At 63.6% G+C, this 57,671-nt stretch carries 39 protein-coding genes (1 of these 39 running past the window's edge); 29 read left to right on the top strand and 10 right to left on the bottom strand.

From position 1 onward, the window contains the following. A protein-coding gene (locus PO883_RS09830) for a hypothetical protein (RefSeq protein ID WP_289309594.1) crosses the window boundary here: on the bottom strand, nt 1-165 show its 5' end (the start). 438 nt of this gene lie to the left of the window's left edge; the window shows 165 of its 603 coding nt (coding positions 1-165); it begins with the start codon at nt 163-165; the stop codon falls past the left edge of the window. Between the two features lie 258 nt (nt 166-423). Between PO883_RS09830 and PO883_RS09825 the strand changes: the two genes are divergently transcribed. The 8 genes from PO883_RS09825 (at nt 424) to PO883_RS09790 (ending at nt 12,450) form a co-directional block, all read left to right on the top strand. Continuing rightward, nucleotides 424-2,844, top strand: a complete 2,421-nt coding sequence (locus tag PO883_RS09825) for a DUF1631 family protein (RefSeq protein ID WP_289309593.1) — start codon at nt 424-426, stop codon at nt 2,842-2,844. A gap of 128 nt (nt 2,845-2,972) precedes the next feature. Continuing rightward, nucleotides 2,973-3,641, top strand: coding sequence for a phosphatase PAP2 family protein (locus tag PO883_RS09820; RefSeq protein WP_187363272.1), 669 nt, complete (start codon nt 2,973-2,975; stop codon nt 3,639-3,641). A gap of 123 nt (nt 3,642-3,764) precedes the next feature. After that, nucleotides 3,765-7,292, top strand: a complete 3,528-nt coding sequence (smc, locus tag PO883_RS09815; protein WP_289309592.1) for a chromosome segregation protein SMC — start codon at nt 3,765-3,767, stop codon at nt 7,290-7,292. Beyond that, nucleotides 7,289-8,422, top strand: a complete 1,134-nt coding sequence (locus PO883_RS09810) for a cell division protein ZipA C-terminal FtsZ-binding domain-containing protein (protein WP_289309591.1) — start codon at nt 7,289-7,291, stop codon at nt 8,420-8,422. The genes smc and PO883_RS09810 overlap by 4 nt, the downstream gene beginning before the upstream one ends. Before the next feature lie 63 nt (nt 8,423-8,485). Then, nucleotides 8,486-10,519, top strand: a complete 2,034-nt coding sequence (ligA, locus tag PO883_RS09805; RefSeq protein ID WP_289309668.1) for an NAD-dependent DNA ligase LigA — start codon at nt 8,486-8,488, stop codon at nt 10,517-10,519. Beyond that, the gene (gene galU / locus PO883_RS09800) at nt 10,506-11,399 is read left to right on the top strand and encodes a UTP--glucose-1-phosphate uridylyltransferase GalU (protein ID WP_167086309.1); all 894 of its coding nucleotides are present in this window, start codon (nt 10,506-10,508) and stop codon (nt 11,397-11,399) included. The genes ligA and galU overlap by 14 nt, the downstream gene beginning before the upstream one ends. Beyond that, the gene (gene def, locus PO883_RS09795) at nt 11,396-11,932 is read left to right on the top strand and encodes a peptide deformylase (protein WP_289309590.1); all 537 of its coding nucleotides are present in this window, start codon (nt 11,396-11,398) and stop codon (nt 11,930-11,932) included. Before galU ends, def begins: the two co-directional genes overlap by 4 nt. A 5-nt stretch (nt 11,933-11,937) precedes the next feature. Further along, nucleotides 11,938-12,450, top strand: a complete 513-nt coding sequence (locus tag PO883_RS09790; protein WP_289309667.1) for a hypothetical protein — start codon at nt 11,938-11,940, stop codon at nt 12,448-12,450. Here the strand turns inward: PO883_RS09790 and PO883_RS09785 are convergent. Both PO883_RS09785 and PO883_RS09780 read right to left on the bottom strand, forming a co-directional pair. After that, complete coding sequence (locus PO883_RS09785; RefSeq protein ID WP_289309589.1) at nt 12,434-13,147, bottom strand: dienelactone hydrolase family protein; 714 nt, start codon at nt 13,145-13,147, stop codon at nt 12,434-12,436. The two genes, PO883_RS09790 and PO883_RS09785, sit on opposite strands and share 17 nt — an antisense overlap. 82 nt (nt 13,148-13,229) lie before the next feature. Further along, nucleotides 13,230-14,864, bottom strand: a complete 1,635-nt coding sequence (locus PO883_RS09780) for a M28 family peptidase (RefSeq protein ID WP_289309588.1) — start codon at nt 14,862-14,864, stop codon at nt 13,230-13,232. 213 nt (nt 14,865-15,077) lie between these two features. On the opposite strand from PO883_RS09780, the gene PO883_RS09775 reads away from it, so the two are divergent. Further along, nucleotides 15,078-15,965, top strand: a complete 888-nt coding sequence (locus tag PO883_RS09775; RefSeq protein WP_289309587.1) for a CPBP family intramembrane glutamic endopeptidase — start codon at nt 15,078-15,080, stop codon at nt 15,963-15,965. A 131-nt stretch (nt 15,966-16,096) separates the two neighbouring features. Continuing rightward, the gene (gene aqpZ / locus PO883_RS09770; protein WP_289309586.1) at nt 16,097-16,804 is read left to right on the top strand and encodes an aquaporin Z; all 708 of its coding nucleotides are present in this window, start codon (nt 16,097-16,099) and stop codon (nt 16,802-16,804) included. Nucleotides 16,805-16,834: 30 nt separating this feature from the next. Here aqpZ and PO883_RS09765 read toward each other — a convergent pair whose 3' ends face one another. From PO883_RS09765 to map, 6 genes are all read right to left on the bottom strand, one after another. Further along, entirely contained in the window at nt 16,835-22,768 is a 5,934-nt protein-coding gene (locus tag PO883_RS09765) for a LamG-like jellyroll fold domain-containing protein (RefSeq protein WP_289309585.1), read from the bottom strand. A gap of 215 nt (nt 22,769-22,983) precedes the next feature. Next, entirely contained in the window at nt 22,984-30,378 is a 7,395-nt protein-coding gene (locus PO883_RS09760) for a SpvB/TcaC N-terminal domain-containing protein (protein ID WP_289309584.1), read from the bottom strand. A 230-nt stretch (nt 30,379-30,608) separates the two neighbouring features. Beyond that, nucleotides 30,609-31,397, bottom strand: a complete 789-nt coding sequence (locus PO883_RS09755) for an RICIN domain-containing protein (protein WP_289309583.1) — start codon at nt 31,395-31,397, stop codon at nt 30,609-30,611. A gap of 60 nt (nt 31,398-31,457) precedes the next feature. Continuing rightward, on the bottom strand, nt 31,458-32,204 hold the full coding sequence (locus PO883_RS09750) for a pseudouridine synthase (RefSeq protein WP_054262920.1): 747 nt from the start codon (nt 32,202-32,204) through the stop codon (nt 31,458-31,460). 52 nt (nt 32,205-32,256) lie between these two features. Continuing rightward, nucleotides 32,257-34,839 carry a [protein-PII] uridylyltransferase gene (locus PO883_RS09745; RefSeq protein WP_289309582.1) on the bottom strand — a complete coding sequence of 861 codons (2,583 nt, stop codon included), beginning with the start codon at nt 34,837-34,839 and terminating at the stop codon, nt 32,257-32,259. Nucleotides 34,840-34,851: 12 nt separating this feature from the next. Further along, complete coding sequence (gene map / locus PO883_RS09740) at nt 34,852-35,679, bottom strand: type I methionyl aminopeptidase (protein ID WP_289309581.1); 828 nt, start codon at nt 35,677-35,679, stop codon at nt 34,852-34,854. 313 nt (nt 35,680-35,992) lie between these two features. Here map and rpsB point away from each other — a divergent pair, with 313 nt between their 5' ends. The 17 genes from rpsB (at nt 35,993) to PO883_RS09655 (ending at nt 52,636) form a co-directional block, all read left to right on the top strand. Further along, nucleotides 35,993-36,742 carry a 30S ribosomal protein S2 gene (rpsB, locus tag PO883_RS09735; RefSeq protein WP_289309666.1) on the top strand — a complete coding sequence of 250 codons (750 nt, stop codon included), beginning with the start codon at nt 35,993-35,995 and terminating at the stop codon, nt 36,740-36,742. 95 nt (nt 36,743-36,837) lie between these two features. Beyond that, nucleotides 36,838-37,746 (top strand): translation elongation factor Ts, encoded by a 909-nt coding sequence (gene tsf, locus PO883_RS09730; protein WP_167086330.1) that lies wholly within the window; start codon nt 36,838-36,840, stop codon nt 37,744-37,746. 102 nt (nt 37,747-37,848) lie between these two features. Then, the gene (pyrH, locus tag PO883_RS09725; protein WP_054262915.1) at nt 37,849-38,565 is read left to right on the top strand and encodes a UMP kinase; all 717 of its coding nucleotides are present in this window, start codon (nt 37,849-37,851) and stop codon (nt 38,563-38,565) included. A 27-nt stretch (nt 38,566-38,592) separates the two neighbouring features. Continuing rightward, complete coding sequence (frr, locus tag PO883_RS09720; protein WP_167086331.1) at nt 38,593-39,153, top strand: ribosome recycling factor; 561 nt, start codon at nt 38,593-38,595, stop codon at nt 39,151-39,153. Between the two features lie 89 nt (nt 39,154-39,242). After that, nucleotides 39,243-39,995 (top strand): polyprenyl diphosphate synthase, encoded by a 753-nt coding sequence (uppS, locus tag PO883_RS09715; RefSeq protein ID WP_289309580.1) that lies wholly within the window; start codon nt 39,243-39,245, stop codon nt 39,993-39,995. Next, a complete protein-coding gene (locus tag PO883_RS09710; RefSeq protein ID WP_289309579.1) occupies nt 39,995-40,828 on the top strand; it encodes a phosphatidate cytidylyltransferase in 834 nt (277 codons plus the stop codon). Before uppS ends, PO883_RS09710 begins: the two co-directional genes overlap by 1 nt. Nucleotides 40,829-40,849: 21 nt before the next feature. Continuing rightward, the gene (ispC, locus tag PO883_RS09705; protein ID WP_289309578.1) at nt 40,850-42,031 is read left to right on the top strand and encodes a 1-deoxy-D-xylulose-5-phosphate reductoisomerase; all 1,182 of its coding nucleotides are present in this window, start codon (nt 40,850-40,852) and stop codon (nt 42,029-42,031) included. Next, a complete protein-coding gene (gene rseP / locus PO883_RS09700) occupies nt 42,028-43,422 on the top strand; it encodes an RIP metalloprotease RseP (protein ID WP_289309577.1) in 1,395 nt (464 codons plus the stop codon). Before ispC ends, rseP begins: the two co-directional genes overlap by 4 nt. Before the next feature lie 17 nt (nt 43,423-43,439). After that, nucleotides 43,440-45,773, top strand: a complete 2,334-nt coding sequence (gene bamA, locus PO883_RS09695; RefSeq protein ID WP_289309576.1) for an outer membrane protein assembly factor BamA — start codon at nt 43,440-43,442, stop codon at nt 45,771-45,773. A gap of 41 nt (nt 45,774-45,814) precedes the next feature. Continuing rightward, nucleotides 45,815-46,330 carry an OmpH family outer membrane protein gene (locus PO883_RS09690; RefSeq protein ID WP_167086337.1) on the top strand — a complete coding sequence of 172 codons (516 nt, stop codon included), beginning with the start codon at nt 45,815-45,817 and terminating at the stop codon, nt 46,328-46,330. A 30-nt stretch (nt 46,331-46,360) separates the two neighbouring features. Beyond that, entirely contained in the window at nt 46,361-47,410 is a 1,050-nt protein-coding gene (gene lpxD, locus PO883_RS09685) for a UDP-3-O-(3-hydroxymyristoyl)glucosamine N-acyltransferase (RefSeq protein ID WP_289309575.1), read from the top strand. 7 nt (nt 47,411-47,417) lie between these two features. Beyond that, nucleotides 47,418-47,918, top strand: coding sequence for a 3-hydroxyacyl-ACP dehydratase FabZ (gene fabZ / locus PO883_RS09680; RefSeq protein WP_099878183.1), 501 nt, complete (start codon nt 47,418-47,420; stop codon nt 47,916-47,918). Further along, complete coding sequence (lpxA, locus tag PO883_RS09675; RefSeq protein ID WP_289309574.1) at nt 47,919-48,707, top strand: acyl-ACP--UDP-N-acetylglucosamine O-acyltransferase; 789 nt, start codon at nt 47,919-47,921, stop codon at nt 48,705-48,707. It abuts the gene before it with no gap. Further along, complete coding sequence (gene lpxB, locus PO883_RS09670; protein ID WP_373890047.1) at nt 48,691-49,884, top strand: lipid-A-disaccharide synthase; 1,194 nt, start codon at nt 48,691-48,693, stop codon at nt 49,882-49,884. The genes lpxA and lpxB overlap by 17 nt, the downstream gene beginning before the upstream one ends. Beyond that, entirely contained in the window at nt 49,881-50,567 is a 687-nt protein-coding gene (rnhB, locus tag PO883_RS09665; RefSeq protein WP_289309573.1) for a ribonuclease HII, read from the top strand. Before lpxB ends, rnhB begins: the two co-directional genes overlap by 4 nt. Next, complete coding sequence (locus PO883_RS09660) at nt 50,564-51,358, top strand: RNA methyltransferase (protein ID WP_289309572.1); 795 nt, start codon at nt 50,564-50,566, stop codon at nt 51,356-51,358. The genes rnhB and PO883_RS09660 overlap by 4 nt, the downstream gene beginning before the upstream one ends. Nucleotides 51,359-51,433: 75 nt before the next feature. Beyond that, nucleotides 51,434-52,636 (top strand): EAL domain-containing protein, encoded by a 1,203-nt coding sequence (locus tag PO883_RS09655; protein WP_289309571.1) that lies wholly within the window; start codon nt 51,434-51,436, stop codon nt 52,634-52,636. A gap of 7 nt (nt 52,637-52,643) precedes the next feature. Here the strand turns inward: PO883_RS09655 and PO883_RS09650 are convergent, their stop codons facing one another. Continuing rightward, nucleotides 52,644-52,970 (bottom strand): hypothetical protein, encoded by a 327-nt coding sequence (locus tag PO883_RS09650; protein WP_289309570.1) that lies wholly within the window; start codon nt 52,968-52,970, stop codon nt 52,644-52,646. Nucleotides 52,971-53,348: 378 nt separating this feature from the next. On the opposite strand from PO883_RS09650, the gene PO883_RS09645 reads away from it, so the two are divergent. Together PO883_RS09645 and PO883_RS09640 are read left to right on the top strand one after the other, a co-directional pair. Next, the gene (locus tag PO883_RS09645) at nt 53,349-53,825 is read left to right on the top strand and encodes a DcrB-related protein (RefSeq protein WP_289309569.1); all 477 of its coding nucleotides are present in this window, start codon (nt 53,349-53,351) and stop codon (nt 53,823-53,825) included. Nucleotides 53,826-53,885: 60 nt separating this feature from the next. After that, nucleotides 53,886-57,671, top strand: a 3,786-nt coding sequence (locus PO883_RS09640; RefSeq protein WP_289309568.1) for a PAAR domain-containing protein, incomplete at its 3' end; no start/stop codon positions are given.

Raw genomic sequence — 57,671 nt, 5'->3', positions numbered from 1 at the left:
GGGGCCGAAACGGTCCCCTAAACTTTGCAGCGCCGGCGCCGTTACCGCTTTCATCTGCTCAAGCTGACTCAGCAGTACAATGGAAAGCCAGGCACCCAGTCCGAGCACGATGGCAAAGCCCAGATACAGGGGGAACTTGAGATCGCGGCGGCACATCGTTATCATGGCGTAGTCCTCAAGAATAAAATTTCTGTGTGGAATTGTGATTATCTTAGAGAAACTTCTGGCTTTGAATTTGTGTTCCCTCAACAGTTCAAATGATGAAAATGGGCTTCCTCTTGAGGGAAAAGCAAGAGTGGACATGGAAATAATGCGGTTGAACAAAAAATAACGGGTTGTTTCAAATTTTCACGTTGCCATTCGGCAATAATGTGAGAGAATGTTTGTTATGGCAAAAGATCTCTAACCCCCAACGAGCAGACAATGGCTCCACCTTCACCGTCCGTAGCTGCAGCAAGGAAGACAGGTCCGTCGCGCCACGAGCTGTTGGAGGCGCTTGTCGCGACCGTGACCAAGCATGCCAACGACCACTTGATGGCGGTAGCGACACGTCTGGTTGCGACCTTGCTCGATGTGACGGACCCGGCGCTCGATGCACGCTCCGTGTTCCAGCGGGTCAAGTCGGGGAATCTGCTAAAAAACAACACCTACGCTTTCTTTCATGTCGCTGCCGCCGGCATCGGCCGCGCCATGCGTGCCGAAGTCGACGTGCTATTGCCGCCGCTCAAAAAAGCCGCGCTAGCCTTGCCCACCTCGCTGGAATTGGTGCCCTACGAGGAAATGGATAGCCGCGTCGCCTTCGACGCCATCAGCCGTCCATTCGAAATGCAGTATGCGAGCCAGATCGCCACCCTGAATGTGCGCTTGGGCTTCCTGCTGGAGCGCGATGTGCTGCGCATCAGCCAGAATCCCTTCCGTCCCGAAATGTTCCTGTCGGCCCTGCACCAGGCCTGGCGCGAGTTCGAGCCGGACGAGGAGGCCCACGGGCTGATCCTGCCGATGCTGCGCCCGTCGCTGCTGTTCGACTTTGCGCCGATGTACGATGCGCTGTGCGACCTGCTGATGAACAAGGGCGTCCAGCCCGGCTCGGTGGACGCTTTCAAGATCAAGAAAACCGAAAGCGCGGCCGCAGCCAGGAAGGCGCGCGCCAGCGGCCAGGCCGAACTGGCCAAGCAGCTGCGCCAGTTCCTGCGCGACGATGATGACGCGCCCGCGTCCGGCTTCGATATCCCGATGATTCCAGACCTGCCGGCCATGGCGCCATCGGGCGGCGGCTGGCGTCCGAGCGGCGCCGCCGCCTTCCAGGGCGCCCCCGGCAGCGCGGGCGAGGCCAGCGTGCCGGCCGCGCCGTGGCATGGCGGCCCGGCGCCCCAGGGCGGTGCGCCAGGACAGGGCGTGCACGCCGCGGGCGGTTTTGCGCCGGCCGCGTTTGGCGGCGGCGGGGGCATTGCCGCCGGCGGCTTCGGGCACGCCATGGAGGGCGGCCAGGTGATGGTGCCCGCGTCCCTGCTGGAGATGCTCAAGGGTTTGCAGGGCCGCCTGCCGGAACAGTTCAGCAACGTGGCGCCGACCCCGGCCGAGGCGCAGGCGGGCAATGTGTTTTATCTGCCGCGCCTGAAGGAAAGCATCCCGAAAGGGGCCCTGTCGCGCGGCGATGAAAGCACCATCGACCTGTTGTCGAAGATTTTCGAAACGGTGTTGCTCGACCCGAACATCCCGAAAGATTCGCGCGACCTGATCCAGTCGCTGCAGATTCCGGTGCTCAAGGCGGCGTTGGCCGACAAGAATTTCTTCTTCGAGGAAACGCACCCGGCACGCCGCATGATCGACCTGATGTCGACCATGGGCCTGGAGCAGCGCTCCGGTCCGGACGATCCTTTGTTCCAGGTCATGCAGCGCGGCGTGGAGCGGGTCGGGCGCGACCAGGACGATGGCGGCGCGCCGGCCGACGTGTTCTCGGAAGTGGTGGCCGAGCTCGAAGAGACGATGAAGGCCGAGGAAACGGCGGCGGCGACCGCCATCGCGGCGCCGATCGCCGCTGCCTTGCGCCAGGAAAAAGTCACCGCCGCGACACGCTCGGCCCGCAGCGCGGTCGCCGCGCGGGTTGGCAGCGGCCAGGTGGTCGCCATGCTGGAAACCTTCCTCGAAAACAAGTGGACCTCGGTGATGACGGTCGCCTACAGCGTCGAGGACGACAAGCCCGGCGCGGTCGGCAACGCCACCAAGACGATGGATGAGCTGATCTGGAGCGTCAAGCCGAAGATCACCCACGAACAGCGGCGCGACCTGATCGGCAAGTTGCCGAGCCTGCTGGCGACCCTGAACAAATGGCTCGATGTGATCAAGTGGCAGGATGCCGACCGCATCCAGTTCTTTGCCGACCTGGCCGAGTGCCATGCGTCGATCGTGCGCGCGCCGCTCGACATCACGCCCGAACGCCAGCTCGAAATCGCCGTCGAAGTGGCCCAGCAGGACGCGATGCGCCGGCTGGAAAAGGAAAACGAAGCCCTGGCCGCCGCCGAGGAAGCCGCGCACGCCGAGCTGGACGACGCCGAACTGGGCGTCGACGCCCTCGAACGCAATATGTGGATCGAATTTACCGATCCGGACGGCAGCATCCGCAAGGTCAAGCTGGCCTGGATCAGCCCGTTGCGGACCCTGTATATTTTCTCGACCGGTGCGCGCCAGGAAGCGTTTTCGCTTTCCTCCGACAAGCTCATCGAAGCGTACCGCGCCCAGCGCGTGCGCCTGATGAAGGTCGAGGGCGTGGTCGGACGCGCGCTGTCGCAGGCCATGGACGAAGCGCTCGGCGAGTCGGAAAAGGCGCAGTCGGTCGCCGCCTGAGGCGTGCGCCGGCACGCCTGATATCGTTGGCAATCCCATATTATTAACATTCGCGTATCATTCGGGCCGGGCCTGATCGGCATTGCAGCGCCGGCCAGGCCCGGCTTTTTTCACTTCCGACCCTGTCTATGAATTGGTATCACCTTACCGCGCTGGGCGGCATCGCCGTCACCGCGCCCCTGGGCATCGCCATTGCCGTCTGGCTGGCCGCCGCCCACTGCCGCCGCCGCGCCCTGTACTGGTGCCTGCTGTTCGGCGCCACCCTGTTGATCGTCATCGCCAGCAAGATTGCCTTCCTCGGCTGGGGGATCGGCATCGAAGCTGTGCATTTCGCGGGCTTCAGCGGCCATGCCGCGCGCGCCGCGGCCGTGTTCCCGGTGGCCGCCTATCTGGCGCTGTGCGGGCGCGCCAAGGCCTGGCGCTACCTCGCGGTCGGCCTGGGCGTGGCGCTGGCGCTGGCCGTCACGCTTTCGCGCGTGATGGTCGATACCCATAGCGTCTCGGAAGCGATCCTCGGCTGCCTGCTCGGGCTGGCGTGCGCTGGCGCGTTCATCGCGCTGGTGCGCTCGAACCGCCAGTTCCAGCCCAGCTTGACCCTGATCGCGCTCACCTTGGCCGTGCTGCTCATTCCGTACAAGGGCGAGCCGCACAATTCGCAGCAATGGATGACCGGCCTGGCGCTCGGTTTGTCCGGCGCCGACCGGGTCTACACGACCGCCACCTGGGGCCCGACGCGCAATCCGTATTCGCCGCCATGCCCCAAGGCCGATCGTTACTTCAACTACGTCTGTTTTTAGGCCCGGCAAGCGCCGCCTGCCCGCCTGGAGCCGCTGCGCGGGCGGGGCGACGCCTGTTCTCCGAAAACACGGCAACAAATGGTATGATGGACACCTTTAGGATTCCCGAGCTAGCTATACAACGTGCGCCTGTCTTCCATTAAATTGTCGGGATTTAAGTCTTTCGTCGATCCCACCAATTTCCAGGTGCCGGGGCAGCTGGTTGGCGTGGTCGGCCCCAATGGTTGCGGCAAGTCGAACATCATCGACGCGGTGCGCTGGGTGCTGGGCGAATCGAAGGCTTCCGAGCTGCGCGGCGAGTCGATGCAGGACGTCATTTTCAACGGCTCGACCCACCGCAAGCCGGCCGGGCGCGCCTCGGTCGAACTGGTGTTCGACAATAACGACGGCAAGGCCTCCGGCCAGTGGGGCCAGTATGCCGAAATCGCCGTCAAGCGTACCCTCACGCGCGACGGCACCTCGACCTACTACATCAACAGCCAGCCGGTGCGCCGGCGCGATATCCAGGACATCTTCCTCGGCACCGGCCTGGGGCCGCGCGCCTACGCCATCATCGGCCAGGGCATGATCTCGCGCATCATCGAATCGCGTCCGGAAGAACTGCGCGTGTTCCTCGAAGAAGCGGCCGGCGTGTCAAAGTACAAGGAACGCCGGCGCGAGACCGAAAACCGCCTCAACGACACCCGCGAAAACCTGCTGCGCGTGGAAGACATCCTGCGCGAACTGAACGCCAACCTCGAAAAGCTCGAAGCGCAGGCGGTCGTCGCCAACAAATTCCATTCGCTGCAAGCGGACCAGGAAGAAAAGCAAAAACTGCTCTGGCTGCTGCGCAAGAACGAAGCGCAGACCGAGCAGAACCGCTTCTTCCGCGAGATGGAGCAGGCCCGCACCGATCTGGAGGAGCAGACGGCCAAGCTGCGCCACGTCGAACTCGATCTCGAACACATGCGCCAGGCGCATTTTTCGGTGGGCGACCGCCTGCACACGGCGCAGGGCCACCTGTACCAGACCAATGCCGAAATCGGCAGCCTGGAAGCGCAGATCAAGTTCGTCATCGAATCGCGCAGCCGCCTGCAAAACCAGCTGGCCGCGCTGAACGCCCAGCGCAACCAGTGGCAGACCCAGGGCCAGGATTACCAGCAGCAGATCGAGGAAGCCGAGTACCTGCTCGAAGAACTGGGCGGACGCGTCGAGCAATCGCAGATGAACGCCGAAGCGCAGGGCGAGCGCCTGCCGGACCTGGACGCGGCCTGGCGCGCGGCCCAGCACAAGACCACCGAATCGCGCGCCCGCATCATGCAGGCGCAGCAGCAGATCGAACTCGAATCGGCGCACCAGCGCAATGCCTCGAACATCCTCAATGGTTTGCAAACGCGGCGCGAGCGCCTGCAGCAGGAAAAGAACGGCCTCAATCTGCCCGACAGCAGCCACCTGGCCAACCTGCGCATGCAGCTCGAAGAAAAGCAGCAGGCGCTGGAAGAGCAGACCATGCTGCTCGAAGAAGCGACTGAACAGCAGCAGCGCACCGAGGAAGAGCGCAGCGCCGCGCAGGCGCAGGTGAACCTTGAGACCGCAGCCAACGCGCAGCTCGAAGCGCGCCTGTCGGCCCTCAAGCAGATGCAGGAACGCGTGCAAACGCAGGGCAAGGTCCAGCCCTGGCTGCAAAAGCACGAACTCGACGCGCTGCCGCGCCTGTGGCACAAGCTGGGCATCGAACAGGGCTGGGAAACGGCGCTCGAATCGGTGCTGCGCGAGCGCACCGGCGCGCTCGAAATGTCGAACATCGACTGGGCCAAGGCCTTTTTCAGCGATGCGCCGCCGGCCAAGCTGGCGCTGTACGCGCCATCGCTGGCCGGCGCCGCCGCGCCGCTGGAAACGCCGGGCCTGAAATCCTTCGCCAGCCTGCTCAAGCTCAATGAACCGGGCCTGCGCGGCTTGCTGCAAGACTGGCTGCACAATGTCTTTGCCGCCGAAGACACCGCCAGCGCCTTCGCCGAGCGTGCGCGCCTGCCGCAGGGCGGTTCGTTCATCACGCGCCAGGGCCACGTGGTGACCCAGTCCAGCGTGCGCTTCTACGCGGCCGACAGCGAGCAGGATGGCATGCTCGGGCGCCAGCAAGAGATCGACAACATCGGCAAGCAGTTGCGCGCGCAAACCATGCTGGCCGACCAAGCGCGCGCCCGCGCGGTGCGCGCCGACGCCGCCATGTCGGACCTCACGCGGCGCTTGCAGGATGCGCGCCAGCGCGTCGCCACGCTCACGCAAGGCGTGCACGCGCTGCAAATCGAGGTGGTCAAGCAGTCCGAGGTCGAGGCGCGCTTCAACCAGCGCAGCACGCAGATCCAGGCCGACCTGGCCGAGATCGCGACGCAGGAAGCCGAGCAGCAGCAGGTCCGCATGGAGTCCGAAGAAAAATTCGAACAGCTCGACATGGAACTGGCCGAGCTGCAGGGCGCGCACGAAGATGGCCAGACCGATTTCCTGAACCGTGAACAGGCGCTGACGGACGCGCGCGAAAAGCTGCGCGAGCTCGAACGCGCGGCCCAGGAAGCGCAGTTCGCCGAAAAAACCCAGCGCAGCAAGATCGAGGAACTGCGCCGCAATATCGCCACCGCCACGCAGCAGGCATCCCAGGTGGGCGAGTCCATCGCGCTCGGCCAGATGGAGCTCGAAGCGCTGGAAAGCGGCGCCGCCAGCGATGGCCTGCAAGACTTGCTGGAGCGCCGCACCAACCAGGAAAAGGCGCTGTCGGACGCGCGCCATGAACTGGACCAGATCACGCAGCAGCTGCGCGCCGCCGAAGACACGCGCACCCAGTCCGAACGCAGCCTCCAGCCGCAGCGCGACAGGATCTCGGAAATGCAGCTCAAGGAGCAGGCCGCGCGCCTGAACCAGGAGCAGTTCGCCGAAGCGCTGAAAACGGTCGATGCCGACGAAGCGGCGCTCTCCGAAAAGCTGCACCCCGACATGAAGCCGTCCTACCTGCAGGGCGAGGTGACGCGTTTGACCAATGCCATTGCGCTGCTGGGCGCGGTCAACCTGGCCGCGCTGGACGAACTGGCGCAGGCGTCCGAGCGCAAGAACTTCCTCGACGCGCAGAACAATGACCTGAACGAAGCGATCAACACCCTGCAAGACGCCATCGCCCGCATCGACAAGGAAACGCGCGAGCTGCTGCAGGATACCTTCGACAAGGTCAATTACCATTTTTCGGAACTGTTCCCGATCCTCTTCGGCGGCGGCAACGCCAGGCTGGTGATGACGGGCGACGAAATCCTCGACTCCGGCGTGCAGGTCATGGCGCAGCCGCCGGGCAAGAAGAACGCCACCATCCATTTGCTGTCGGGCGGCGAAAAAGCGCTGACCGCGACCGCGCTGGTATTTTCGATGTTCCGCCTCAATCCGGCCCCATTCTGCCTGCTCGACGAGGTCGATGCGCCGCTGGACGACGCCAACACCGAGCGCTTCTGCCGCATGGTAAAACGGATGTCCGACCATACTCAATTCCTTTTCATCTCGCACAATAAAATTGCGATGGAAATGGCCAATCAACTGATCGGTGTGACGATGCAGGAGCAGGGCGTATCGCGCATTGTGGCGGTGGACATGGAGTCCGCCGCGAATTTTGCTACCGAGGCACAAGCAGCATGACTGATTTACAAATGAGCCTGATCGGCGCGGCCGGCGTATTCGTCGCCGGCGTCTTCGCGTACAACAAGTGGCAGGAGCACAAGGCCAAGAAGAGCGTCGAACGCGCCTTCGCGTCCGAGCACGACGACGTGCTGCTGCGCCCCGGCGACATCGTGCGCAGCGAACCGAGTTTCGACCTGAAACCGGCCGCGCCGGCGGACGATACGCCGGCAACTGCCGCAACGCCGGTCGCGGCGCCCGCCGCTGCGCATGCGGACGAGGCGGCGGAGGAGCCGGCCGCGCCGCTGGCCCCCGTGGCGGCGCCGGTCGAAGCGATCACCCCGGCCACCGAGCTGGCCACCAGCCTGGTCGACCCGCTGATCGATGTCCTGATTCCGCTGGCGCTGGAAGCGCCGGTGCGGGGCGACAAAATCCTGCCGGTCCTGCACACCCTGCGCCATGTCGGCAACAAGCCGGTGCACTTCATCGGCCTGCACGTCAACGGCGACTGGGAACCGATCGTCCACGGCGGCGTGTACACCAAGCTGCAGGCTGGCGTGCAGATGGCCAGCCGCACCACGGCGCTGAACGAACTCGAATACTCGGAACTGGTCACGCGCCTGCGCGCGGTGGCCGACGATATCGGCGCCGAACCGGAAATCCCGGACATGATCGAAGTCATGGGCGAGTCGCGTACCTTGCACCGCTTCGTTTCCGGGCATGATGCCCAGCTGGGCGTGAACCTGTTGTCCTACGGCGCCCCGTGGTCGATCGCGACCCTGATCGGCGCGCTGGAGAAGCAGGGCTTCGACGTGCGTCCCGACGGGCGCTACATCATGCCCGATGGCGATGGCGGCCAGCTGTTCACGCTGACCACCAACGTCACCCTGGGCGCCGATACCACCTCGCGCCTGACGCTGCTGCTGGACGTGCCGTGCGTGGCGCCGGCGCGCGCCGGCTTCGGCGCCATGCTCGCTTGCGCCAAGGCGCTGGTGGGACGCCTGGATGCCGTCATCGTCGACGACAGCGACCAGGCCCTGACCGACCAGGCCCTTGCCGAAATCAACAGCCAGGTGCTCGATTTCTACCAGGAGATGGAAGCGGCCGACATTCCGGCCGGTTCGACGCGCGCCATGCGCTTGTTCAGCTAATACAAAAAGATCATCGTGACGACAATAACTCCAACCACCCAGCACGGCGACGACCTTGGCCGCATGGCGCAGCTCACGGCCGAACTGAATCGCCATATTTTCTCGTACCACGTGCAGGATGCGCCGACCATTCCCGACGCCGAGTACGACCGCCTGTTCCGCGAATTGCAGGCGCTCGAAGCGGCCCACCCGGAAGCGGTATCGGTCGACTCGCCGACCTACCGCGTGGGCGCCACGCCGCTGCCCGAATTCAAGCAGGTCACGCACAGCATCCCGATGCTCTCGCTGAACAACGGCTTTGAGGACGAGGATATCGAGAACTTCGACCGGCGCGCGCGCGAAGGCCTGGACGCGGAGCAGGTCGAGTACGCGGCCGAACTCAAGTTCGACGGCCTGGCGATCAGCCTGCGCTATGAAAACGGCGTATTCGTGCAAGCGGCCACGCGCGGCGACGGCGCCACCGGCGAGGACGTGACGGCGAATATCCGCACGGTGCGCGCCATTCCGCTGCGCCTGCACGGCGACGCGGTGCCGGCGGTGCTCGAAGTGCGCGGCGAAGTGCTGATGTACAAGGCCGATTTCGCCAGGCTCAATGCGCGCCAGCGCGACGCCGGCCAGAAGGAATTCGCCAATCCGCGCAACGCCGCCGCCGGCAGCCTGCGCCAGCTCGACTCGCGCATCACGGCCCAGCGCAGCCTGCGCTTCTTTTCGTACGGGGTCGGCGCGCTGGAAGGCGCCGCCATGCCGCCATCGCATTCGGCCCTGCTGGACTGGTACCAGACGCTCGGCCTGCCGGTGTCGAGCGAGCGCGCCGTCGTCACCGGCGCGCAGGGGCTGATCGATTACTACCGCGACATCGGCAAGCGCCGCCCCACGCTGGCTTACGAAATCGATGGCGTGGTCTATAAAGTCAACCGCCTCGAACAGCAGCAAAAGCTCGGCTTCGTTTCGCGCGCGCCGCGCTTTGCCATTGCCCACAAATTCCCGGCCGAAGAAGCGCTCACGCAGGTGCTCGACATCGAAGTGCAGGTCGGCCGCACCGGCGCGATAACGCCGGTGGCACGGCTGGCGCAGGTCAACGTCGGCGGCGTGAACGTCACCAACGCCACCTTGCACAACGAAGGCGAAGTGCGGCGCAAGGATATCCGCATCGGCGACACGGTCATCGTGCGCCGCGCGGGCGACGTGATTCCCGAAGTGGTGGCCTTCGTGGCCGAGCGCCGTCCGGCCGACGTACGCGAATTCGTCATGCCGGCCAACTGCCCGGTGTGCGGTTCGCCCATCGTGCGCCTCGAGGACGAAGCGGTGGCGCGCTGCTCCGGCGGCTGGACCCATTGCAGCGCCCAGAAAAAGGGTGGCCTGATGCACTTCGTGTCGCGCCGCGCGCTCGACGTCGAAGGCCTGGGCGACCAGCTGATCGAACAACTGGTCGACAAGGGCCTGATCAACAACGCGGCCGACCTGTACACGCTCGACAAGGACAAGCTGGCGGGACTCGACCGCATGGCCGCCAAGTCGGCCCAGAACGTGGTCGACGCGCTCGAAAAATCGCGCGACACCACCATGGGTCGCTTCATTTACGCGCTCGGCATCCGCAACGTGGGCGAGTCGACCGCCAAGGCACTGGCGCAGCACTTCGGCAACCTGGAAGCGCTGCTGCACGCGGCCAATTTCGAAGGCGGCCTGCAACTGCTGGAAGTGCCCGACGTCGGCCCGATCGTGGCGCGCTCGATCAGTGAATTCTTGACCGATGCCGACAACCTGGCGCTGGTGCGCACCCTGGCGGGCAAGCTGCGCTGGAAGGAAGGCGAGCACGTGATGAAAAACACGGGCGCCATGGCCGGCAAGACCTTCGTCATCACCGGCACTCTGCCGACCCTGTCGCGCGACGAAGCCGGCGCGCTGGTCGAAGCGGCCGGCGGCAAGGTCTCCGGATCGGTATCGAAAAAGACCTCATACGTCGTTGCCGGCGCGGACGCCGGCAGCAAACTGGCCAAGGCGCAGGAGCTCGGCATCACGCTCCTCGACGAAGCGGCCCTTCTTTCACTGCTGGCGACAGCATCTTCCACGGAACCGAATCAAGATGAATCCAGTTAGAAAAGCAGTCTTTCCCGTAGCCGGTCTCGGTAGCCGTTTTCTGCCGGCCACCAAGGCGCAGCCGAAGGAAATGCTGCCGATCGTCGACAAGCCGCTGATCCAGTACGCGGTCGAAGAGGCGGTTGCCGCCGGCATCACCGACATGATCTTCATCACGGGCCGCAACAAGCGCGCCATCGAAGACCATTTCGACAAGGCCTACGAACTCGAATCGGAACTCGAAGCGGCCGGCAAGGCGGAGCTGCTGGAACTGGTGCGCAACGTCATCCCGAAGAACATCAACTGCATCTACATCCGTCAATCCGCGCCGCTCGGCCTCGGCCACGCGGTGCTGTGCGCGCAGCCGGTGGTGGGCGACGAGCCGTTCGCGGTGCTGCTGGCCGATGACTTCATGGACACCGAACCGGGCGCGCGTCCGGTGCTGGCCCAGATGACCGATGTCTACGCCTACGAGCAATGCAGCGTGCTGGCGGTGCAAGAGGTACCGCGCGCGAACACGCGCCAGTACGGCATCGTCAAGGCCACCTCCTACCGCGAAAACCTGGAGCTGGTGTCCGAGATCGTCGAAAAACCGAAGCCGGAAGTGGCGCCGTCGACCCTGGCGGTGGTGGGCCGCTATATCCTGTCGCCCAAGATTTTCCGCTACCTGGAGCACATCGGCACCGGCGCCGGCGGCGAAATCCAGCTCACCGACGGCATCGCCGCGCTGATGGCGGCCGAACGCGTGCTGGCCTACCGCTATGCGGGCCAGCGCTACGATTGCGGCTCCAAGCTGGGCTACCTGACGGCGATGACGGCAATGGGCCTGAAGCACCCGGAAACGGGCGAAGGCTTCCGCACCTTCCTCGAACAGCTGCACCGCGAGCAGAACTTCTCATGACCGTCCGCGACATCCTCAAGATGGGCGATGCGCGCTTGCTGCGGGTGGCCGAACCGGTAAGCGAGTTCGGCACACCGGCCATGGAGGCGCTGATCGCCGACATGTTCGATACCATGCACCATGCGAATGGCGCCGGGCTGGCCGCGCCGCAGATCGGCGTCAATCTGCAGCTGGTGATTTTCGGCTTCAAGGATAATCAGCGCTATCCGGACGCGCCGGCGGTGCCGCAGACGGTGCTGATCAATCCCGTACTGACGCCCCTGTCCGAGGAAAAGGAAGAAGGCTTCGAGGGCTGCCTGTCGGTGCCGGGACTGCGCGGCAGCGTGCCGCGCTTTACGCAACTGCGCTACGAAGGCGTGGACCAGCATGGCAAGCGCATCGTGCGCGAAGTCGACGGTTTTCATGCGCGCGTGGTACAGCACGAAGTCGACCACCTGCTCGGCATCCTGTATCCGATGCGGATCGAGGACTTCACCAAATTTGGCTACACGCAGGTCATGTTCCCCGACCTGGACCCTGACGACGACGATTGACCACCATGATCTTGAAGAACTTGCCGGCCCTGGGCCTGGCGCTGCTGGCATGCGCTCCGGCGCTGGCCGCGAATGTGACAACGCCTGACGCGACGGCCACCGCCTTCGACGGCAGCGAAAAGCGCAGCCAGGTGTGGCTCACCAGCGGCTTTGCGACGCACCACTTCCAGAGCGACAAGCACCTCAACGGGCGCAATCCCGGCTTGGGCGTGGAGTATCGCCTGTCGGAATATTCGGCACTCACGGCCGGCCGCTTTTTCAACAGCGACCGCCAGCACTCGAAGTATGTGGGGATGTATTACCAGCCCCTGTCGTACGCGGGCGTGCGCTTTGGCGCGGTGGTGGGCGGCTTCGATGGCTACCCCAAGATGCGCGGCGGCGGCTGGTTCCTGGCCGCGATTCCGACCGCCACCTTCGAGTACCAGCGCGTCGGCGTGAACGTGGCGCTCGTGCCGACCTATAAAGACCGCCTGCATGGCGGGATTTCGGTGCAGCTCAAACTCAAGCTGTTCGAGTAGCCTGCTTGAGGTGCTGCGCGAAAAAGACCCGCGTCCTGTCGTTGGCCTGGGTGGCCGCCTGCGCGTCGAAATGCACGCCGTTCCAGCGCGCGAAGGCGTGGTTCTGGCCGGGATAGGTGAACATCTGCACCAGAGGGTTGCCCTCGGCGGCCTTGACGATGCTGGCGCGGGCGCCTGCTGAAATATACTCGTCGGCTTCGCCCAGGTGCATCATCAGGGGGCAGGCCAGGGACTTGAAGGCGTCGATATGCTTTTCGGTGCCGCCGCCGTAGTACGCCACCGCGCAATCGGGCCTGGCGCGGGTGGCGGTCAGGAAGGTCAGCAGGCCACCCATGCAAAAGCCCATCACGCCCGCCTTGCCGGTCGCGCCGGGGAGGGCGCGCGCCGCCGCCAGGGTGGCGGCGATATCGTCCACGCCCTTGTCCACGTTGAACGCCTTATACAGCGCCATGGCTTTTTTCCATTCGGCGTCGGTCTTGTCGGTCAATTCCACATGCGGTTCGAGGCGCCAGAACAGATCGGGGCAGACCGCGATATAGCCTTGCGCGGCTAGACGCTCGCACGTCTCGCGCAGGTCGGCGTTGATGCCGAAGATCTCCTGCAGGACGACGATGGACGGTGCGGGCGTGGCGGCCGGAAGGGCGACGTAGGCACTGAAACTGCCGTCCGGCGTGTCGATGGAGATGCGTTCGTTCATGTGCGGCCTCCTTGCGCTGGTGAGGAGACAATTGTGGCACAAACCGGCAAACCGGAACGCCCGCGTGGCGCGGGCGCCACCGTCAGCGCTTCACCTTCCCCAGCGGATCGCCCTTGTTCCAGGCCGGCATGGCGGTCGCATTGGCCACCTCGTAGCCGAGATTGAGCGTGAACTGCGCCTGCTGCACCATGCCGCGCAAATCCCACGCCGGGTTGTACTCGTCGCTGACCTGATGATAGTGATCCTTGAAGCCGACCATCTTCGCGCTCGACGCGCCGTTGTGATGCTCGAACTCGAAGCTGCCGTCGCCCGAAAACACGGCCGAACCGACGTTAAACGCCGGTACGCCCGCTTTCGCGAAATTGAAATGGTCGGCGCGGAAGTATGCCCCGCCCAGGTCGGGCGTCTGCGGCGCCAGGCGCATCCCCATGGCCTTGGCCACCTTGGCGGCGCTGGCGTACAAACTGCTGCGCTGCGCGCCGGCCACGCCGATGTCGCGCGTGGGGCCGACGAAGTTCATGCTGTCCAGATTCAGGTCGGCCGCGGTGTCGGCCAGCGGCCAGACCGGGTCGCGCACGTAAGCGAGGCTGCCGATCAAGCCTTGTTCCTCGGCGCACGGCCACAGGAAAATCTGGGTGCGGCGGGCCGGCTGGCGCACCGCCGCCTGCGCCATCGCCAGCAGGGCGGCGGAGCCGGATGCATTGTCGACCGCGCCATTCCAGATGTGATCCGGCTTGCCGTCGGCGCTGTCGATGCCGAGGTGGTCCCAGTGGGCCGAATAGATCACGGCCTGCTGCTTGAGCCTGGCGTCGGTGCCGGGCACGATGCCGACCACGTTGAACTGTTCGACCGGGCGGATGGCACTGTCGACGGCGACCCGGGCACGCGCTTTCAAATCGACCGCCTTGAAGCCGCGCACCTCGGCCCTGGCGCGCAGGGCGTCCAGATCCTGGCCGGCGGCGGCGAACAGGGCGCGCGCCGTCGCTTCCTGCAGCCAGCCTTGCAGCGCGTTGCCTGCGCCGGTCAGGTGGAACTGTTCCTTGCTCATGCCGTTGGCCGGCACGCTCCACGGGTAGGAGCTTGACTCGGTCGTGTGAATCAGCAGCACGCCGGCCGCGCCGCGCCGCAGCGCTTCTTCGTACTTGTACATCCAGCGGCCCGCATAGGTCAGCGACTTGCCGCCGAAGCGGTTCGGCTCCGCCGCCGTCGGCTTGGGGTCGTTGACCATCATGATCAGCAGCTTGCCCTTGACGTCGGTGCCCGCGTAGTCGTCCCAGCGTTCATCCTCGGCGCTGATGCCGTAGCCGACGAACAGCAGCGGCGCGTCGAAGCGCACTGTCGGCTTGCCGCTGGCATTGTTGAAAACGATCTCCTTGCCAAGCTGCGGCGCGAGCGTCTTGCCGCCCACCTCGAAGCTCACCGCGCTGGTGGGCAGGGTCTTGGTGCCGACCATCTTCACCGACTGGCGGTACACCTTCCCGACGCCGGGCAGGAGGCCGATCGCGGCGGCCTGGGTTTCGAGGTAGCGCACGGCCAGTTCGCCGCCGCGCTGGCCGGTGCCGCGCCCTTCGAGCATGTCGTCGGCCAGGAAGGACAGGTGGGCGCGCAGCGGCGCTTCGGCTACCTTCGGCGTGGCTGGCGCGGCGGCGCGTTTCTGGGCGAAGGCCGGCTGGCTTGCAAGGACGAGGCCGATGGCGAGTGCGGAAACGCGGCGCATTGATACTCCAATGAAAATGTACAGGGGGAGCATCGTGCCATGAATGGGGCAGGGGCGCAATCGGCCATCCTCGCGGACGGCAGTCGCCACGTTGCTTCTCGCGCGCCAATCAATTACAATTTTGCAACTTTATCGAGGCGCATGCTGATCTATGACATCCACTTTTTCCCGTATCGCCCTTGTTGCCGAAGCCAGCCCGAGCGGAGAACCGGCATGATGCATCTCACTGCCGCGCTGGTGATGACCTACGGGCTGCTTGCGCTTGCTGTTTGTTCGGTGTGGCTGGCCCCGCTGACCTTGCGTTCCGGACTGGCGCTGCCGCCGTGGCTGGGCATGCTGACGCTGGCCTGCGCGAGCGGCGTGGCGACCGGCCTGCTGTCCCTGCTGGCGATCGCCGCGCTGCTGGCGCTGGGCGCTCTGGCGTACGCCGCGCGGCGCAGCAAGAGCGGGCCGCTGCAGGTGCTGCTGATGGTGGCGATGGGGTGCATGCTGCTGGCCATGTCGATGCACCGTTTTCCAGGCTTCGTCAATCCGCCGCTGGTGTCGGACCTGGTGATCAGCGCGGCGGCGGCGCCGGTGACGCAACGGCTCAATTTCGATACCGCCGCCGCCGGACTGATCCTGTTTGCGCTGTTTTGCGTGCCGGCCCGTACCCGCGAGCAATGGCGCGAGGTGGGGCGGCATTACTGGATCATCCTCGGCACGCCGCTGATCGTGCTGCCGGTCGGGCTGCTGGCGGGCTATGTCGATGTCGACCTCAAGCTGTCCGCGTACACGCTGTGGTTCATCGCGATCAATCTGCTGTTTACCTGCGTGACCGAGGAAGCGTTCTTCCGCGGCTTCATCCAGGAGCAGCTGACGCGCGCCATGCGCCGCTGGAAGGCCGGGCCGATGATCGCCCTGTGCGTGGCGGCGCTCCTGTTCGGGCTGGCGCACGCGCGCGGCGGGGCGCTGCTGGCCGGCCTGGCGGCCCTGGCGGGGCTGGGCTACGGATATGCCTACTTGCGCTCGAAGCGCATCGAAACGGCCATCCTGACCCACCTGGCGCTCAACAGCATCCACTTCATCGCGTTCACCTATCCACGCCTGGGCGCGGCCTGAGGCGGCCCCGGCGCAGCCTGGCGCCCGCTTCCTCATGAACAAATCCGCAATTTTATTGTTGCGATAATGATTTGTAGGTGGCAATATGTTTGCTCTGGGGCTACAGATTCCTCTGTCGCGCAGCGATCTCATTGAATAAGGATAATTTCATGAAACAGTACAGCGCCGAATTTCTCGGAACCTTTTGGCTGGTGCTTGGCGGTTGCGGCAGTGCCGTGCTGGCGGCGGCGTTTCCGGGCGTCGGCATCGGGCTGCATGGCGTCTCGCTGGCCTTCGGCCTGACGGTGCTCACCATGGCGTATGCGATCGGCCATATCTCGGGCTGCCACCTGAACCCGGCGGTATCGATCGGCTTGTGGGCGGGCGGACGCTTTCCGGCGTCGAAACTGTTGCCGTACATTGTAGCGCAGGTGATCGGCGCCATCGCCGCCGCTGGCGTGCTGTACGTTATCGCCAGCGGCGCCGCCGGCTTTGACGTGAGCAAGGGTTTCGCGTCCAACGGCTACGGCGACCATTCGCCGGGCGGCTACTCGCTGCTGGCGGCGCTGGTCACGGAAGTGGTCATGACGATGTTCTTCCTGATCGTGATCCTGGGCGCGACCGACAAGCGCGCGCCGGCCGGCTTCGCGCCGCTGCCGATCGGGCTGGCACTGACCCTGATCCACCTGATCAGCATTCCGGTCACCAATACCTCGGTCAACCCGGCGCGCAGCACCGGCGTGGCGCTGTTCGCGGGCGATTGGGCCATCGGCCAGCTGTGGCTGTTCTGGGTCGCGCCGATCGTTGGCGCGCTGCTGGGCGCGCTGGCCTACCGCTTCATCGCCAGCGAAGACAAGTAAAGCCGGCACGACGCGCCAATCCGGCGTGGCTCATGTCAGCCACGCCGGACGCAGTCCGGACGCGGTGAAGACGAGGATAATGTCGTCCACGTTCGCCTCCTGGAACGATTCGCTGAGCGAAAAGCTCGAAAATTGATCGGTCGTTAGCGTAAATTTCCACAAGGCGCCTGTTCCTGCCGCTCCCCTCAACACGCTCCAGCTCGGTGTACCGGATTGCGTCGAACTGGCGAGCCCATGGATCAAGGCGGCCGCTGCGCCCGTGGTCGGGGCCGCGCCCCCGGAAGGCGTCAATGCCGGCGCAACGAAGGCCGCCGGGTAGCTGCCGTCCTTCAAGTGCATCGACAGCGCCACTTCATCGATCTGGAGATCGGACAGCCCTGCGGGAAACGATCGCGCATCCATATGGAGATCGATCTCGTACACGCCCGCACGCGAGGGATTGGACAGCTCATACCAGACGTCGGGCAGGTCGCGCCGCACGCTATAGCTCAGATCGCCGCTCCAACGGCGCGGCAACTTCTTGATTACCCGGTCACGCAGTTCGTAGCTCATCAGCGCACTGTAATCAACGGTCAGCACCACTTCGGCAAGCGTATCGAAAGCGAAGGGATTCGCGGCCGGTGGCAGTTCGAAGTACCAGGTCGTGTCCACGCCCGTTCCCTCGAAGGGGTATAGCATGTCCGGCTGGGCATCGAGTTCGAATACACCCGTGGCGGCCACGGGCGACGTCAGCGCGACGCTCTGGGGATCCTGGCGCACCACGACGGTCGGAAAGCCCGGCTCGGCGGTGACGACGCGCGACAGGCCGCCGTTGGTCAAGGTGGCGCGGATGCCCTGGCCTGGCGGGATGAGCGCGGCAACCGAGATGCGTGCACGCTTGAGCAAGCGCATATAGTGCCCCGGGAAGCCTTCATCGAACCATTGCATCGGTGTGGAAATGGTCAACACACCGGTACGCCGGAATTCTTCGAATTCAACGGGCATCAGGCGGGAAAGCGAAAAACTCTGGCTCAGGTTAAGCAAGCGGCGTTCGGAACTGAAGGCTTGCTGGTCGAGCGTGTAGAGGTCTTGCAGCAGCCGGGTCGACCCGCCGATCCCGCGCCGGTCCGGTGTGGCGCTGCCATCCGCCCCGCCCGATGCTTCCGATGCAGATAACCAATAGTCTGACTTGATCTGGCGCACAGGCGTTTCCTGGCGTTCGAAGGCGAGTTGCAGTTCGGCCTGTTGTGCGGTACTGGCTGCCGTACGCAGGAAAAATGCATAGGTCTCGACCAGCACCCCGGTCAGCCATTGGTAGAATTCGACGCTGGTAAATTTGTTATTGAGAAATGCCAGCATCTGGCGCGATTGCGTCAACTGGGTACGGGCGATCAGCGACTCTTGCACGGCGATGGCGATGCGATCGTCCGCAGCCACGAGCTGCTGCGTTCCGATCAGCACATCCTGCCTGGACAAGTCGTGTTGCAGTTGCCATTCCTGGGCCCTGCGCTCGTGCGAGGCGAGGATGCCGGTCAACTGGCTTCTGGTTTCCTGGTCAATCAGGAAGCCCTGGGCTACCGCCTTGCCGGCGGCGGCGGCCGCGATGGTGACACCAAGTGCCATTTTCGCACCCGCCGACAGCACGGTCTCGATCAGGCCTGCCGCCACTTGTATCGCTTGCGTGCCACTCATGACCGCGTCGGCAATATTCATGACCTGACGACTCGTACTTGTTTCTTGAATATACCTCATCTGCAATCGTTCGTTCTCGTTCGCGCCGGCGGCAAGCCAGCTTTGGTATCGATCGCTCTGCATTTGCGAACGGCCTTGTTGCAGCTGCGCCAACACCTTTCCTGTCCGGGCATCGTCTTCGCCTAACTGGCGCAGCGTGACGGTTTGTCCGGCGATTTCGGAAATGAAATTCTCGCGCATGAGTTTTTCGGCTTCCGCTTCGCCTTTTTCCATGACGGACAAATAGTGCGACTCGAACTGCTGGGCCTGTGCGGCCAATTGCCTGGCACGCTCCATCAATATCTTGAAGCGGTATGGCGTCGGCCTGGTCAGGCTCGACGCCGCGCCCGCATGCGGGCCCCGGGTCAGGTCCGGCGCCAGCGGTGTGCCTGCAAAACTCAAGCCGCGCCGCAATTTGCGTAAAGCGACATCGACGTGCGCCCGTTGTGCCGCCACGACCGGATTGGGCAGATAGGCCTGTTCCGGCCGCACCGGTTTCAGGTCGCGCAATTCATCGAAGGCGAGCACTTGCCTGGCTTCCAGGTAAATCGACAGTGCCTTGTTGCGCGCGTCTTTGGTTCCTGCCGCATACTCGCCGTCCGCTTGCGCCAGCAGGCAGTGGGCGATTTGGGTGATCGTATGGCGCGTGTACGGATTGCCCCAGATGCGCTGGCCGTTGTCGTCTTGCCGCAAGGCGACCGCATGCGGGTCGGTCAGTTCCAGGGTCCAGCGGTCGTCGAAGAAGGGGGCCGGGGCTTGATGATCGTGTTCGCTCCTGAGCAAGGCGGCGCGCTTGCGTGCGGCTCCCGGCCGGCTCGCATCGAACACTTGCCGGTAGGTGTCGAGGGCGGAGGCATACAGTCCAGCCCTTTGCAGCGCGAGGCCGATTGCCATCGGTGCAAAATACGCGGCCTCGTCGCCGGCGAGCGCATTGCGGGCAAGGGTAAAGGCGGCCGGCGGCCTGGTCAGGCTGCCCGACGACAGCGGCTGCATGTTGCGCAATTCAGTTTGAAATGTATCGAACGCGGCCGATCGTCCTTTCTTCAGCTCCGGGAACAAGAGATTTTCCGGATACAGATAGCTCAGCACTGCGGCGCGCCAGTGTCCATAGTTGCCCAGCCACTGCCATTCATCGTCGAATTGCTCGCGGTATTCGGGCTTGATGGTCCAGCGCCCGGCCACGTGACTTGCTTCGTACCATGCATGGCGAATGCCATTGATGAGTGTTTGCAAGCTGAGCGTCGCCTGTTCGAGCGGCGTGACCAAGGTGGCACTGGTCGCGGCAAAATCGACCAGCCAGCGTTCGGTCAACTGATCCATGCGTTGGGTTGCGAAAGGCAGCGCCGCGATCCCGAGCAAATCGTCGCGCAGCAAGGGCAGCGTGATGCGCTGCACCTCGCCCACCGAGCGTTCTTGCGCATCCCGGATGGTTTGCCAGGCCCGCAGCCTGCCGCCCAGGCGCCGCTCGATGGCGGTTCTTTGCAGTGCGTTGCCGCGCCAGGGCAAGAAACCGGACTTGTAGGAGCCGGGATGCCAGGCCGCCGCCGTTGTCGCGGTGGGCCAGAGGCGCGATCCGAGGGCCGTCTCCGCCTGTATCCAGGGCGTGTAGCGGGTACGCACTTTCCATAATTGCGTGAGCAAATGGGCAAAGTCATTGCGTTCTTGCGGGCCAAGCGCGACAGTGAGCTGGTCGATGTACGCCAGCAGGCGCCGGAACATCTTGTGATCGAGGTGGAAATGCGCGAGTTCGGCGCCAATCGGTATCCCTGCTTTTTCCGCAATCGACAAGGCCTGTAATTTGCTCAGTTCGTCGCGCGAATAGACTTTGTCGAGCGCGGCGGCGGCCGACCCGGCGCCGAGCAGTGCAGCGAAGGCGTCGAACTGCACCGTCAATTCCGTGCTGCGCGCGCGTAGCAGGGCTGACCAATCGAGCGCGGCAGGGGCGAGGTCCGCCATCTCCACCAGATCCGGATCGAGTTCCGGCGGCATGGCTTGCCGCGCGTCTTCCTGCGACCATCGATAGCTCAGATTGAAGCGCTGGGCCGACACGATCCCGGTGAAGTCGATGGGTAATTCCGACGGAAACTCTGGCGTGTAGGTAAGAGGCAATCCGAAGGCGCCTGCCAGCCACGGCTCGAACATGGTCGAGCCCGGTGGATAATTGGGCATGATGGTGGCCAGGTTGTCCCCGCTGGCGACCGGCGTGAGCAGTCCCAGGCGCTCGGCCAGGGCATGGCGCTGGGCGCCGGACAAGGCACCCAGTCCGCGCAGCTCTTCCAGCGAGGTACCCAGTCCGAGCAGCAAGGCCTCGTAGGCGGCTTCATGGTAGTCGGCAATCGGCGTTGCCGTCATGCCGAGGCGGCGATTCAAGGCCAGTTGTTCCACGTCTTCCGGCTGCAAGGCATAGCCGTACAAGCGAAGTTCCGCGAAGCCGCCCTTGTAGCTATTCGAGTAGGGACTCTTGCCGATAATGAGGGGATCGGTATTGGCCACGACACTGCCCGCCAATGTCACCTCGGCATCCAGTTTGCCATCGATGTACAGCTTGAGTTGCCCGCCTGATTTTACATAGGCAAGATGCGACCAGCGCTGGACCGGCAAGGTGCTGGCGGAGGCGCCGCCATCGTCCACATTGCCCGTTGTTGAAATACGAAAATACACGGTATTCGAGTCGGGCATGAGCCACAGGCTGAAGGTGCGGTTCACATCCGTGGGCCATACCGGTTCATGCCCTTTGTACAGGATCTGGCGCCACGTGCCGTTGCCGGTATCGTTCGGATAGACCCAGCACGAGAGCGTGAAATCGCGCTCGTCGCGGCCGACTTCGAGCACCGGGCGGTGCCCGATCTGGGCGTACGATTCGCCGTCGAGCACCATGGCGCCCTCCATGTCGGTGCCTGGGGCGCCAAGCATCCGGGCCACCACGTCGGCATAGCTGCCGCTACCGTGATAGCCACCGTTCAGGTCGAAGCGTCCGGCCCGGTCGCGTACGCCGTCGGGTGCCTGCTGCGCCAGTTCCGCAAACGTCCAGCGTCCGATCAGGCTGGCCGTGTCGGCGGATTTGACGTCCCGCAAGATCTGCACTGGCGTCAGCAGGTCGGAGACGGGCCGCCCGGCGGCGACCGAACCCGGTTGCGCGAGCTCGCCGAATGGCTGCCGAAATTCGCGTGTCAGATCGACGGCGCTTGCCGCGCCTGCGTTTGGGGTATCGCCGGTCAGCAGATGGCTGCGGGCGAAGCGCAGCAGTTCGTTGAGATAGGCTGAAGGGCTGAGCAACTCGTCGATCGACTTCGGCTGGTACGAGGACACCACCTCGAACTGGCGTACCGCGATGCGCGCGCGGGTGTTGCCCACCACATCGGCCGCCGTCATGGTCAGCTCGTACTGGCCATAGCTGGCCACGCTCAGCTCGAAAACCCAGGCGCCGCCGGCGACGTTGACCGGCACGTCGGTTTGTCCGGCGAACGAGTAGGTCAGCGTACCGTCCTTGTAGCCGCTTTGCGGATCGCTCACGGTGCCACGCACCGCCAGGGTCAAGGGCAATTGCCCCACCACGATCACCTGGTCTTCAGCCGGTTCGCTGATCGCGATGGACGGATCGGTGAAGTCGCGCGTCTGGAAATTGAACTGGGTGGTGGTGACGACACCGAAGAAATCCGTGTCATCGACCAGGATGGCCGGACCCATGGGTGCGTATTTTCCCGGAAGGAAGGACGAGAAGGCGAGGGCGGCCAAGGGCGTCGCCGGAGAACCGGTCTGGCGCGGCAAAAGATCGCCTTGCGCGCGAAGCTGCACGCCGATCGCGCGTGTGGGACTGCGCGGCAAGACCTCGATCTGCAAATGCCGGCCGCCTTCCGGCAAGTCGATCAGTTGATTGCCGCTTGCGTCCAGGCCTTCCAGCTTGAGCGCGAGCGGCACCCGCAGGTTCGGTGCGATATTGAACGCGACGCTCTCCAGCACCTCGGCCTGGTCGAGCAGGGACACATCCGCATGGCCGGGCTTGCAAGAGGAAAAAGTAATTTTCCAGTCGCCGTTGTGATCGGTCCTTGTATTGCCTGTCTGATCGGGCGTATTCGCTTGCTTCAGCGTGACGGACAGCGGCGCGTTTCTGTAAGGGACCTCGATCGTATGCGTCGCCCCATGGCTGTTCTCGGTTTCGATCACCTCGAACCAGCGACCCGCGCAAAACAAGCCATTTCCTTGCGCCGGACCCGCGACGAGCTGCCCGGCGGTGGGTGTTGCGATGAATGCCATGCTGTCTCCTTTGTTCGACGCTTCGATCCGGGCGGCGTTCCGGCTATCCGGGAGCGCATCGCGGCGGACGTGCCGCCGCGTCTATCCGGATTCAACATCGGTTTCTTCGTTCATTTGTCACGAACAAACAGCCTTTACCCCCGGTCCAGATCGCACTGCCTTGACGCCCTATTGCGGCTGTGGCATTCACCAGGCCGGCGCACTTGCCACCCTGATCATGGTTGGAATATGCCGCGCATGCCATCGACCGCGCCCGAGTCGATTCCCGCTTGTGCCGCTTTTCCGCCTATCCATGCCGCCGCGCCGCCCACCGCCAGGCCGACGAAAAAGCCCAACGCGGCGCCGCCCGGACCCGCCGCGCCACCCAGCAGCGTCCCTTTGATTGCAAAGGAAAAGACCACGCCCGCCGCCAGGCCGGCGCCCCAGGCGCCGGCTTGCCTGATCGCTTCATCCTCAAGAGGCCTCTGCGAACCGGTTTGCACCGACTCGGCGTAGGCCGCATCGAATGACAATTTCGTTTGAATCAGGGCCACGACGGTCATGGTGATGCCAGCCATTGACAGCGTCGCGCCCAGATTGGCCTGGCCACGCGGCCCGCGTAGCGATCTGGATACCTTCAAGGAATCATCATGCTTGACCGCATCGGCAAATTGATCCCCCGCCGTGACGTTGGCCTGGTAGCGGGACCTGGTCGTCTCGTTGAGCCTCAGATTGTCGCCCGATAAAACCACTTCCGGTATCACTTCACCGGCCTTGGCGCCTTCGATCGCATGGTAGGCAGTGGAGGGATCCAAGGTGGAGTTGGCGCGGGCGGCGCGGATGTTCGTTACCAGCTGGCCGTAGTCGTTTTTTGCCGCACTGTCGAATGAGCTGATCCCCGCGCCTGTTTCTTTTCCGCGAAAGGACTTCGACGTTCCAGTGCGCTCAGGCGCTTGCGAATGCTTGACTTCGCCCATGACGTTGACAGCGGCCTTGTCTTTTCCCACCACAAGGTGGGTATCGACACCGTTTTCCGTCAGACATTTTCCCTGTGGCGTGATGTCCGTGGTCGGTGCGACCTTTGAATACTTCTTCACCAAAATTTCAGTACCGGCTCGCTCGGCGGTAACGGCAGCTTCCAGATTGACGTCGCCGGCCGCGTAGCCGTTTGCGTCGCTCAGCGTGATCGGTGAGCATCGTGCGAAAACGTAGAGATTCAAGCCATCGATGGGTCCAGCCGGATCGCACGAGATCCAGCGCGCCAGCGCGCCCGACAGGTAACGCACGCCATTCCGGTTCAAGCCGCTTTCCTCGTCTCGCTCCTTGCCCGCATAGCGGTATCGTTTTTTTCCGAAGCTGCCAAAACTCGTTTCGCCGTACGGGAAGAATTCTTCGCGGTTGATCCAGACGCCGCTGCCGCCGACAACGACGGTACTGCTGCCCGCATGGTCGCCAAAGTGATACTGCACCGGATGGCCGCTGGCGCCGTCGCCGTCGAACGCGTCGCCGATACGCTCGATGGCGATGCGGCTTGCACCGTCCATCACATGCACATGATTGTTTTCGCGAATGCCGCCCGGCTTGACCTCCCTGTGCTGCTCGAACGTCTCGCCAAGATAGGTCGTGGTGGTGTAACTGCCGCTTTTCCAGACGAGTTTTTTCACGCGCATGCCGGCGGAATCGTACAGATAGAGTGCGTAGAGACTCGGCCCGGAGGCGCCGGCCTGGATGCGAAACGCTTTCATGCGGTCGGCGTGATCCCAGTCGGCATGGCGTTCGGCATGTTCCTGCGTCATATTGCCATTGGCGTCGAAAGCGTGCGACAGCGCCGCTGCCGCCTCGTTGCCGAAGTGCGTCAAGCGGTTGCCGCCACTGCCCCAATCGGGGGCAATGCCGCCGGCGGCCTGCGCGATCTTGTCGTTCCATTGCGCCGGGTTGAATCCGGCCATGCCGAAATGACGTGACCAGACGCTGGCGCCATCTCGCCGGTGGATCAACTTCAACATATTGCCGGCGGCATCGTACGCATAATCCTCGTCATACAGCGAGGTCATGTCCGGCGCATTGTCCTGGTCGGGCGAGCCATGATTGCCCGAGTTAAAGCCGGCACGCGCGTCATCGCTGGCGGCGCGCGGCACGCTGATGGCGCTGCTTTCGCGGCCGCTGGCCGATGCCAGCCGGTACAGCGGGTCATAGGTGAATTCGCGCACCAGCGCGTCCCCTGCGGCCAGCAGGGTCTGCAATGCGGGATAGAGCAGGGCGCGCGGATTGTTGCGTACGCCGCAACCCGGGGTCCGGTCGGTGGTGCGCACGATATTGCCGCCCAGGTCATATTGGTAAGCCAGGTCTTGCAGCACCGCGCCGCCTGGCTGGTAGGCCAGATCACTGGCCCGGGTATAGCCTTCCGTCCGCATTCTCAACAAACCGAAGGTCGCCGGATCGTAGGCGTAGCGCTTGATCTTTCCATTGCCGTAGGCGATGAAGGTGCGCTGTCCCCTGGCGTTGTAGGCCAGCCGTTGCACGTAAGTTTGCCGCGCACCGGCGTCATTTGCCCCCAGCGGGCCTTCGAGATCGACCCGCTCCAGCGCCCCGGCGCGGTCGTAGCCGGGCCGCAGGCGGTAGCGCTCGCCGTTGGCGGCTTGCGGATAGTCGGACCACTTGATGCGGTTCATCGCGTCGTACGCGTTGCGGGTACGGTACTCGGCGGCGTCCAGCATGCCGGCCGGCGCGCCGTTCCAGTCGACACGGGGAGCGCTCAAGTCCCAGGCCGTCCCGGTCTGTGCGCGCAGGTTGGCAAGCATGAAGTCGTCCGACAGCACGCTACGGCGGGAAGCGAGCACATTGCCTTTGAAATCGTAGTCGGCAATGGTGATGACACCGGCTTCGTCATGGTGCCGGTACAGCCTGCCCAAGAGGTTGTGCTCGGCCGACGCGGCCAGGCTGGGGTCGTCGCCGTAGAGGCATTTTTCGCGCAGTGTGAGCGCATCGGCAGCGCTGTCGCGCGCCCACAGTCCCAGCGGGCGATTGAGTTCATCGTAGCGGCGCAGGCTGCATGCGCCCTTGGCGTCCATGCTTTCGATGGCACTGCCAAGCGCATTGAATACAACCTGGCTGGTCCCGGCATCGATGTTCTCGGTGCGTAAAGCGTGCCTGGCAAGGTCGTAGGCGTATTCAAAGGCGTAACGGCCCAGCGGGTCGATAATGAGCAGCACATCGCCCTGGACGTCGTACGCGGAGACGGTCAGGTGCTCTTCGATGGCGGCCAGCGCCGTGGGGCGGTGCCGCGCCACCGCGCCGACGGTGCGTCCCAGGGCGTCGATCATGATACTGGACGGCGTATTCCAGTGGTGCCGGTAGCGTAGCGCCGCGCTGTCGCCGGCATGGGTGCGGCCCGCATTATCGTTCGGATCGTAGGTGTAGGCTTCCCATGGCGTCGGGATGAAGTTGAACGGGTCGTCCAGGCTGGCCGGCACGCCGAACAGGACACGCCGTTCGGAGCCATCCGGATTGACCGTGCGGATCACCTGGCCGCGCGGGTCGTAATACATCTGCGCATGCACACCGCGCTGCGCATCGGCCTGCGCCTCGTACGCCCATCCCTGCGAGAAAAACGGTTCGTACTTCTCGACCGGTTTTCCCTTGTTGTCATACACCTGCCAGCCGCTGACCAGGACGTTGGGACGGTCGACATCGGCGTTGACAGTGGCGGTCAGCGGAGCGCCGTGCGCTTCATTCTGGTCAGGCGATAAAATGCCGTCGCCGAAGCGTACCGATGCGCCTTGCTTACGGGTCTGGATGACACGGCCGAATCCATCGGAATAGTCGCGCGACTCGATCGTTTCACCGGTGTCGTCGGGGTCGGTGTCGTGATAAACCCGCTGGATGGTCCGCGTATGAATCGGCTGGCCCGAGCGCTGGAAGGCCAGGAAATCGTACGAGCGCCTGCTGCCGGAACTGCTGCCATCGCCTTCGCCATGCTTGCCCTTGACCCAGGTATCGGTAACGAACCCCGCAGGCGAAAATGCCACTTCGCTGACATTTCCATTTGGATCGATCACCTTGCGCGGCCGAAGCACACGCAAGTTGTACTCGGCCGTGACGGACATGCCGCGGGCGTCGCGTAGCTGAAGCGGAAGGAACAGGAAGTCGTCGTAGCGCTCGATCCTGGTTTCGTGGTCGAGCGCATCGCGCATCGCCACCGGCAAGCCGCGCGGATTGGCGGCGCCATCCTGGAAATCGAAGGTGTGTTGTCCGGTGCTGGCATAGTAGCCGGGAACATAGCCGGCGACATGGTTGCGCTTGTCCAGATACCCATGGTCGGCGCCGAAACCGGCTGGCGCACCGGACGGCGACGCCGCCGTGCCGCCGAGATAGGCGGGGCGCCGCGTGGTGCCGCCAACATGGTAGACACGGTCCAGGATCGCATCGGTGACGACCAGGGACTCGGAGCGGGTCAGGGCGCCGTAGCGTCCCGCCAGGCCCAGCGCTTCGCCCTGGTAAGCCGCTCCATCGTAGTAGCTCAGCGCATGCGCGATGATGCGGTAGCCGGCCGGATTGCCTTGCTCGGGCTGCCAGCTTGTCAGGCTGGCCTCGAACTGCCGGTGCAGTGCTTCTGCAAGCTGCATGTGATCGCGTAAAACGGCAAGGACATCGGCGGGCTGCGTCTCCACCACCCGCGCCGCAGGCACGAGCGCGAAACCGGTGCTGCGCGCGATGCGGTTGCAGATGCGGCTCGCCGGGCTCGTGGCTTGCGCCGCATACGCGCTGCACGTATGCGTGGCAAGAACGGCGGCTTGATCCGTCGGACTGTTTTCGCGCTGCGGCAAACGCTTGAGGCTACGGCGCGGCATCGCGAGCGCGCTGTGGATCAAGGGTTGACCGTAATCATCGTATTGGCTGGAGAAACTGAATGTCGTCAAGGGATCGTCACCCCGTTCCCACTGCGTGGTGCGCTGTGCCGTACTGTGCGCGAAAAAGACGCGGGCGCGCGCCGGCGCAGGGCCGCCGGCGGCCGGTTCTTCGCGCAGCCCGTATGCGTGTTCCGTGACGGTGTACGGCCGCTCTTCCAGCGCCGACCCATCCAGGGCGAACAGTTCGCTGCGCAAGATCCTGCCGCGCAGCGCGCGTAACGCGTCGCGCTTGGCGCGGCGATGCGGCAAGGTGCTGGTAAACGCATCGACCGCCGCGCTGTGCTTGAGCAGCTGCGGATCACCCGGCCAGTATTCGCTGGTGAAATCGCGCTCTGGCCAATCGCCGGACTCCGCGCCGGCCGGACCTTGATGAAACCATGTCCTGGTGAGCGTGGGCGCCGAAAAGAAGCGCCGCTCGACGCTGGCGAAAAAGGCCGCGGCGCCATGCAGGCCGGCTGCGTTATATGTTGCGAAGGAAACGGTATCGATCTGCTCCACCATGCCAAAGCCGCGAAACTCGCGCTCGGCGCCATCCCAGTAGCCGTGGTGGTAGCGATATTCCGTGGTGAGTTTTCCCTGGGAGATCTGGTCGAGCACCTCGACGCGCGTTACTACCTGTACCGGAAACGGCAAGGGCGTGCGCCAGGCAGTCGCCCGGTCGGCCTGATCGCGCACATACTCGCGCGTGGAGGAGGCATATTCCACGCTGGTGACAGCGCCGATATGGTTGTTCATGCCGGTCAGGAGATACGGCTTTGCCGCGCCGGTGAAATCGAGGAAGAAATAGCGATCGCGGCTGCCGCCACGCGCATCCTGGGTCCACAGCACCCCGCTCACGCCGGTTCCCAGCAGGTCGACCAGACGCACGCTATCGATGTCGCTGACCTGCGGGGTGCCATGGATCACGACCGGCGCGCTCCAGCCGTTGCCGCACTGGTTAATCCAGAGCGTCAACCGGCCCTGTTCGATATACACGATATCGGCAATCCCGTCGCCATCGACATCGCCGATCAGCAGGCGGCGCGGATCGTAGTCGAGCGGCAGATGCGGTGCATTGCGCATGTGCACGCGTGGACCGAACTCGCCGTAGCCGAGGTTCGGCCAGTAATCGATCCGGGCATTGTGGACCAGTACAACATCCTGCATGCCGTCGCCCGTCATGTCGGCCCACCTCACGCGTGGATCGGAGAAACTGGCGGGGAATCCGTCAGGGCGCCGCTCGACAAAGCGCACGTGATCCGTGCCCGGCTGCCATCCCTGGAGCGGATCGTTGAAGTAGCATTCCAGCCGTGTGGCGGCACGAATGGCATCGGTGACGCCATCGCCATCGAGGTCGACCAGGTGCACTTCCGGATCCTCCAGGTCGAAGCCCGGGGCCTGGCGATAGCGCTGAAAGGATTTTTTGCGGTCCCAGGCCCCCTGGAACGTGGCCGCGTAATAGCCGGACAACTCGGCGTTTGTCACCAGCAGGTCGCTGCGCCCGTCGCCATTGGCATCGATCAGCTGGACGCCACGATCGGAAAGGCGCAGGCCGGCAGGGGCGTCCGGCATGGCGCGCGGCAGGTCGAACTGGCCGCCGCCGAGGTTGCGCCAATAGCGCACGCTGTCGCCCATTTCAAACAGGTCCGGCAGACCGTTTCCGGACAGGTCGACCAGGGCGATATCCGGATTGGCCAGCGACACAGGGGGCAGGTTTTGTCCGGTCACCGCCGCAAATTTTCGCTGCCGCGGTTCGAAACTGCTGTAGGTGAATTCAACAGGCGGCAATTCGCGGGCCGGCCGATTGTCATCGTCGTAACCGATGACGTCGATCAGGCTCATCAGCGACATCGCATTCAGCGGCAGGCGCTCTGGCAGATCGGGCAAGTCGGTACGCTCATCGAGATAGATCAGTTCAAGCGCTCGCACCAGTTGTTCGCGCGCCGGTACGGGACGGGTCTTGACCACGATCCATTTGCAGCGGCGCCGGGTGCGGATCTGGAAGCCTGCGCGGCCCTCCGAGAAGGGATCGGGACGTTCGCGCGCCGCACTTGCCCCGGGAGGAGGGACATCGTTGTCGTATAAAAAATCGACATGCACCAGATAGTGCAGCTGGCCGGCGGAATCCGGATAGTCGACATAACGGATTTGCTTGAGATAAAGCTGGTCCCATTCCAGCGCACCGGCATCTCCCTGGTCGCGCGCATAGGCGTACTCGATGCGGTTGCCGAAAGGGTCGACCGTGCAGCTCAGGTTCCAGGTGAATACTTTACGGCGGTCGGCGGGGTTGGCGATGACTGCCGGATCATTGCCTGCCAATCCGGGCGTGCCGTAAAAGCTGGTCAAGCCATCTTTCGTTTGCACTTTCCAGTAATCGTTGCCGGCATCATGAAAACGATCGATCAGCGCAAACAAGCCTTCGGTTCGGGGCCGGTAGCGCTGGGCGCCGGGCGCTCCTCCATCGACCGGAACCAGGTCTTCGGCGCCGGACAGCATGAACACGTCGGGTTTGATCGAGCTGGCACCGGCATTGTCGCGATAGCGCGGAATGCCGTGGGAGGTTTTGCGGCTGAGCGCAGGGATGCCAGCCGACCAGCCGGCGCCGAACGCGCCGTTTCCATGACCGGTGCTGAACGATAATCCGAGCTGTGGCTGGAAGCCGTTGCGCCCGGGCGGTAGCGGGACCGGAATCGAGAAGTTGCCGGTGCCAGTGTAGAGGTCCGGCGAAAACTTCTCGCTCAAGCCTTTCAGTGCGCCTCCTCCCTGTGGAAGAGAAATTGTGGCAGAACTATCACTGGCCATCTGACCCCCGCCCGTGCTGATGGTTGATGTCGGTTGAGTTACATTACCAAGTCATAAACGAGTGTGGGTGACGGACTGCGCTTTGTCAATGTTAGCTGGTCGTACGTGGCCGGATTCGGACACCCAGCGTTTGCCACCCCTCACTCATACCGCTGAGCTCCGGCCTGCTGCTAGTTGGCCCGCTCAAGGCGCCAGCGTTGCGGCGCCAGTCCATTGGCAGTCCACTGCTGGATCACGGCGCCGTCGAGCAGGCAGCCGTCGCGGGTGTCGAGCATCAGTCCACTGCTGCGGTTGCGCACGCCGACATGCCGGGTGGTGCCCGGCACCAATTGCCACTGCTGGTTGCAGGTGGCCGCGTAAGGATAGGTCTTGAGCGCCACCCCGGGTGCGGTGCTGTGGCCGGCCACGTCCACCACCTTGCCCTTGTAGTTCGAGCTGAGCTTGAACCAGGCGCCGTCGACCGGGTCGAGCGACCACAGCTGATCCGAATTGTTGAGGTTGGTGAATTGCCAGATGGCGGCGCCGTTGGCGGCGGCGGCGCGGTCGATGCTCATTACCTTGCCGCTGGCCTCGTTGCGTACGCGGTACCAGATGGTGGCGCTTCCCTCGCCGGATGGAGGCGTTACGGGCGTGCCGGCGGCCAGCGGCGCACCGATCACCGGAAGGTCGCCATTCCAGCTCAGCTTCTCGATGCGCGTGGTGCGCGCGTCGCCGCAGCCCTGGCCTGTGGCGGGATTGGCGTGGTAGACGATCCAGTCCTCGGTGCCGTCGGGCGACCTGGTAAAGCCATTGTGGCCGGGGCCGAAGGCGCCATTGCCCTTTTGTAGGATCGGCGTTGCCGCCTTGCTCCAGTTGGATGGCATGCTCGGGTCCGCGCCCAGGTTGGCGGTCAGCAGGCCGAGCTTGTAGTCGTCGGTCCAGCAGCCGCTGGCCGAGAAACTCAGGTATACCTTGTTCAAGAGCCGTCTAATCCCAAAGCGGACATCGCGGACGACAAAAAAGTGATTGCAGCCGTGCGCTCAGAACTGTTCGTCAGGGCGCAGATAGCGCCATTGTCCGACCGGAAGGTCGCCCAGCTTGACCTTGCCGATGCGCACGCGCTTGAGGCCGATCACTTTCAAGCCGACCATGTCGCACATGCGGCGGATCTGGCGCTTCTTGCCTTCTCTCAAGGTGAAGCTGAGCTGGTCGTCGTTCTGCCAGCGTACCTTGGCCGCCAGCAGCGGCTTGCCGTCCATCCACAGGCCGAAGCACAGCTTCTTCAGGTCCGATTCCGGCAGCTTGCCTTCCTTGGTGTATTGCACGCGCACCAGGTATTCCTTTTCGATGGCGGTATCCTGCCCGATCAGGGTTTTCGCGACGCGCCCATCCTGAGTCAGGATCAGCAGGCCGACCGAGTCGATATCCAGGCGTCCGGCCGGTACCAGCGAACGCAGCTGGGTCGGGTGGAAGGTTTCCGGCGACGGGTCGTCGGCCCAGCGGTTCTCGGCCTTGATCAGTGCCACGGCCGGCGTGTAGCCATCCTCGGCCTGGCCGCTGACGTAGCCCATCGGTTTGTTGATCAGCACGGTAACGCGCTTGGATTGCTCGGCCGCGGCCTGGCGCTCGACGGTGATTTTCTGGTGCGGAAGCACTTTGCTGCCCAGTTCGGAGATGACCTGGCCATCGACCCGCACCCAGCCGCGTGCGATCCATTCATCGGCTTCGCGGCGCGACGAGAGCCCCAGTTCGGACATGCGTTTGGAGAGGCGTACTAATTCAGTCATGGCTTGCTTTTAAGGTTACTTAAAGGGTTACTGGAAAGGGAAATCTTGACAATCACACGCGCAGCGCGTCGAGCAGGTCGGTTTCGAGCTGGATCTGCTTGCGCGCGTTGTTGAGCACCGCGCCGTCGACCAGGAATACGTCTTCCACCCGCTCGCCCAGGGTCATGATCTTGGCCGTGTGCAGGTTGATGCGGTAGCGCGCGAGCACATTGGCGATGGCATACAGCAGCCCGGTACGGTCGTTGGCGGCAATCGAGAGCAGGTAATACTGGCCGCGCTCGTCGGGCCGCAAATCGACCGTCGGCGTGAGCGGGAAGGTGCGCGACAGGCGCGAGAGGCGCCCGCGCGTGGGCGCCGGCAAGGGCGCCTGCGAAGTCAGCAATTCGCAAATCTCGTGCTCGATCAGGTTGATGATGTCGCGGTAGCTCTTGGCGAAGCTCTGCTCGGTCACCATGAAGGTGTCGAGCGCGTAGCCGTGCCGGGTCGTATGGATCTTGGCGTCGAGAATGCTGAAATTCTTGCGGTCGAAATAGCTGCAAATGCGCGCGAACAGGTCGGGCTGGTCCTTGACGTAGACGGCCACCTGCAAGCCTTCGCCGATCGGCGCCAGGCGGCATTTGACGACCGGCGTGGCGCTGCCCAGCTTATCCCACAGACAGCGGGTCTGCCAGGCGATATCGGAAGCGTCGTGGCGCAAGAAGTAGGCGACGTCGAGCTGCTTCCACAGGTCGACATGGGCGATGTCGGGCAAGCCGTACAGGCGCAGCGTGGCCATCGCTTCTTCCTGGCGGTTTTTCAGTTCGCGGTCGGCCGAATGCGGTTCGCCCCCCAGCACGCGCAGGGTCACGCGGTACAGGTCTTCGAGCAGCTTGGCTTTCCACGCGTTCCACACCTTGGGGCTGGTGCCGCGGATATCGGCCACCGTCAGCAGGTACAGCGCGGTCAGGTGGCGCTCGTCCTTGACCACTTTGGCGAAGCTTTCGATCACGTCCGGGTCCGACAGGTCCTGCTTTTGTGCGACCTGCGACATGGTCAGGTGGTTTTCGACCAAAAAGACCACCAGTTCGGTATCTTCCGAGCCGATGGCGTGCTCTTCGCAGAACTGGGCGGCGTCCACGGTGCCGAGCTTGGAATGGTCGCCGCCACGGCCCTTGGCGATGTCGTGGAACAGGGCGGCCACGTACAGCAGCCAGGACTTGCGGAAGTTGGCGATCAGCTGGCTGCAGAACGGGTATTCGTGCGCGTGCTCGGTCATCGTGAAGCGGCGCATGTTGCGCACCACCATCAGGATATGCTGGTCGACCGTGTACACATGGAACAGGTCGTGCTGCATCTGGCCCACGATGCGGCGGAAGTTGGGTAGGTAGCGTCCCAGGATGCTGGTGTCGTTCATGCGCCGCAGCGCGTGCACCAGGCCCACCGGCGCCTGCAGGATGCGCAGGAAGAGGGCGCGGTTGACCGGATCTTCGCGGAATTTGGTGTCGATCTCGAAGCGCGCGTGCCACAGCGCGCGCATGGTGCGCGCCGTCATGCCCTTGAGGTGAGGGCGCTCGGTCATCAGCACGAACACTTCCAGCACCGTCGACGGTTGCCGGGTGAAGGTGTGGTCGTGCGCGATGTCGATCAGGCCGTTGACATCGTTGAAGCGCTCGTTGATCGCCTCGGCCTCGTTGGCCTCGGGGAATAGCTGCGCTTCGATATTTTGCAGCATGATGGTGTTGAGCTGGGTGACCGTCTTGGCCGCCCAGTAATAGCGCTGCATCAGGTATTCGCTGGCGCGGCGCGCGTTGATGCCTTCGCCGGTGGTTTTCAGGCCGAAGCTTTCCGCGATGGGTGTCTGGACGTCGAACACCAGGCGGTCTTCGCGCCGGTTGGCGTGCAGGTGCAGGCGCACGCGGATATCCTTGAAGGCGCGCTCCTTTTCCATCAGCTGGCGCGCTTCGGTCTGGGTGATCAGGCCGCGCGTGGCCAGCTGGCCCCAGGAATTGGCCAGCCCGGCCGCCTTGGCCACCCACAGGATGACTTGCAGGTCGCGCAAGCCGCCCGGGCTTTCCTTGACGTTCGGCTCCAGCGAGAAAGCCGTGTCTTCGTATTTGGCGTGGCGCAGGCGCATTTCGGCCGCCTTGGCGTGGAAAAACGCGCGCGGGTCGAGCGCACCGAGGTAACGCTCCTGCAATTGCTCGAACAGGTGCGCGTCGCCGCACACCAGGCGCGCCTCTAACAGGCTCGTTTGCACCGTGATGTCGGCCTTCGACTCGCTCATGCACTCGTCGATGGTGCGGATGCTGTGGCCGATTTCCAGGCCCAGGTCCCACAGCATCTGCACCAGCTCTTCCAGCTTGGCCTGGGTGATGGCGTCGGCAGGTTCGCCCAGCAAGATCAGCAGGTCGACATCAGAGTACGGAAACAGTTCGCCGCGCCCGTAGCCGCCCACGCCCACCAGCGCGGTGGAGGCGGGCAGGCCGACCGTTTGCCACGCTTCGGTGAGTACCTCGTCGACGCTGTGGCGCAGGCCGCGCAGCAGCTTTTCGGGCTTGCCGTCGGCGCGGAAGGCGGCGATCAGCAGCGTCCGCTCCGCCTTCAGCCTTTGCTTGAGGAGGTCGCGGGACTGCTTCTTGAGCGCGGCGGCGGGCATGGCGGCTTGGCCTCAGGCCGTGACGGCGGCGCTGGCCTCGGTGATGAAGGCCGGCGGCGGCGGCGAGCCGGCCGAGACGGTCAGCACTTCGTAGCCGGTGTCGGTGACGAGAATGGTGTGTTCCCACTGGGCGGACGGTTTCTTGTCCTTGGTCTTGATGGTCCAGCCATCGCCCATTTCCTTGATTTCGCGGCGGCCGGCGTTGATCATCGGCTCGATGGTGAAGATCATGCCGGCTTCCAGGCGCTCCAGCGTACCTGGACGGCCGTAGTGCAAGACCTGCGGCTCTTCGTGGAAGACCTTGCCGATGCCGTGGCCGCAGAATTCGCGCACCACGCTGTAGCCGTTCTTTTCGGCGTGCTGCTGGATCACGTGGCCGATGTCGCCCAGGTGCGCGCCCGGCTTGACCTGGGCAATGCCGAGCCACATGCATTCGTAGGTGACTTCGGAGAGGCGCTTGCCCAGAATGGTGGGCTTGCCGACCAGGAACATGCGGCTGTTGTCGCCGTGGTAGCCATCCTTGATGACGGTGATGTCGAGGTTGACCATGTCGCCATCCTTGAGCACCTTGTCGCCCGGGATGCCGTGGCAGATCACGTCGTTGACGGAAGTGCAGATGGCTTTCGGATAGGGCGTGTAGCCCGGCGGGCAATAGTTGAGCGGGGCGGGGATGGTGCCCTGCACCTTGACCATGTATTCATGGCACAGACGGTCCAGTTCGCCAGTGGTGACGCCGACCTTGACGAAGGGTGTGATGTAGTCGAGCACTTCGGAGCCGAGGCGGCCGGCGATGCGCATGCCTTCGATGTCGGCGGGGGTTTTGATCGAGATGTTGGACATAGTTGGCAATCGGCAATAAATCGGTAAGAATCAGTAACAGCGGGAGGATGGTGCGAAAACCCGTGCAAATATGGCGACCATTATAAGGGATAGCGCCGCAACCCATCGTTCCCGCGCCGAGTGCCGCCTTGGCGCGCGAACGACGGGGACTTGAAATAATCCCCAAATGCGGTTAGAATCTCGGGTTGCTTGAATTCGCTTTCGGGCAATGTTGTTAAGTAATGCCACAAATCTTGTTAAAATCGCGAATCCGGTCGCAAAGGGTGCCTGTATGGTGACTGACCGGATTCCAGACCCAACCCTGGAGAATTACATGTCCGTAACAATGCGTGAAATGCTGGAAGCCGGTGTCCACTTCGGTCACCAAACCCGTTTTTGGAACCCAAAAATGGCGCCGTTCATTTTCGGCCACCGCAACAAGATTCATATCATCAACTTGGAAAAGACGATGGGTATGTATCAGGAAGCCATGAAAACCATCAAGCAAGTCGCGTCCAACCGCGGCACGATCCTGATGGTCGGCACCAAGCGCCAAGCGCGCGAAATCATCGCCGCTGAAGCTGCACGCGCCGGCGTTCCTTTCGTCGACCAGCGCTGGTTGGGCGGCATGCTGACCAACTTCAAGACCATCAAGACCTCGATCAAGCGCCTGAAAGACATGGAAGCCCAGGTTGAAGACGGTTCGGTTGAGAAGCTGTCGAAAAAAGAAGGCCTGATGTTCCAGCGCGAAATGGTCAAGCTGCAAAAAGCCATCGGCGGTATCAAGGACATGGGCGGCGTTCCTGACGCAATCTTCGTCGTCGACGTCGGCTACCATAAAGGCGCGATCACCGAAGCCGGCAAGCTGGGCATCCCTGTTATCGGCATCGTCGATACCAACCACTCGCCAGAAGGCGTGACCCACGTCATTCCAGGCAACGACGATTCGTCCAAAGCCATCATGCTGTACGCCCGTGGCGTTGCTGATGCGATCCTGGAAGGCCGTGCAAGCGCCTCCAACGAAATCGTTGAACTGGTTAAATCGGCTGGCGACGACTTCGTCGAAGTCTCCGAGCAGGCGTAATTGCTTCAGGCGCCAGGCGCCGCGGAAATCAAAAGGGGTAGCAGCAGCTCCCCCTTTTTTTTAAACAGAATATGTCACAAATTTAGGAGAAACACATGGCAGCGATTACTGCAGCGATGGTAGGCGAACTGCGCGCGAAAACCGACGCGCCAATGATGCAATGCAAAAAAGCACTGACCGAAGCCGATGGCGACATGGCACGTGCTGAAGAAATCCTGCGCGTCAAACTGGGCACCAAAGCAACCAGCAACGCAACCCGCATTACCGCTGAAGGCGTTGTAGCAACCTTCATCGCTGGCAATGTCGGCGCCCTGGTTGAAGTCAACAGCGAAACCGACTTCGTTGCCAAGAACGATGACTTCCTGGCCCTGGCGAACAACGCCGCGCGCCTGGTTGCCGAAAACAACCCGGCCGACGTCGCCGCCCTGCTGGCCCTGCCACTCGATGGCAAGACCCTGGACGAAGTGCGTATCGCCCTGATCGGCAAGATCGGCGAGAACATGACGATCCGCCGCTTCCAGCGTTTCGATACCACCGGCAAGCTGGCATCGTACCTGCACGGCACCCGTATCGGTGTCGTGGTCGAGTTCGAAGGCGCCGACGAGCAAGTTGGTAAAGACGTGGCCATGCACATTGCCGCCATGAAGCCAGTGTCGCTGTCGTCGGACCAGGTGCCTGCCGAACTGATCGAAAAAGAGCGTTCGGTTGCTGCTCTGAAAGCTCAGGAAGATGCGGACGTCGCGGTTGCCGCTGGCAAGCCAGTGCAGTCGCCGGAAATCCTGGCCAAGCGCCTGGAAGGCTCGATCCAGAAGTATCTGAAAGAAGTGTCGCTGCTGAACCAATCGTTCGTCAAGAACGACAAGCAATCGATCGAACAGATGCTGAAAGAAAAAAACACCACCGTGAAAGCATTCACGATGTATGTTGTTGGTGAAGGCATCGAGAAAAAGCAAGACGATTTCGCTGCAGAGGTTGCGGCGCAAATGGCTGCTAACAAGCAGTAAGTGTGAAAGCGGGCCGGAAGGCCCGTTTTTTTAATCTGTGCACATGAAAGTGTGCGCACGGCAAGACCGAATACAAACCGTCATTTTTTGGAGCCCACCCCCATGTCGAAACCAGCCTACAAACGCGTACTCCTGAAATTGTCTGGCGAAGCACTGATGGGCGATGATCCTTACGGCATCAACCGCGCGACGATCGAGCGCATGGTCGCCGATGTCGCGGAAGTAGCGAACCTGGGCGTGGAACTGGCCGTCGTCATTGGCGGCGGCAACATCTTCCGTGGCGTCGCGCCCGGTGCCCAGGGCATGGACCGCGCCACCGCCGATTACATGGGCATGCTGGCCACCGTGATGAATGCGCTGGCCCTGGCTGACGCCATGCGCCACGTCGGCATCGTCGCCCGCGTCATGTCGGCCATCGCCATCGAGCAGGTGGTCGAGCCTTATGTGCGCCCGAAAGCGCTGCAATACCTGGAAGAGGGCAAGGTCGTCGTGTTCGCCGCCGGCACCGGCAATCCTTTCTTCACCACCGATACCGCCGCCGCCTTGCGCGGTTCGGAAATCAGCGCTGAAATCGTGCTCAAGGCCACCAAGGTCGATGGTGTCTACACCGCCGACCCGAAGAAGGACCCGAACGCCACCCGCTACGAGTCGATTACTTTCGACGAAGCCATTTCCAAGCACTTGCAGGTGATGGATGCGACCGCGTTCGCGCTGTGCCGCGACCAGAAACTGCCGATCAAGGTGTTCTCCATCGTCAAGCCGGGCGCGCTCAAGCGCGTGATCATGGGCGAAGACGAAGGTACACTGGTACACGTTTAATATCATTCAGAGCTACAGGAGAGCAGCATGACTATCGCTGACGTCAAGAAAAACGCGCAAGAGCGCATGAACAAGTCGATCGACACCCTCAAGGCCGACCTGGCCAAGGTCCGCACCGGCCGCGCCCACACCGGCATCCTCGATCACATCATGGTCGATTACTACGGTTCGGCCACCGCGCTGACCCAGATCGCCAACGTGACCCTGATCGACGCCCGCACCATCGGCGTGCAGCCGTGGGAAAAGAAGATGCTGACCACGGTCGAAAAAGCCATCCGCGATGCCGACCTCGGTCTCAATCCCTCGTCGCAGGGCGACATGATCCGCGTGCCGACCCCGCCGCTGACCGAAGAACGCCGCAAGGAAATGGTCAAGCTGGTCAAGGGCGAGGCGGAAGATGCCAAGATCGCGATCCGGAATATCCGCCGCGATGCCAACGAGTCGCTCAAAAAGCTGGTCAAGGACAAGGCTTGCTCGGAAGATGATGAGCGCCGCGCATCCGACGAAATCCAGAAACTGACCGACAAGTTCGTCATTGATGTCGATAAAATGGTTGCTGAAAAAGAAAAAGAAGTCCTGACGGTGTAGAGTAAGAGGACGCGAAGGCAGGGTCTGCCCACGCGGAGGCGGACCCAAGCGTCCGCTTCCCATGCATTTGTTCTAGATAGTCTGGATTTATGATCTATAAAAGTTCGACGACAGCAGTACCCGAAGTAGCCCGCGTGCCGCGCCACGTTGCGATCATCATGGACGGCAACGGCCGCTGGGCCACCAAGCGCTTCTTGCCGCGCGTGGCTGGCCACGTCAAGGGCGTCGAAGCCGTGCGCGGCTGCGTGGAAGCATGCATCCAGCGCGGCATCGAATACCTCACCCTGTTCGCCTTTTCTTCCGAAAACTGGCGCCGCCCCGAAGAAGAAGTCTCGCTCCTGATGCGCCTGTTCGTCACCGCGCTCGAACGCGAAGTGGCGAAGATGCACGCGAACAATATCCGCCTGAAAGTCGTGGGCGATTTGTCGCGTTTCGATTCCAAGCTGCAAGACATGATTGCCTCGGCCGAGCGCCGCACCGCCAACAATACGCGCCTGACGGTGACCATCTGCGCCAATTACGGCGGCCGCTGGGACATCATGCAGGCCACCAGCAAGATGGTGGCCGCCAATCCCGGCCTGACCAGTTTCAGCGAAGAGCAGCTGGCCACCCACCTGGCCATGGCGTACGCACCCGAACCCGACCTGTTCATCCGCACCGGCGGGGAAGAGCGCATTTCCAACTTCCTGCTGTGGCAACTGGCCTATTCGGAACTGTATTTCACCGATACCTACTGGCCCGATTTCTCGATCGAGTCCCTGGATGCGGCGATCGCGTCCTATCAAAGCCGCGAGCGCCGCTTCGGGCGCACCGGCGATCAACTGGCTGAAAAGAAAAGCTGATGCTAATTACCCGGATCATCACCGCCGTCGTGTTGCTTGTCGTCTTGCTGGCGGTGCTGTTCGGTGGGTATTACCCCGCCTTCGCCGCAGTGGTGCTGCTATTCCTGACGGCCGCCATCACCGAAAGCTTTCAGCTGTTCAAGTCCTCGCGCAAGCAAGCCTTCCTGGTCGCCCTGTTCTGGAGCGCCGCTTTCGCCTACGCCTTCCTGTACCAGGCCAATAGCGCCGTCAAGTTCTGGTTCGGCTTGTCGACCTTGCTATGGCTGTTCCGTTTCGTGCCCTCGCTCAAGACCGGCCTGCCGCCGGCCGAAGGCGGGCGCAATACCATCCTCGCCACCATGTATGCGGTCTCGATCGTGGCCTGCTTCGCCGCCATTGTGGTGTTCTTCAACCGTTCGGCGGTGTACCTGCTGTCGGTGCTGGCGCTGGTCTGGATCGCCGATATCGGCGCCTATTTCTCCGGCAAGGCCTTCGGCAAGCGCAAGCTGGCGCCATCGATCTCGCCCGGCAAATCGTGGGAAGGCGCCATCGGCGGCGGCATTGCCGTGCTGCTGATCGCCAGCGCCTCCATCCTGTTCGGCGGCCCGGTACTGGCCGACACCTTCGCCGTCGCCCTCCAGGCCAAGCTGGGCTGGGCCGGCGCGCTGGCGGTGCTGGCGGTGATCGTCGCCGCCAGCGTGGTCGGCGACCTGTTCGAGTCGCAGCTCAAGCGCCGCGCCGGCGTCAAGGATAGCAGCAAGCTGCTGCCCGGCCACGGCGGCGTGCTCGACCGGATCGATGCGCTGATCCCGGTGCTGCCGCTCGCGGCCCTGATCCATACCGGGCTGCTCTGAACGAAGTTTGAAAGTACAACTATGCAACGCATTACCATTCTAGGCGCCACCGGTTCGATCGGCGTGTCCACCCTGGACGTGCTTGCACGCCATCCCGATAAATACCAGGTATATGCGCTCAGCGCGCATGCCAAGGTGGAAGAGCTGGCCGAGCAGTGCGCCCGTTTCCGTCCGGCGCGTGCCGTGGTCGGCAGCGCCGATGCCGCCGCCCGCCTGGGCGTCCTGCTGCGCGAGCGCGGCCTGGGCACCCAGGTCGAGCACGGCGAAGCGGCGCTCTGTTCGATCGCCGCCAGCGGCGATACCGATACCGTGATGGCCGCCATCGTCGGCGCCGCCGGCCTGGCCCCGACCCTGGCCGCGGCCCGTGCCGGCAAGAAGATCTTGCTCGCCAACAAGGAAGCGCTGGTCATGTCCGGCCAGCTGTTCATGGACGCGGTGCATGAGCACGGCGCCACCTTGCTGCCGATCGACAGCGAGCACAATGCGATTTTCCAGTCCTTGCCGCAATCGTATGCGCGCCAGCCCGGCGCGGCCGGCGTGGCCAAGATCCTCCTGACCGCATCCGGCGGCCCGTTTTTGAACCGCGCGGTCGACACGCTCGAACACGTCACCCCGGACGAAGCCTGCAAGCACCCGAACTGGGTCATGGGGCGCAAGATTTCGGTCGACTCGGCCACCATGATGAACAAGGGCCTGGAAGTGATCGAGGCGCACTGGCTGTTCGGCGCGCCGGCCGCGCTGATCGAGGTGGTGATCCATCCGCAAAGCGTGATCCATTCGATGGTGTCCTACGTGGATGGTTCGGTCATCGCCGAACTGGGCAACCCCGACATGCGCACCCCGATCGCCAACGCCCTCGCGTTCCCCGAGCGCATCGAGTCGGGCGTGGCCCAGCTCGACCTGACCAGCATCGGCACCCTGCAATTCCACAAGCCCGATTTGGCGCGCTTTCCCTGCCTGGCGCTGGCCTTCGAGTCGCTTGACGCGGGCGGCACCGCGCCGGCCCTGCTCAATGCGGCCAACGAAGTGGCGGTGCAAGCCTTCCTGGAGCGCCGCATCGGCTTTCGCGACATCGACCGCGTGATCGCGCGCGTCATGCACGAGAACGAACACCACGCGGCGAGCAGCATCGGCGCCGTGATGGAGTGCGATGCGCGCGCCCGCGCCGCCGCCTGCAGCATCGTGGCCGGCCTGGCCAGATGACGTTCCTCACCACCGTCCTGGCGTTCCTGTGTTCGCTGGGACCGCTCATTATCTTTCACGAACTGGGCCACTACACGGTGGCTCGCCTGTGCGGCGTCAAGGTGCTGCGCTTTTCGCTCGGCTTCGGCAAGGTCATCTGGTCGCGCCGTTTCGGCGCCGACCAGACCGAGTGGGTCATTTCCATGCTGCCGCTGGGCGGCTACGTACGCATGCTCGATGACCGCGACCCCGACACCCGCGCCACCAGCGAAGCCGACCAGGCCCGCGAATACACGCGCAAGAACGTGTGGCAGCGGATCGCCATCGTCGGCGCCGGTCCGCTCGCCAACTTCCTGCTGGCCATCGCCGTGTTCGGTGGCCTGTACATGGTCGGTATGGACGAGATCGGTACCCGGGTGCGCGCCATGGCCGAGACCACGCCCGCCTTCCAGGCCGGCTTGCGCGGCGGCGACCGCATCGTCGGCGTCAATGGCGTGCCGGTCACCACCTTTTCCGAACTGCGCTGGGAAGTCCTGAAGGCCGTGCTCGACAAGGGCGGCGTGCGCCTCGACGCGAGCGGGCCGGGCGGAGCGCGCTACAGCGCCACCCTGGCGTCGGCGGCCCTGGCCGGCAAGGATCTCGAACACGACTTGCTCGGCGAGCTAGGCATTTCCATGTTCCGCGCCCCGGTGTCCATCGGCAAGATTCCCGATGCCAGCGGTCCGGCCGGCCGGGCCGGGATGCGCCCGGGCGACCGCGTGCTCAGCGTCGACGGCAAGCCCTTGCCGGACGGCGCCGCGCTGATGGCCCTGATTGCCCAATCCTGCGGACGCACGCTGGAATTCGGGATCGAACGCGATGGCCGTCCCCTGGTCCTGGCGCTCACGCCGGAATTGAATAAAGATACTAATCGCTACCGTATCAATGCCGAATTGCTGTCCTTGTTCGAGATGGTCAAGGTCACGCTCGGCCCGCTCGACGCCGTGGTGGCCGGTGCCAACATGACCTGGCAGCAAAGCGTGATGAGCCTGAAAATGATCGGCAAGATGGTCACCGGGCAGGTGTCGCTCGCCAATCTGACCGGCGTGGTCACGATTGCCGACTACGCCGGCAAGACCGCGCGCATGGGGCCGATTGAATTCTTGAGCTTTATTGCCGTCGTCAGCGTCAGTCTTGGGGTGATGAATCTGTTACCAATTCCGGTTCTGGACGGTGGTCTTTTGCTGTATTATTCGCTGGAAGTTTTGACCGGGCGCCGCCTGCCGGACCGGATTGTCGAGCTGGCGCAGCGCGCCGGCATCGTGTTTTTGGTGATGCTGATGGCGCTGGCGCTCTTCAATGATACGATGCGCCTGCTGCGACCGGCGCCCACGCCTCCCGCGAATACATATGTACGTTGTCCAAACGATTGACCCATTGAATAACCCCAATGAAATTAAATTCTGAACGTATTGCCTTGCCTTTCTTTCGTCGCAGCTTGATTTGCGCTGCCGTCCTGGCGATGTGCGCCGGACAAGCCCTTGCAGTGAACCCGTTCGTGGTCAAGGATATCCGGGTCGAGGGCATCCAGCGTACCGAAGCCGGTACCGTGTTCAGCTACCTGCCGGTGCGCGTGGGCGAAACGTTCAACGATGAAAAGAGTATCGCCGCCATCAAGGCGCTGTACGCGACCGGCTTCTTCAAGGACGTGCGCCTGGAAGAAGAAAAGGGCGTGCTGGTCGTGCTGGTCGAGGAACGCCCGGCGATCGCCACCGTGGACTTCACCGGCACCAAGGAATTCGAGAAGGACGTGCTGGTCAAGGCGCTCAAGGAAATCGGCGTCGGCGAGACCAAGATCTTCGACAAGGCGTCGGTTGACCGCGCCGAGCAGGAGCTCAAGCGCCAGTACCTGTCGCACGGCCTGTACGGCGTCAAGATCACCACCACCGTCACGCCAATCGAACGCAATCGCGTCACCGTCATGTTCAACGTGGACGAGGGCGAGGTCGCGCGCATCAAGCAGATCAGCATCGTCGGCAACAAGACCTTCTCGGACAAGGAACTGCGCGAAGTCCTGCAGCTCGGCACCTCCGGCTGGTTCACCTGGTACACCAAGGCCGACCAGTATTCCAAGACCAAGCTGACCGGCGACATCGAGTCGATCAAGTCGTTCTACCTGAACCGCGGCTACCTGGAAGCGAACATCGAATCGACCCAGGTCTCGATCACGCCCGACAAAAAAGATATTTACCTGACGATCAACATCACCGAAGGCGAGAAGTACACCGTCTCCGGCATCAAGCTCGAAGGCGAAATGTTCGGGCGCGAGGAAGAGCTCAAGGAACTGGTGCGCCTGCGCGTGGGCCAGACCTATTCGGGCGAGCTGCTCACGGCCAGTAACAAGCTCATTTCGGACCGCATGGGCACCTTCGGCTATGCCTTCGCCAACGTCAATGCGAACCCTGAAATCGACCGCGAAAAGCGCGAAGTCGCGTTCACCTTTTTTGTGGATCCGGGCAAGCGCGCCTACGTGCGTCGCATGAACATCGCCGGCAACACCACCACCCGCGACGAAGTCATTCGGCGCGAGTTCCGCCAGTTCGAGGGCTCCTGGTACGACGGCAACAAGATCAAGATGTCGCGCGACCGCGTCGACCGCCTTGGCTACTTCAAGGACGTGACCATCGACACGCCGGAAGCGCAGGGCACCTCCGACCAGGTGGACGTGAACCTGACCGTGGTCGAAAAACCGACCGGTAACTTCCTGATCGGCGGCTCGTTCTCGCAGGCGGAAAAATTCACCTTCACGGCCTCGATCCAGCAAGCCAACTTTGCCGGCAGCGGCAACACGGTCGGCATCGACCTGAACACCAGCGATTACAGCCGCACGATCGCCTTCTCGCACACCAATCCATACTTCACCGAAGACGGCGTGTCGCAGCAGTTCGAGCTGTACCTGCGCACCCTGAATCCGCCGGCATTGAACCAAGGTACCTACAAGGTCAAGCAGACCGGTGGCCGCGTCAGCTACGGCGTGCCGTTCTCCGAAACCGATACCGTGTACTTCGGCGTGGGCGTGGAACGCACCACCATCGAAACCGATGTCACCAGCCCGGTCCGCTACAAGGAGTATGTACGCCAGATCACCAAGATCGACACCGGCATCGGCAGCGCCACCACCAACGCCTTGCCGTTCACGGCCGCCTGGCAGCGCGACAGCCGCGACAGCGCCATCACGCCATCGTCGGGCCGCTACCAGCGCGTCAACCTCGAACTCGATGTGGTCGGCGACACCAAATACTACCGCGCGGTGTACAACCAGGAATGGTACCGTCCGCTCACCAACAAGATCACCCTGGCGCTGCGCGGCGAACTCGATTACGGCCAGGGCATCAGGAAAAGCCCGTATCCGGTCTTCAAGAACTTCTACGGCGGCGGCATCGGTTCCGTGCGCGGCTACCTGAGCTCCTCGCTCGGCGTGGTCGACCGCAACGGCGACGCTGTCGGCGGCGCCAAGCGCCTGATCGGCAATGCCGAATTGCAGATGCCATTCCCGGGCAGCGGCGCCGACCGCAGCCTGCGCTGGTTCGGCTTTGCCGACGCCGGCCAGGTCTACAGCGAAGACCAGAAAATGCGTTTGAACGAGCTGCGTTACTCGGCTGGCCTGGGCGTGAGCTGGATTTCGCCGGTCGGTCCGCTCAAGTTGAGTTATGCTAAGCCTTTGAACGCGAAACCTGGCGATCGCCTGGAACGCTTCCAGTTCCAGATGGGTACCGGTTTCTGATCGCACCACGCGAGCGTTTCCATTTTAGATTGCGGAGAACTATGTTGAACACTGTGACTGCCTCCTGGCCCAAGCACATCGCCTTGCTGGCGTTGTGCGCATGCTCGCTGGCCCAGGCGCAAAATGCGCCGAGCAGGATTGGCTTTGTTTTCACCGAACGCCTGATGACCGAATCGAAACTGGCCAAGGCCGCCGACGCCAAGATCGAAGCCGAGTTCTCGAAGCGCCAGAAGGCCATCCAGGACACGGTAGCGCGCTTCAAGTCGATGGAAGCGAAGTTCGAGACCGACGCGCCCAACCTGCCCGAACTCGAACGCACCCGGCGCGCGCGCGAACTGCTCGACCTCGAAAAAGACGTGCAGCGCACCCAGCGTGAATTCCGCGAAGACCTGATCCAGCGCAAGAGCGAAGAGCGCGGCAATATCGCGCAAAAGGCGGGCAAGCTGATCGAACAGATCGCCGAGCAGGAAAAGCTCGATATCGTCTTGCAGGAATCGGCCTGGACCAGCCCGCGCATCGATATCACGGACAAGATCCTCAAGCTGCTCGACAAGTAAAATCACACCAACTCAAGACAGGAATCAAAGATGGGCACTCGACTAGGTGAATTGGTCGAACGCTTGGGAGGACAGCTGATTGGCGACCCGAATACCGAGGTATCCGGGGTCGCGCCATTGGCTGACGCAGGCGTTTCGCACATCAGTTATCTCAGCAACAGCAAACTGCGGGCCCAGGCCGCGCAGAGCGGCGCGGCGGCCATGATTGTGTCAAGCGCCGACGACGAGATCGTCGGCGCCACCTACCAGGGCGCGCGCATCGTCGCCAAGAACCCGCACGTCTACTTCGCTTACGCCGCCCAGTATTTCGCCTCGCTCGATCCGTTCGTGGCACCGGCCGGCATCGACCCGAGCGCCAGCGTCGCGCCGAGCGCGAAAGTGGACCCGAGCGCGCATATCGGCCCGCAGGTGACCGTCGAAGCGGGCGCCGTGATCGGCGCGAACGCCATCATCGACGCCGGCAGCTTTGTCGGACGCGACGCCGTCATCGGCGAAGGCACGCACCTGTTCGCGAACGCCACCTTCCATGCGCGCTGCCAGATCGGCAAGCGCGGCATCATCCATTCGGGCGCCGTGATCGGCACCGACGGATTCGGCTTCGCCAACGAGGGCGGCGTGTACGTCAAGATTCCGCAGACCGGACGCGTGATCATCGGCGACGACGTCGACATCGGCGCCAACACCACGGTCGACCGTGGCGCCATGGCCGACACCATCATCGAAGACGGCGTCAAGCTCGATAACCTGATCCAGATCGGGCATAACTGCCATATCGGCGCGCACACCGCCATGGCCGGCTGCGTCGGCGTGGCCGGCAGCGCCACCATCGGCAAATACTGCACCTTCGGGGGCGCCGCCATGGTCTCGGGCCACATCACCATCGTCGACAAGGTGTACGTCACCGCCGGCAGCCTGGTGGCCAACTCGATCAAGGAAGCGGGCCAGTACACGGGCTTTTACCCGATCGCCAAGAACAGCGACTGGGAAAAGAACGCCGTCCTGCTGCGCAACCTGACGTCGATGCGCGAAAAAATCCGCGCGCTCGAAAAAGCCGTCAAGGCACTCACAGAACAAAAATAGAAGACATATGACCATTACCGACAACAAGGGCGTACCCGGCAAGACCCTCGACATCTGCCAGATCAAGGAATACCTGCCGCACCGCTATCCGATGCTGCTGGTCGACCGCGTGCTGGACTGGGAAGCGCACAAATCGATCAGCGCGATCAAGAACGTCACCGCCAACGAGGAATTCTTCAACGGCCACTTCCCGCACAAGCCGGTCATGCCGGGCGTGCTGATGATCGAAGCGATGGCCCAGACCGCGGCGATCTTGTCGTTCATGTCGATCGGCGTGAAACCGGACGCCAATTCGGTGGTCTATTTCGTCGGCATCGACAACGCGCGCTTCAAGCGTCCGGTCGGTCCCGGCGACCAGCTGCGCATGGATATTGAGATCGTGCGCTGCTCGCGCGGCATCTGGAAGTACAAGGCCGTCGGCAGCGTCGATGGCGCCATCGCCCTCGAAGCGGACCTGATGTGCACCATCCGCAGCGCGAGCGACGCGAGCCAGCCGATGGGGAACTAAATGGCCACGATTCATCCCAGCGCCATCGTCGACCCGCGCGCGCAGCTAGACAGCAGCGTCGAAGTCGGCGCCTTTTCGATCATCGGCCCGCACGTGTCGATCGACGCCGGCACGGTGGTCGGTCCGCATGTGGTCATCGAAGGCCACACCACGATCGGCAAGGACAACAAGTTCTTCCAGTTTTCCTCGATCGGCGCGCCGCCGCAAGACAAGAAATGGGATGGCGAGCCGACCCGCCTGGAAGTGGGCGACCGCAACACGGTGCGCGAATTTTGCACCTTCAACACCGGCACCGTGCAGGATGAAGGCGTCACCCGCCTGGGCAACGACAACTGGATCTCGGCCTACTGCCACCTGGCGCACGACTGCCAGGTTGGCAGCAACACGATTTTCTCGAACAATGCCCAGCTGGCCGGGCACGTGGAAGTGGGCGACTGGGCGATCCTGTCCGGCTTCGCCGGCGTGCACCAGTTCTGCAAGATCGGCGCGCATGCCTTCATCGGCATGTACACCAGCCTCACGCAAGACGTGCCGCCGTTCGTGCTGGTGTCGGGCAATCCGGCGTCGGCCCATGGCGTCAACATCGAAGGCATGAAGCGGCGCGGCTTCACCCGGCCGCAGATCGACGGCGTGCGCGCGGCCTACAAGCTGATTTACCGCTCCGGCATGACGCTGGAAGCGGCCAAGGCGGCCCTGGTCGACCAGCAGCACGAGTCGCCCGATGCGGCTGCCGATATCGGCGCCATGCTCACTTTCCTGGGCAGCGCGTCCCGTGGCATTGTCCGCTGATTCAGGGCGCGGCGCGCCGGCTGGCGCATCCGTAGCCCTGGTGGCGGGCGAGGTCTCCGGCGACATGCTCGCCGCGCGCCTGCTGGCCGGCCTCGCGCCCCATCTTCCCGGCGCGCGCTTGCACGGCATTGGCGGGCCGCGCATGGCCGAACAGGGTTTTGTGTCGGACATCGAGATGGACCGCCTGACCGTGCGCGGCCTGTTCGAGATCATTCCGCGCTACCGCGAAATCAAGGGCATCCAGAACGCGCTGCGCGACCGCCTGCTGGCCGAGCGTCCGGACGTGTTCATCGGCGCCGACTACCCGGGCTTCAATCTTGGACTGGAACTCCAGCTGAAAGAAGCCGGGATTCCGACCGTACACTTCGTCAGCCCGCAGATCTGGGCCTGGCGCGGTGGCCGCATCAAGAAGATCATCAAGGCCGTCTCGCACATGCTGGTGATCTTCCCGTTCGAGGAAGAGATCTACCGCAAGGCTGGCGTGCCGTGCACCTATATCGGCCATCCGCTGGCCGAACTGATACCCATGGAGCCGGACGTGGCGGCGGCGCGCAGCGCGCTTGGCATGCCGCAGGACGCGCGCGTGATCGCGCTGATGCCGGGCAGTCGCATGGGCGAACTCAAATACCTGGCCGAGCCCTTTGTCGGCGCGGTCAAGCTGCTGGCCGCGCGCGACCCGGACCTGCGCTTTGTCGCGCCCATGGCGGGCGAACGCCAGCGCCAGTATTTCACCGAGCTGATCGCCAAGGCCGGCTTGCAGGACGTGCGCATCGACCTGCTCGACGGCCGCTCGCACGAGGCCATTGCCGCCGCCGACGCGGTGCTGGTGGCGTCCGGCACGGCGACCCTGGAAGTGGCGCTGTTCAAAAAGCCGATGGTGATTGCCTATAAAGTCATGCGCGCCTCCTACGAGATCATGCGCCACATGGGTTACCAGCCCTGGATCGGGCTGCCGAACATCCTGGCGCGCGAATTCCTGGTGCCGGAACTGCTGCAGCACGACGTCACCCCGCAAAAACTGGCCGACGCCATGTGGGAACAACTTAACAACGTGGCCAACCGCAAACTGCTGGTGCAGCGCTTCACCGACATGCACCACAGCCTGCTGCGCAACAGCGCGCAGGAAAGCGCGGCCGCCGTCATGCGCGTCATCGCGGCGTCAAAAAAGTCATCATGAGAACCAAAAAAGTCAATTTCTACCCGGGGCTGAAAAAGAACGCCTATCCGTTCACGCCCGAGGATATCGTGTGCGGCGTCGACGAAGCGGGGCGCGGGCCACTGGCCGGCCCGGTGTTCGCGGCCGCCGTGATCCTGCACCCGGACCGCCCCATCGAGGGCTTGCGCGACTCCAAGAAGCTCACTGCCGAGCGGCGCGAAGCACTGGCCCCGCAGATCAAGCAATACGCGCTGGCCTGGGCGATTGCCGAGTGCTCGCACGAGGAAATCGACAGCATCAACATCTTGCAGGCCACCATGCTGGCCATGCGGCGCGCGGTGGAAGCGCTGTCGACCATCCCGACCATCGCCCTGATCGACGGCAACCGCAGCCCCGTGATGCAGATCCGCTGCCACCCGATCATCGAAGGCGACGACAAGGTGCACGCCATTTCGGCGGCATCGATCCTGGCCAAGACCGCGCGCGATGCCGCCCTGGTGACGCTGCACGAACTCTATCCGCAGTACGGCTTCGACCAGCACAAGGGCTACGGCACCGCCATGCACCTGGAGCGGTTGCGCGAGCACGGCGCCTGCCCGGTGCACCGGCGCTCGTTCGCGCCGGTGCGCGCCACCTTGCCGGTCTCGGTGGCCAACACCATCGTCGGCATGGACATGTCGTTCGACTTCGGCGAGGCCGCATGAAAACCATCACCTCGCGCGACAATCCGCTCTATAAAGACCTCAAGCATCTCGCCGGCAGTTCGCAGGCGCGGCGCAAGGCCGGCCAGACCCTGCTCGACGGCGTGCACCTGTGCCAGTCGTACCTGGCGCTGCGCGGCGCGCCGCTGCACTGCATCGTCTCCGAAGGCGCGCTGGCCAACCCCGAAGTGGCCGATATCGTGATGCAGTGCGAGGCGCCGCACGCGCGTGCCCATGTCAGCGCCATGCCGGACGCGCTGTACAACGCCCTGAGCCAGGTCGAACACGGCGTCGGCTTGATGTTCCTGATCGCCACGCCGGTGCTGGACGCGCCGGGCGTGCTCACCGCCTCGGCGGTCCTGCTGGACAACCTGCAAGACCCGGGCAACGTCGGTTCGATCCTGCGCAGCGCGGCGGCGGCCGGCATCACCCAGGTCTATTGCAGCGGCGGCACGGCCTTTTGCTGGTCGCCCAAGGTGCTGCGCGCGGCCATGGGGGCGCACTTCGTGGTCGACATCCACGAAAACGTCGACCTGGCCGAACTGGTCAAGGCGGCCGCCATTCCCGTGCTGGCCACCAGCGGCTACGCCACCGACCGCCTGTACGATGTCGACCTGGCACGCCCGGTGGCCTGGCTGCTCGGGCACGAAGGGCAGGGCGTGGCGCACGACTTGCTGGCGTTGGCAACTCATCAAGTCGTGATCCCGCACCTGGGCCAGATCGAGTCGCTCAATGTGGCGGCGTGTGCAGCTGTCTGTTTTTTTGAACAGTTGAGGCAGATTCAATCAAAGTAAGACGAAACAGTTTCTTGACAGCATAGACGACGCTGGGTTCTCGGGGTAAGGTCAATACCAGAACTTAGCGGAGGTATGATGGACATCGCCCACTTGCACTTTCTTGTCGCCGACGCCGACGCGGCCCAGCGCCAGATCCTGATCGACATGCTCGGCCGCCTCGGCGCCACCCGCATCAGCGCCGCGCCGGACGGCGAAACCGCGCTGCGCAGCATCGAAGCGCCGGCCGGCCCGCCGATCGACATTGCGATCATCGACCTGGGCCTGTCCGGGCGCGACGGACTCGAACTGATACGCGACATCACCGTGCTCAATGCCGGCACGCGCGCCATCATTACCGGCAGCTGCCATGCCAGCCTGCTGTTTTCGGTCGAAAGCCTGGCGCTGGCGTATGGCCTCGACCTGCTCGGCACCATCCCCAAGCCGCTCACCAGCGGCCACCTCGAAGCGGTGCTGTCGCACTACACGCCCCCGGCCGCGCCGGTGCTGGAGCGCCGCGTGCTGCCGCGCTTCAGCTTTGCCGAAGTGGGCGAGGGGCTGCAGGCGCGCCAGTTCGAGCCGTTTTTCCAGCCCAAGATCGAACTGGCCAGCGGCGAGGTGAAAGGACTGGAAGTGTTCGCGCGCTGGCGCCACCCGGAGCACGGCGTGCTGGGGCCGGCGGCCTTTATCGACGCGCTGGAACAGAACCAGCGCATCGATTTTCTCGACTGGACCATGATCGAGCGCGCGTCCGAGCAATGCCGCGCTTTCCTGGACAAGGGATTGCCGGCCGCGATATCGCTCAACCTGTCGGCCGAAACGATCGGCCACCCCGATTTCCTGCGCCAGGTCAAAGTGTGCACCGACCGCCACGGCATCGCGCCATCGCTGCTCACCTTCGAGCTGCCCGAATCGGCGGTGCTGAGCAACGACCCGAGCTTCCTGGAGCGGCTGCTGCGCCTGCGCATGATGGGCTACGGCCTGGCGGTGGACGATTACGGGACGGGGCGCTCGAATGTGCAGCAGCTGGCGCGGGTGCCGTTTTCGGAATTGAAGATCGACCGCAGTTTTGTCGATGGCGCTTCGCGCAAGCGTTCGCTGGCCACGGTGCTCAGTTCCTGCCTGGGACTGGCGCGCAGCCTGGACCGCAAATCCTGCGCGGTGGGGGTCGAAACGCGCCAGGACTGGGACTTTTTGCAGGGCCTGGGCTGCACGTATGCGCAGGGCCATCACATTGCGAGGCCGATGGAGGCGGAACGCTTCCCGGACTGGCTGGCGGACTGGCGCCAGTTTTTCTAAAGTGTGCTCAGCGGGCGCGCCTGCGCACCGCCAAGGTGTGGGCCAGCCATAACAGCGCGGCGGGAAACAGCGGCACCAGGATGCAGGCGAGCATGCCTGCGGCGAAGCCGCCGTCCATGTAGTTGATCCTCGCAGCAAAGCCGGAGACGACGGCGAGGTAGGCGAGCCCGTTGAGGAGCACGATGATGCCCGCGCCCAGCCAACGGTTTCCCTTGCCGGCCACGGCAAGGAAGATGGCGGGGCCAATCGCCGACCCGAGCAGGAAATAGATCGCCGGTCCGAAGCGGATATGCAGGAAGAACACGCCGACCATCATCGACACCATTGTGCTCACGTGTACGTACCAGGGCAAGTAGCGGGGGCTGTCCGGCGCGCTGGCGGTGGGGATTTGGGCGTACGGATTCATCGTGTTATTGGCTAGTTACCGGCGCATGGGCCGGGATATCCAGCGGGTCGCTGATCTTCTGTGGAAAACCAATCGCCGCGTTTTGGAGAAAGTTTTTCAATGATAACATTAATTATCAAGATGATCATAAAAATGAGGCCAGCTGCGTGAGGTTTTTGCGTGGTGAGACAGGATTAACATATTGATATCAATTTGCTTCAAGGGTTATAATACATAACCTTTTGAAAATATTGCCAAGCTTGCCGGCCGAATGCAGCGCCGATCCGATTTTCATCCCCTCCGATTCCATCAACCAGAGTCACTGCAATGAGCCAATTCAATCTCGACGAAGCGAGCTTCGATCTGCACCCTGATTTGAAAGACCGCACCGTCAATCAATTCATCATCAACGACAACGGACCGAGCGATTTCTCGTTCGTCATCTCGCGCGCCGAAGACTTCACCGAAACCACGGTCGACGCCTTCGCCCTGCGCCTTGCGAGCGAGCTGCGCAAAGCGTTGCCGAAATTTGAACTGCTCGCCAAGCGCGACCTGGTCGTGGACGGCTCGGCAGCAGTGGAATTGCACTACACCTGGCGCAATGGCGATAGCGAGCTGCACCAGCGCCAGGTAGCCGTCTTTGTCCAGGCCGCCAGCGCGGACCGCAGCAAGGCCTTGCTGCTGACCGGCACCAGCCATGGCGCTTTCAAGGAGGAGTGGAATACCGCGTTCGAGACCATGCTCGGCAGCATGCACCTGCACGCGCCGGTGCCGGCCGCAGCCCAAGCTGCCCAGGAGTCCTGATTAGGCGCGGCGGCCCGACGTGTAGACGATCCCATCGCGCATAGCCATGCGATAGGCGGTTTGATCACCGGCCTGGTGATCGGCGCGCTGGCCGGCGCCTTCATCATTGGCACCGGTGGCCTGGGGCTGGTGGCGGTGGCCGCGGCGGTGGGGGTCACGGCCGGTGCCGCCGGCATCGGGGAAGTGGTCGGTTCGATGAATGTGACGGACAAGATCTTTGGCGTCAACCTGACCGGGGTGGTCAAGACCGGCTCGGCGAACGTCTTTGCGAATGGCAAGGAGGCCGCGCGAGCCCACCTCTCCACGGCCCTGTGCGCCACCCATGGACCGGCGCCCCAGCTGGTCGTGCAAGGCTCGTCCACGGTATTCGTCAACAGCCAGCCCTTTGCCCGCGTCGGCGACATGATCAGTTGCAGCGCGAAGATCCATGCAGGCTCGCCCAACGTCTTCGTCGGCGGCGCGACGGCCACCACCGATCGCGACCTGATCACGCCGGAAGTGCCGGGCTGGGTGCACACGACCCTGCTGGTGGCGGGACTGGCCAGCGCCACAGTGCTGGCCGGCCCCCTGGTCGCCGTCGGCGGATTGGTGCTCGGCATGGCGGGCGGCAAGGGCGGTGAATATGTGGGCGGACTGATGTTCGGCGAAGGGTCGGACGGCCAGAAAGCCATGATGCTGGGAGGCAGCCTGCTGGGAGGCATGGCCGGCGCCAAGGGCGGCGCATGGCTCGGCAACAAGTACATTCCCACTCCCACTACGCCAGCCATGGCCTTCGTCAAGGGCGGGGTACCCGGCGTCGCCAAATTCAACCCCGCCAATGAGCGTCCCAACGGGACGAAATGCAAGTGCGGCGATCCGATCGACGTCATCACGGGCGACGTCATCCTGGAACAAACCGACTTTGCCCTGGCGGGCGCCTTGCCCATCGTGCTGCGGCGTGTGCACACCTCCGGCAATCCGAGCGGCACGGTATTCGGCAAGGCCTGGGCCAGCACCTGGGGGCAATGGATCGAAGTGAAGGGCGACGCGGAGCTGGTTTTCCATGCCGAGGATGGCGCATCGATGCGTTTCGACATGCCGGAGCCCGGCGCCAGCGTCACCCATGGCGTGTATCAGGCGTACAGCGTGAGCCGGCTCGACGGCCACTTCCTGATCGCACAACGGCATCAGCCCACCTTGCGCTTCGAGCAGCGCGATGCGACCCACTGGCATTTGTCGGCCATCACGGACCGCAACGCCAACCGGATTGCGCTGGTCTACAACGGCGCGGTGCTGGCCGAGGTGCGCCACAGCGGCGGCACGCGGCTCAAGGTCGAGGCGAGCGAACACGCCATCACCCGCATCAGTTTGCTGCATGCGGATGGCGGGCAGACCACGCTGGCCAGCTACACCTATCACGCTGACGGCGAGCTGTCGGCCATCGTCAACAGCAGCGGCTTGCCGCTGACATACACCTATGACGGCGCCCATCGCCTGACCTGGTGGCAGGACCGCAATGGCGTGTGGATCGGCTACCGCTACGACGCCAGCGGGCGCTGCGTACAAACCAGCGGCGGTGGCGGCGGCCATATGACCGGCGGCTTCGTCTACGACGATGCGCGCAAGGTCAACACCTACACCGATTCGCTGGGGCACGCCACCGAATACCACTACAACGACGCCTGGCAGGTCATCAAGGAAGTCGATGCCCGCGGCGGTGTCAGCCAGTTCGACTTCGACGCCAATTGCAATCAGGTCGCCGCCTTCACGCCGGGCGGGGCGGTACTGCGCTGGGCCTACGATGCGCGTGGCAACATGGTCGGCCACATCGATGCGTTGAGCAAGGAAACCGTCGTCGCCTACAACCAGCTCGACCTGCCGGTGGCCGTGACCTCGCCCGACGGCAAGCGCGTCGAACGCGGCTACGACGAACGTGGCAACCTGGCCCGGGTAGGCGACAGCGGCGCGTGGACGTGCTTCGAGCATGACGCGCAGGGCAATGTGCTGCGCGTCGTCAATCCGGTCGGAGCGCAGGCCGCCTTCGCGCACGATGAGCGCGGACTGTTGACCAGTGCCACCGATTGGCTGGGCAACCCGACCCGGATCACGCGCGACGCCTTCGGCCGCGTCAGCGCGCGCACCGACCCGCAGCAACATACCAGCCATTACGTCTACAACGTCGAAGGCTTGCCGCTGGAGATCACCTTGCCGGGTGGCAGCCGCCACCTTGCCAAGTATGATCCCGAAGGCAATTGCATCGCACGCACCGATGCGCTGGGCAACGTGACGCGCCACGCCTATGGCGCTTTCGACAGGCTGACCCAGACGACCGAGGCCAACGGCGCGGTCACGCGCTACGAATACGATACCGAGCTGCGCCTGAGCGCCGTCGTCAATCCCATGGGCGAGCGCTGGACCTATCTCAGGAACGCCACCGGGCAAGTCATCGCGGAAACCGATTTCGCCGGCCGCACCGTTCAATACGAGGTCGACGCCGACGGTCTGGTGATCGGGAAACGCACGCCGTCGGGCCAGCACACGCGCTACCTGCGCAATCACGCGGGCCAGCTGCTCGAGCAGGTCGCCAGCGAGGGCAGCACCCGCTATGGCTACGATGCACTGGGCCGCTTGAATAGCGCCGTCAACGCCGACAGCGACATCCGCTTCGAGCGCGATGCGCAGGGCCGCGTGGTCAGGGAAACCCAGAATGGCCGCAGCATCCTCAGCGGCTACGACCTGATGGGCCGGCGCACCGAGCGCAGTAGTTCTGGCGGGCACAGCAGCGTGTGGGAATTCGACGCCAACAGCGTGCCGCTCGAACTGACGCTGCCCGACGCGCAGATGTTCAGCTTTCTTTACGACAGTGGCGGCCGTGAAACAGGGCGTCAATTGCCGGGCGGCGCGCGCATCGAGCAGGAATACGACCCGCTCAACCGCCTGACCCGCCAATGGACCGGCGTCGCGGCGGACAAGGGATGGCAGGCGCGCACGCTGCAGGAACGCGCGGTCAATTACGACGGCAACGGCAATCCGCGCAAGCTGGGCGAGCGCAGCGCCGGCGTGGTCGACATCGGCTACGACAGCGTCGGCCGGGTGACGCAAGCGAGCCGCGGCAATGGCGGCGAGCAATACGCCTACGATCTGGCAGGCAACCTGATCGATGCAATCAAGCAGAAGGCGCTGCTCGACACCGACGACGGCAACGCCGATACGCGGGGACAACGCATCCACCAGCGCGGCAAGCTCATGCAAGCTGGCAAGGTCAAGTATGAGTACGACCCGGAAGGGCGCGTCACGACGCGTATCGAAGGCAAGCGCTGGGGCCGGCAACAGCACTGGCACTATGTCTGGAACAGCGAGAACCGCCTCAAGCGTGTCATTACGCCCGATGGCGATGCCTGGGAGTATACCTACGATGCCCTGGGCCGCAGGCTGACCAAAAAGCAGGTGCCGAGTGATCGCGCTGCGCGCTTTACGGAAGTGGAATACCTGTGGGATGGCCACACGGTCGCGGAGGAAAGGCGTTTTCGGCGTAAGCCGGACGGCAAGGGCGGATCGGACCTCGTCGAAGAGATCTGCGCCACCTGGGATTACGAGCCGGACAGTTTCAGGCCGCTCGCCAAGACCGAGACGATGCGGCGCAAGGGCAAGGAAACCAGCAAGACGTATGCGGTGGTTCTCGACCATATCGGAACGCCCAAGGAACTGATCGACGCCGACGGCGGCATCGCGTGGCAGGCGAAGAGCAATTTGTGGGGCGAGATCGAGGAAACGACGGTCAGCCAGACCGACTGTCCGATCCGCTTCCAGGGGCAGTATTACGACGCCGAGTCGAAGCTGGCGTACAACTGGCATCGCTATTATGAT

This window comes from Massilia sp. DJPM01 (genome assembly GCF_030348125.1).
GTDB lineage: Bacteria > Pseudomonadota > Gammaproteobacteria > Burkholderiales > Burkholderiaceae_D > Telluria_A > Telluria_A frigida.
The sequence above is the reverse complement of the archived record's forward strand: the minus strand, read 5'-3'. Positions and strand labels throughout refer to the sequence as shown.

Excerpts from the sequence above, each read along its gene's own strand:
- uppS (WP_289309580.1), top strand. The coding sequence starts at position 39,243 with ATGATCTATAAAAGTTCGACGACAGCAGTACCCGAAGTAGCCCGCGTG.
- PO883_RS09645 (WP_289309569.1), top strand. The coding sequence starts at position 53,349 with ATGAGCCAATTCAATCTCGACGAAGCGAGCTTCGATCTGCACCCTGAT.
- lpxA (WP_289309574.1), top strand. The coding sequence starts at position 47,919 with ATGGCCACGATTCATCCCAGCGCCATCGTCGACCCGCGCGCGCAGCTA.
- rpsB (WP_289309666.1), top strand. The coding sequence starts at position 35,993 with ATGTCCGTAACAATGCGTGAAATGCTGGAAGCCGGTGTCCACTTCGGT.
- PO883_RS09750 (WP_054262920.1), bottom strand. The coding sequence starts at position 32,204 with ATGACTGAATTAGTACGCCTCTCCAAACGCATGTCCGAACTGGGGCTC.
- ispC (WP_289309578.1), top strand. The coding sequence starts at position 40,850 with ATGCAACGCATTACCATTCTAGGCGCCACCGGTTCGATCGGCGTGTCC.
- tsf (WP_167086330.1), top strand. The coding sequence starts at position 36,838 with ATGGCAGCGATTACTGCAGCGATGGTAGGCGAACTGCGCGCGAAAACC.
- rnhB (WP_289309573.1), top strand. The coding sequence starts at position 49,881 with ATGAGAACCAAAAAAGTCAATTTCTACCCGGGGCTGAAAAAGAACGCC.
- PO883_RS09785 (WP_289309589.1), bottom strand. The coding sequence starts at position 13,147 with ATGAACGAACGCATCTCCATCGACACGCCGGACGGCAGTTTCAGTGCC.
- bamA (WP_289309576.1), top strand. The coding sequence starts at position 43,440 with ATGAAATTAAATTCTGAACGTATTGCCTTGCCTTTCTTTCGTCGCAGC.
- PO883_RS09765 (WP_289309585.1), bottom strand. The coding sequence starts at position 22,768 with ATGGCATTCATCGCAACACCCACCGCCGGGCAGCTCGTCGCGGGTCCG.
- PO883_RS09775 (WP_289309587.1), top strand. The coding sequence starts at position 15,078 with ATGATGCATCTCACTGCCGCGCTGGTGATGACCTACGGGCTGCTTGCG.
- PO883_RS09810 (WP_289309591.1), top strand. The coding sequence starts at position 7,289 with ATGACTGATTTACAAATGAGCCTGATCGGCGCGGCCGGCGTATTCGTC.
- PO883_RS09655 (WP_289309571.1), top strand. The coding sequence starts at position 51,434 with ATGATGGACATCGCCCACTTGCACTTTCTTGTCGCCGACGCCGACGCG.
- PO883_RS09820 (WP_187363272.1), top strand. The coding sequence starts at position 2,973 with ATGAATTGGTATCACCTTACCGCGCTGGGCGGCATCGCCGTCACCGCG.
- PO883_RS09710 (WP_289309579.1), top strand. The coding sequence starts at position 39,995 with ATGCTAATTACCCGGATCATCACCGCCGTCGTGTTGCTTGTCGTCTTG.
- PO883_RS09780 (WP_289309588.1), bottom strand. The coding sequence starts at position 14,864 with ATGCGCCGCGTTTCCGCACTCGCCATCGGCCTCGTCCTTGCAAGCCAG.
- def (WP_289309590.1), top strand. The coding sequence starts at position 11,396 with ATGACCGTCCGCGACATCCTCAAGATGGGCGATGCGCGCTTGCTGCGG.
- PO883_RS09690 (WP_167086337.1), top strand. The coding sequence starts at position 45,815 with ATGTTGAACACTGTGACTGCCTCCTGGCCCAAGCACATCGCCTTGCTG.
- PO883_RS09790 (WP_289309667.1), top strand. The coding sequence starts at position 11,938 with ATGATCTTGAAGAACTTGCCGGCCCTGGGCCTGGCGCTGCTGGCATGC.
- pyrH (WP_054262915.1), top strand. The coding sequence starts at position 37,849 with ATGTCGAAACCAGCCTACAAACGCGTACTCCTGAAATTGTCTGGCGAA.
- galU (WP_167086309.1), top strand. The coding sequence starts at position 10,506 with ATGAATCCAGTTAGAAAAGCAGTCTTTCCCGTAGCCGGTCTCGGTAGC.
- lpxD (WP_289309575.1), top strand. The coding sequence starts at position 46,361 with ATGGGCACTCGACTAGGTGAATTGGTCGAACGCTTGGGAGGACAGCTG.
- rseP (WP_289309577.1), top strand. The coding sequence starts at position 42,028 with ATGACGTTCCTCACCACCGTCCTGGCGTTCCTGTGTTCGCTGGGACCG.
- frr (WP_167086331.1), top strand. The coding sequence starts at position 38,593 with ATGACTATCGCTGACGTCAAGAAAAACGCGCAAGAGCGCATGAACAAG.
- PO883_RS09660 (WP_289309572.1), top strand. The coding sequence starts at position 50,564 with ATGAAAACCATCACCTCGCGCGACAATCCGCTCTATAAAGACCTCAAG.
- map (WP_289309581.1), bottom strand. The coding sequence starts at position 35,679 with ATGTCCAACATCTCGATCAAAACCCCCGCCGACATCGAAGGCATGCGC.
- PO883_RS09745 (WP_289309582.1), bottom strand. The coding sequence starts at position 34,839 with ATGCCCGCCGCCGCGCTCAAGAAGCAGTCCCGCGACCTCCTCAAGCAA.
- ligA (WP_289309668.1), top strand. The coding sequence starts at position 8,486 with ATGGCGCAGCTCACGGCCGAACTGAATCGCCATATTTTCTCGTACCAC.
- PO883_RS09825 (WP_289309593.1), top strand. The coding sequence starts at position 424 with ATGGCTCCACCTTCACCGTCCGTAGCTGCAGCAAGGAAGACAGGTCCG.
- fabZ (WP_099878183.1), top strand. The coding sequence starts at position 47,418 with ATGACCATTACCGACAACAAGGGCGTACCCGGCAAGACCCTCGACATC.